The sequence below is a fragment of the Streptomyces sp. 4F14 genome, assembly GCF_048159485.1.
Lineage (GTDB): Bacteria > Actinomycetota > Actinomycetes > Streptomycetales > Streptomycetaceae > Streptomyces.
Window position 1 is genome coordinate 56436 of the sequence record NZ_JBLRVY010000030.1, and the last position, 55862, is coordinate 112297.

General features: G+C 70.5%; 57 protein-coding genes (2 of these 57 cut by a window edge). 35 read left to right on the forward strand and 22 right to left on the reverse strand.

The window, feature by feature from the left end:
* Positions 1-1231, reverse strand: partial view of a S41 family peptidase gene (locus ACLZOT_RS38820; RefSeq protein ID WP_416973873.1) — the 5' portion only. 1982 nt of this gene lie to the left of the window's left edge; 1231 of the gene's 3213 nt are visible here — the first part of the coding sequence; the start codon lies at positions 1229-1231; the stop codon falls past the left edge of the window.
* A gap of 196 nt (positions 1232-1427) precedes the next feature.
* Here ACLZOT_RS38820 and ACLZOT_RS38825 point away from each other — a divergent pair, with 196 nt between their 5' ends.
* The 3 genes from ACLZOT_RS38825 (at position 1428) to ACLZOT_RS38835 (ending at position 5155) form a co-directional block, all read left to right on the forward strand.
* Positions 1428-2030 (forward strand): TetR/AcrR family transcriptional regulator, encoded by a 603-nt coding sequence (locus ACLZOT_RS38825; protein ID WP_416973874.1) that lies wholly within the window; start codon positions 1428-1430, stop codon positions 2028-2030.
* A gap of 192 nt (positions 2031-2222) precedes the next feature.
* The gene (locus ACLZOT_RS38830; protein ID WP_416973875.1) at positions 2223-4427 is read left to right on the forward strand and encodes an MMPL family transporter; all 2205 of its coding nucleotides are present in this window, start codon (positions 2223-2225) and stop codon (positions 4425-4427) included.
* Positions 4428-4510: 83 nt separating this feature from the next.
* Positions 4511-5155: a formylglycine-generating enzyme family protein gene (locus tag ACLZOT_RS38835; RefSeq protein ID WP_416973876.1), complete on the forward strand. Its 645-nt coding sequence runs from the start codon at positions 4511-4513 to the stop codon at positions 5153-5155.
* A gap of 25 nt (positions 5156-5180) precedes the next feature.
* Here the strand turns inward: ACLZOT_RS38835 and ACLZOT_RS38840 are convergent, their stop codons facing one another.
* Together ACLZOT_RS38840 and ACLZOT_RS38845 are read right to left on the reverse strand one after the other, a co-directional pair.
* Positions 5181-5609 (reverse strand): RICIN domain-containing protein, encoded by a 429-nt coding sequence (locus tag ACLZOT_RS38840; protein ID WP_416973877.1) that lies wholly within the window; start codon positions 5607-5609, stop codon positions 5181-5183.
* A gap of 36 nt (positions 5610-5645) precedes the next feature.
* A complete protein-coding gene (locus tag ACLZOT_RS38845) occupies positions 5646-5972 on the reverse strand; it encodes a helix-turn-helix domain-containing protein (RefSeq protein WP_416973878.1) in 327 nt (108 codons plus the stop codon).
* A gap of 178 nt (positions 5973-6150) precedes the next feature.
* Here ACLZOT_RS38845 and ACLZOT_RS38850 point away from each other — a divergent pair, with 178 nt between their 5' ends.
* The 3 genes from ACLZOT_RS38850 (at position 6151) to ACLZOT_RS38860 (ending at position 7838) form a co-directional block, all read left to right on the forward strand.
* Positions 6151-6417: a hypothetical protein gene (locus ACLZOT_RS38850; protein WP_416973879.1), complete on the forward strand. Its 267-nt coding sequence runs from the start codon at positions 6151-6153 to the stop codon at positions 6415-6417.
* An 87-nt stretch (positions 6418-6504) separates the two neighbouring features.
* Positions 6505-6996 carry a YbaK/EbsC family protein gene (locus tag ACLZOT_RS38855; protein ID WP_416973880.1) on the forward strand — a complete coding sequence of 164 codons (492 nt, stop codon included), beginning with the start codon at positions 6505-6507 and terminating at the stop codon, positions 6994-6996.
* Positions 6993-7838, forward strand: coding sequence for an EamA family transporter (locus ACLZOT_RS38860; protein ID WP_416973881.1), 846 nt, complete (start codon positions 6993-6995; stop codon positions 7836-7838). Before ACLZOT_RS38855 ends, ACLZOT_RS38860 begins: the two co-directional genes overlap by 4 nt.
* Position 7839: 1 nt before the next feature.
* On the opposite strand, the gene ACLZOT_RS38865 is transcribed toward ACLZOT_RS38860, so the two are convergent.
* The 5 genes from ACLZOT_RS38865 to ACLZOT_RS38885 all read right to left on the reverse strand — a co-directional run bounded on the left by ACLZOT_RS38865 (position 7840) and on the right by ACLZOT_RS38885 (position 12014).
* On the reverse strand, positions 7840-8547 hold the full coding sequence (locus ACLZOT_RS38865; RefSeq protein ID WP_416973882.1) for a TIGR03943 family putative permease subunit: 708 nt from the start codon (positions 8545-8547) through the stop codon (positions 7840-7842).
* The gene (locus ACLZOT_RS38870; RefSeq protein WP_416973883.1) at positions 8544-9560 is read right to left on the reverse strand and encodes a permease; all 1017 of its coding nucleotides are present in this window, start codon (positions 9558-9560) and stop codon (positions 8544-8546) included. Before ACLZOT_RS38870 ends, ACLZOT_RS38865 begins: the two co-directional genes overlap by 4 nt.
* Positions 9561-9634: 74 nt before the next feature.
* A complete protein-coding gene (locus tag ACLZOT_RS38875) occupies positions 9635-10792 on the reverse strand; it encodes a serine hydrolase domain-containing protein (RefSeq protein WP_416973884.1) in 1158 nt (385 codons plus the stop codon).
* Between the two features lie 78 nt (positions 10793-10870).
* Positions 10871-11320 carry an organic hydroperoxide resistance protein gene (locus ACLZOT_RS38880; RefSeq protein WP_416973885.1) on the reverse strand — a complete coding sequence of 150 codons (450 nt, stop codon included), beginning with the start codon at positions 11318-11320 and terminating at the stop codon, positions 10871-10873.
* A gap of 139 nt (positions 11321-11459) precedes the next feature.
* Positions 11460-12014: an NPCBM/NEW2 domain-containing protein gene (locus tag ACLZOT_RS38885; protein ID WP_416973886.1), complete on the reverse strand. Its 555-nt coding sequence runs from the start codon at positions 12012-12014 to the stop codon at positions 11460-11462.
* Between the two features lie 250 nt (positions 12015-12264).
* Between ACLZOT_RS38885 and ACLZOT_RS38890 the strand changes: the two genes are divergently transcribed.
* Positions 12265-13113: an inositol monophosphatase family protein gene (locus ACLZOT_RS38890; RefSeq protein ID WP_416973887.1), complete on the forward strand. Its 849-nt coding sequence runs from the start codon at positions 12265-12267 to the stop codon at positions 13111-13113.
* A 119-nt stretch (positions 13114-13232) separates the two neighbouring features.
* On the opposite strand, the gene ACLZOT_RS38895 is transcribed toward ACLZOT_RS38890, so the two are convergent.
* The 4 genes from ACLZOT_RS38895 to ACLZOT_RS38910 form a co-directional block, all read right to left on the reverse strand.
* Positions 13233-13700, reverse strand: a complete 468-nt coding sequence (locus tag ACLZOT_RS38895; protein WP_416973958.1) for a MarR family winged helix-turn-helix transcriptional regulator — start codon at positions 13698-13700, stop codon at positions 13233-13235.
* A gap of 44 nt (positions 13701-13744) precedes the next feature.
* Complete coding sequence (locus tag ACLZOT_RS38900) at positions 13745-14503, reverse strand: energy-coupling factor ABC transporter ATP-binding protein (protein ID WP_416973888.1); 759 nt, start codon at positions 14501-14503, stop codon at positions 13745-13747.
* Positions 14491-15252: a cobalt ECF transporter T component CbiQ gene (gene cbiQ / locus ACLZOT_RS38905; RefSeq protein WP_416973889.1), complete on the reverse strand. Its 762-nt coding sequence runs from the start codon at positions 15250-15252 to the stop codon at positions 14491-14493. Before cbiQ ends, ACLZOT_RS38900 begins: the two co-directional genes overlap by 13 nt.
* 92 nt (positions 15253-15344) lie before the next feature.
* Positions 15345-16403: an energy-coupling factor ABC transporter permease gene (locus ACLZOT_RS38910; RefSeq protein WP_416973890.1), complete on the reverse strand. Its 1059-nt coding sequence runs from the start codon at positions 16401-16403 to the stop codon at positions 15345-15347.
* A 168-nt stretch (positions 16404-16571) separates the two neighbouring features.
* On the opposite strand from ACLZOT_RS38910, the gene ACLZOT_RS38915 reads away from it, so the two are divergent.
* Complete coding sequence (locus ACLZOT_RS38915) at positions 16572-16904, forward strand: SsgA family sporulation/cell division regulator (protein WP_416973891.1); 333 nt, start codon at positions 16572-16574, stop codon at positions 16902-16904.
* A gap of 74 nt (positions 16905-16978) precedes the next feature.
* Here ACLZOT_RS38915 and ACLZOT_RS38920 read toward each other — a convergent pair whose 3' ends face one another.
* From ACLZOT_RS38920 to ACLZOT_RS38940, 5 genes are all read right to left on the reverse strand, one after another.
* Positions 16979-18652, reverse strand: coding sequence for a penicillin-binding transpeptidase domain-containing protein (locus ACLZOT_RS38920; RefSeq protein WP_416973892.1), 1674 nt, complete (start codon positions 18650-18652; stop codon positions 16979-16981).
* A gap of 272 nt (positions 18653-18924) precedes the next feature.
* Positions 18925-20550 carry a penicillin-binding transpeptidase domain-containing protein gene (locus ACLZOT_RS38925; protein ID WP_416973893.1) on the reverse strand — a complete coding sequence of 542 codons (1626 nt, stop codon included), beginning with the start codon at positions 20548-20550 and terminating at the stop codon, positions 18925-18927.
* A gap of 143 nt (positions 20551-20693) precedes the next feature.
* Positions 20694-21689, reverse strand: a complete 996-nt coding sequence (locus tag ACLZOT_RS38930) for a carbon-nitrogen hydrolase family protein (protein ID WP_416973894.1) — start codon at positions 21687-21689, stop codon at positions 20694-20696.
* Between the two features lie 120 nt (positions 21690-21809).
* A complete protein-coding gene (locus ACLZOT_RS38935; RefSeq protein WP_416973895.1) occupies positions 21810-21968 on the reverse strand; it encodes a hypothetical protein in 159 nt (52 codons plus the stop codon).
* A gap of 147 nt (positions 21969-22115) precedes the next feature.
* Positions 22116-23870, reverse strand: a complete 1755-nt coding sequence (locus ACLZOT_RS38940) for a dolichyl-phosphate-mannose--protein mannosyltransferase (RefSeq protein ID WP_416973896.1) — start codon at positions 23868-23870, stop codon at positions 22116-22118.
* A gap of 136 nt (positions 23871-24006) precedes the next feature.
* On the opposite strand from ACLZOT_RS38940, the gene rsmI reads away from it, so the two are divergent.
* From rsmI to ACLZOT_RS38955, 3 genes are all read left to right on the forward strand, one after another.
* Positions 24007-24861: a 16S rRNA (cytidine(1402)-2'-O)-methyltransferase gene (gene rsmI, locus ACLZOT_RS38945; RefSeq protein WP_416973897.1), complete on the forward strand. Its 855-nt coding sequence runs from the start codon at positions 24007-24009 to the stop codon at positions 24859-24861.
* Positions 24862-25079: 218 nt separating this feature from the next.
* Positions 25080-25475, forward strand: a complete 396-nt coding sequence (locus tag ACLZOT_RS38950) for a hypothetical protein (protein WP_416973898.1) — start codon at positions 25080-25082, stop codon at positions 25473-25475.
* A gap of 136 nt (positions 25476-25611) precedes the next feature.
* Positions 25612-26493, forward strand: coding sequence for a TatD family hydrolase (locus ACLZOT_RS38955; protein WP_416973899.1), 882 nt, complete (start codon positions 25612-25614; stop codon positions 26491-26493).
* Between the two features lie 197 nt (positions 26494-26690).
* Here ACLZOT_RS38955 and ACLZOT_RS38960 read toward each other — a convergent pair whose 3' ends face one another.
* Positions 26691-27092: a hypothetical protein gene (locus tag ACLZOT_RS38960; RefSeq protein WP_416973900.1), complete on the reverse strand. Its 402-nt coding sequence runs from the start codon at positions 27090-27092 to the stop codon at positions 26691-26693.
* Positions 27093-27609: 517 nt separating this feature from the next.
* Entirely contained in the window at positions 27610-28347 is a 738-nt protein-coding gene (locus ACLZOT_RS38965) for a GntR family transcriptional regulator (RefSeq protein WP_416973901.1), read from the reverse strand.
* A gap of 164 nt (positions 28348-28511) precedes the next feature.
* Here ACLZOT_RS38965 and ACLZOT_RS38970 point away from each other — a divergent pair, with 164 nt between their 5' ends.
* The 19 genes from ACLZOT_RS38970 to ACLZOT_RS39060 all read left to right on the forward strand — a co-directional run bounded on the left by ACLZOT_RS38970 (position 28512) and on the right by ACLZOT_RS39060 (position 50699).
* The gene (locus tag ACLZOT_RS38970; RefSeq protein ID WP_416973902.1) at positions 28512-29348 is read left to right on the forward strand and encodes an aspartyl/asparaginyl beta-hydroxylase domain-containing protein; all 837 of its coding nucleotides are present in this window, start codon (positions 28512-28514) and stop codon (positions 29346-29348) included.
* 43 nt (positions 29349-29391) lie between these two features.
* Complete coding sequence (locus tag ACLZOT_RS38975; RefSeq protein WP_416973903.1) at positions 29392-30288, forward strand: hypothetical protein; 897 nt, start codon at positions 29392-29394, stop codon at positions 30286-30288.
* A complete protein-coding gene (locus tag ACLZOT_RS38980) occupies positions 30285-30845 on the forward strand; it encodes an LOG family protein (protein WP_416973904.1) in 561 nt (186 codons plus the stop codon). Before ACLZOT_RS38975 ends, ACLZOT_RS38980 begins: the two co-directional genes overlap by 4 nt.
* Positions 30842-31366: an orotate phosphoribosyltransferase gene (locus ACLZOT_RS38985; RefSeq protein WP_416973905.1), complete on the forward strand. Its 525-nt coding sequence runs from the start codon at positions 30842-30844 to the stop codon at positions 31364-31366. The genes ACLZOT_RS38980 and ACLZOT_RS38985 overlap by 4 nt, the downstream gene beginning before the upstream one ends.
* The gene (locus ACLZOT_RS38990; RefSeq protein ID WP_416973906.1) at positions 31363-32013 is read left to right on the forward strand and encodes an HAD family hydrolase; all 651 of its coding nucleotides are present in this window, start codon (positions 31363-31365) and stop codon (positions 32011-32013) included. Before ACLZOT_RS38985 ends, ACLZOT_RS38990 begins: the two co-directional genes overlap by 4 nt.
* Positions 32014-32240: 227 nt before the next feature.
* Positions 32241-34871, forward strand: coding sequence for an alanine--tRNA ligase (gene alaS / locus ACLZOT_RS38995; RefSeq protein WP_416973907.1), 2631 nt, complete (start codon positions 32241-32243; stop codon positions 34869-34871).
* 197 nt (positions 34872-35068) lie between these two features.
* Entirely contained in the window at positions 35069-36298 is a 1230-nt protein-coding gene (locus ACLZOT_RS39000) for a ubiquitin-like domain-containing protein (RefSeq protein WP_416973959.1), read from the forward strand.
* A 33-nt stretch (positions 36299-36331) separates the two neighbouring features.
* Complete coding sequence (gene rsmA / locus ACLZOT_RS39005) at positions 36332-37207, forward strand: 16S rRNA (adenine(1518)-N(6)/adenine(1519)-N(6))-dimethyltransferase RsmA (RefSeq protein ID WP_416973908.1); 876 nt, start codon at positions 36332-36334, stop codon at positions 37205-37207.
* The gene (locus ACLZOT_RS39010) at positions 37204-38100 is read left to right on the forward strand and encodes a 4-(cytidine 5'-diphospho)-2-C-methyl-D-erythritol kinase (protein WP_416973909.1); all 897 of its coding nucleotides are present in this window, start codon (positions 37204-37206) and stop codon (positions 38098-38100) included. Before rsmA ends, ACLZOT_RS39010 begins: the two co-directional genes overlap by 4 nt.
* A gap of 213 nt (positions 38101-38313) precedes the next feature.
* A complete protein-coding gene (locus ACLZOT_RS39015) occupies positions 38314-39096 on the forward strand; it encodes an MHYT domain-containing protein (protein ID WP_416973910.1) in 783 nt (260 codons plus the stop codon).
* A gap of 74 nt (positions 39097-39170) precedes the next feature.
* Positions 39171-41054 carry a nitrate- and nitrite sensing domain-containing protein gene (locus ACLZOT_RS39020; RefSeq protein ID WP_416973911.1) on the forward strand — a complete coding sequence of 628 codons (1884 nt, stop codon included), beginning with the start codon at positions 39171-39173 and terminating at the stop codon, positions 41052-41054.
* Positions 41055-41177: 123 nt separating this feature from the next.
* Positions 41178-41918 (forward strand): DUF6879 family protein, encoded by a 741-nt coding sequence (locus ACLZOT_RS39025; protein WP_416973912.1) that lies wholly within the window; start codon positions 41178-41180, stop codon positions 41916-41918.
* The gene (locus ACLZOT_RS39030) at positions 41915-42763 is read left to right on the forward strand and encodes a helix-turn-helix domain-containing protein (protein WP_416973913.1); all 849 of its coding nucleotides are present in this window, start codon (positions 41915-41917) and stop codon (positions 42761-42763) included. Before ACLZOT_RS39025 ends, ACLZOT_RS39030 begins: the two co-directional genes overlap by 4 nt.
* A gap of 132 nt (positions 42764-42895) precedes the next feature.
* A complete protein-coding gene (locus ACLZOT_RS39035) occupies positions 42896-43336 on the forward strand; it encodes a hypothetical protein (protein WP_416973914.1) in 441 nt (146 codons plus the stop codon).
* Between the two features lie 8 nt (positions 43337-43344).
* A complete protein-coding gene (locus ACLZOT_RS39040) occupies positions 43345-43716 on the forward strand; it encodes a hypothetical protein (RefSeq protein WP_416973915.1) in 372 nt (123 codons plus the stop codon).
* A gap of 73 nt (positions 43717-43789) precedes the next feature.
* Positions 43790-45601 carry an ABC-F family ATP-binding cassette domain-containing protein gene (locus ACLZOT_RS39045; protein ID WP_416973916.1) on the forward strand — a complete coding sequence of 604 codons (1812 nt, stop codon included), beginning with the start codon at positions 43790-43792 and terminating at the stop codon, positions 45599-45601.
* Positions 45602-45779: 178 nt separating this feature from the next.
* Positions 45780-47525: a PQQ-binding-like beta-propeller repeat protein gene (locus tag ACLZOT_RS39050; RefSeq protein ID WP_416973917.1), complete on the forward strand. Its 1746-nt coding sequence runs from the start codon at positions 45780-45782 to the stop codon at positions 47523-47525.
* A 387-nt stretch (positions 47526-47912) separates the two neighbouring features.
* On the forward strand, positions 47913-49775 hold the full coding sequence (locus ACLZOT_RS39055; protein WP_416973918.1) for a PQQ-binding-like beta-propeller repeat protein: 1863 nt from the start codon (positions 47913-47915) through the stop codon (positions 49773-49775).
* A gap of 249 nt (positions 49776-50024) precedes the next feature.
* Positions 50025-50699, forward strand: a complete 675-nt coding sequence (locus ACLZOT_RS39060) for a helix-turn-helix transcriptional regulator (RefSeq protein WP_409115109.1) — start codon at positions 50025-50027, stop codon at positions 50697-50699.
* 146 nt (positions 50700-50845) lie between these two features.
* Here ACLZOT_RS39060 and ACLZOT_RS39065 read toward each other — a convergent pair whose 3' ends face one another.
* Entirely contained in the window at positions 50846-51376 is a 531-nt protein-coding gene (locus ACLZOT_RS39065; protein WP_416973919.1) for an ATP-binding protein, read from the reverse strand.
* A gap of 163 nt (positions 51377-51539) precedes the next feature.
* Between ACLZOT_RS39065 and ACLZOT_RS39070 the strand changes: the two genes are divergently transcribed.
* From ACLZOT_RS39070 to ACLZOT_RS39090, 5 genes are read left to right on the forward strand one after another with little or no spacing between them, the layout of a single operon-like run.
* On the forward strand, positions 51540-52406 hold the full coding sequence (locus ACLZOT_RS39070; protein WP_416973920.1) for a helix-turn-helix domain-containing protein: 867 nt from the start codon (positions 51540-51542) through the stop codon (positions 52404-52406).
* Positions 52403-52627, forward strand: coding sequence for a DUF397 domain-containing protein (locus tag ACLZOT_RS39075; RefSeq protein WP_416973921.1), 225 nt, complete (start codon positions 52403-52405; stop codon positions 52625-52627). Before ACLZOT_RS39070 ends, ACLZOT_RS39075 begins: the two co-directional genes overlap by 4 nt.
* Positions 52628-52646: 19 nt before the next feature.
* A complete protein-coding gene (locus ACLZOT_RS39080; protein WP_416973922.1) occupies positions 52647-52811 on the forward strand; it encodes a DUF397 domain-containing protein in 165 nt (54 codons plus the stop codon).
* A 9-nt stretch (positions 52812-52820) separates the two neighbouring features.
* Complete coding sequence (locus tag ACLZOT_RS39085; protein WP_416973923.1) at positions 52821-54176, forward strand: AAA family ATPase; 1356 nt, start codon at positions 52821-52823, stop codon at positions 54174-54176.
* 53 nt (positions 54177-54229) lie between these two features.
* Positions 54230-54928, forward strand: coding sequence for an HNH endonuclease (locus ACLZOT_RS39090; protein WP_416973924.1), 699 nt, complete (start codon positions 54230-54232; stop codon positions 54926-54928).
* Positions 54929-54987: 59 nt separating this feature from the next.
* On the opposite strand, the gene ACLZOT_RS39095 is transcribed toward ACLZOT_RS39090, so the two are convergent.
* Positions 54988-55587 carry a Uma2 family endonuclease gene (locus ACLZOT_RS39095; RefSeq protein WP_416973925.1) on the reverse strand — a complete coding sequence of 200 codons (600 nt, stop codon included), beginning with the start codon at positions 55585-55587 and terminating at the stop codon, positions 54988-54990.
* A gap of 97 nt (positions 55588-55684) precedes the next feature.
* Positions 55685-55862 carry the 3' portion of a hypothetical protein gene (locus tag ACLZOT_RS39100; RefSeq protein ID WP_416973926.1) on the reverse strand. It continues 146 nt past the right edge of the window, so the window shows 178 of its 324 coding nt (coding positions 147-324); its start codon lies beyond the right edge, outside the window; it ends in the stop codon at positions 55685-55687.

Genomic DNA, 55862 nt, shown 5'->3' on the forward strand with positions numbered 1-55862 from the left:
TCAGCTCGGTGAGTGCGCCGTCTTCCGAGGTGTCGAGCAACAGCACCCGACCGTCGTGCGAGGCGATCGCGAGCCGTTCCCCCTCGGGGTCGGACACCAGTTCCAGTACCCGCCCCACTTCCCCGGACGCCAGCCTTCGAGGGGGACGTTCCCCACTGGCTCTGGGGAGGTACGAGATCTCGACCGCGTCCTCCCCTTCCGCATCGGTGACGTACGCGATCCGGCCTCCGGAACCCAGCATCTCCGGGAGTCGCACCCGTACCCCTGGAGTATCAGCGATCGTCCGCGCCGGACCGTCCCGATGCGTCAGCCAGTACAGGCTGCCGCGTACCACCACAGCGCTGGCCCGTCCGGTCTCGTCCACCGAGACGCCGTCCACGTGCTGCGCGGCGGGGATCTGGTACGGCCGCCGCCCCGCGCGGGGACCTTCGAGCCGTACGTCGAGGCGGCGTGGTCGCGCGCCTGCGGCCAGGTCCTCGACGAGCCACAGGTCGCCCGCGCACTGGTAGACCACCCGGGTGCCGTCGGTGGCGGCGTTGCGGGCGTAGAAGGCGTCGTGGTCGGTGTGGCGGCGCAGGTCGGAGCCGTCGTGCGCGCAGGAGTAGAGGTTGCCGACGCCCTCGTGGTCGGAGAGGAAGGCGATGCGACCGGCGACGAAGAGGGGGGTGGAGAGGTGGCCCTCCACCTCCGGGAGGAGCCGGCGGCCGTGCAGCCAGAGGCGGCCGGTCGCGCCGCCCCGGTACCGCTTCCAGGCGGCCGGTTCGTGCGGCGGGGTGCCGGTGAGCAGGAGGGTTTTCCGCTCCCCGTCGAGGTCGGCGACCTGGAGGTCGCTGACCGGACCCCAGGGCAGGGGGCCGCCGGGGTCACCACTGAGGGGTACGTCGTAGGCCCACGTGAAGTAGGAGAAGGGCTGGTTGTGGGAGGCGACGGCGAGGATGCGGCCCTCGGGGGTCCAGCCGCAGACGCGGGTGTCGGCGCTGCCCCAGTAGGTGAGCTGTCTGGTCCTTCCGCCGTACACGGGTACTACGTGGATCTCGGGGACGAGGCTGCGCCAGGTCGTGCAGGCGATGACCGTGCCGTCCGGGGAGAAGCGGGGGTGGCCGGTCTTCGTGCGGTCGACGGTGAGGCGCCAGGCGCGGCCGGGCCCGTCGAGGGGGGCCAGCCAGAGATCGTCCTCGGCGACGAAGCACAGCAGGTCGCCGCTGAGGTGCGGAAGGCGCAGATAGCTCACGGTTCCCATGCTTTTCCGGCGCCGGGGAGCCAGCAACTCAAGCGCCGGGGGTGCGGCGGCCGAGAGGGGCCGGGCGATCTCTTACACGTTTCTCACACACGTGACCCACACCACGTACGAAACCGTTTCGTTTCGCTTGCTGTCCGGGGTATCTTCTTGGTGTAGGAAGAAACGCGGAGAGCAGCGGAGGGGCGTCATGACTGAGGTCGCAACGGCGCGTCGCAGTCGGATCACTCCCGAACGCGAGGCGGAGCTGTACGACGCCGTCCTCGACCTGCTTCGCGAGGTCGGCTACGACGCCCTGACCATGGACGCCATCGCCGCCCGCACCCGCTCCAGCAAGGCCACGCTCTACCGCCAGTGGGGCGGCAAGGCCGAACTGGTCGTCAGGGCCATCAAGTTCAACAAGCCCGTCGTACCGGACGACATCGACACCGGCACCCTGCGCGGCGACCTGCACGCCGGGATCATGCTGGAGGACGACTGCACGCATGAACGGAACTCGGCGCTGATGCGAGGCATCGCCATGGCGATGCACAACAACGAGGATCTGCGCCAGGCGTTCAAGGCACAGCTGATCGACCCCGAACTCTCCGATTTCAAAAAGGTGATCCAGCGCGCCGTCGACCGCGGCGAGATCCAACCCGACTGTCCCGCACTGGAGTTCATGGTGCACATGATGGTCGGCGGATTCGCCACCCGGATGCTGCTCGACGACCAGCCACCCACCCAGGGCTTCCTCATCTCGTACATCGACGCCGTGGTGCTCCCCGCACTCGGCATCGACCCCAAAGCCTGACCTCCGACTCCGGGGCCCGGCCCCGGCGTTGACCTTGTTGACCTTCCCCGCACCACACGGCTCCACCTGACGTCACCGCTCACGTCGTCGGGCCGATCGACGCTGCCTCCGCGCATCCCGCAACGGGTTCCCCACCCCGCCGTCGATCACCCCTGCCCTGAAAACCCCACGACTGACCGGGAGTACGCCTCCGTGGCCACGTTCCTCTACAAGCTGGGCCGGCTCGCCTTCAGGCGACGGCATTTCGTCGCCCTGATCTGGATCGCCCTGCTGACGCTCGCCGGCGTCGGCGCCGCGAGTGCCCCCGCTGCGGGCACCACCTCCTTCTCCATCCCCGGCACCGAGGCCCAGAAAGCCTTCGACCTGCTGGAACAGCGCTTCCCCGGCATGAGCGCCGACGGCGCGACCGCCCGCGTCGTCTTCAAGGCGCCCGCCGGGCAGTCGATGAACGACGCCGCGAACAAGGCGACCGTCGAGAAGACCGTCGCCGAGCTGAGGTCCGGCTCCGAGGTCGTCTCCGTCGCCGACCCGTACACCGGCAACGCCGTCAGCAAGGACGGTACGGTCGCCTACGCGTCGGTCAAGTACAAGGTCTCCGGCATGGAGTTGAAGGACTCCTCGCGCGACGCCCTCGAAGAGGCCGGCGACCACGCCCAGGACGCGGGCCTCACCGTCGAGATCGGCGGCGACGCCCTCCAGGCCACCCCGCACACCGGCGCCACCGAGATCATCGGCATCGGCATCGCGGCCGTCGTCCTCGTCATCACCTTCGGCTCGCTGATCGCCGCCGGGCTCCCGCTGCTCACCGCGATCATCGGCGTCGGCATCGGCGTCGCCACCATCACCGCCCTGGCCAGCGCACTTGACCTCGGCTCCACGACCTCCACGCTCGCCCTGATGATCGGCCTCGCCGTCGGCATCGACTACGCCCTGTTCATCGTCTCCCGCTACCGCGCCGAACTCGCCGAGGGACGCGACCGCGAGGAGGCCGCGGGCCGGGCGACCGGGACAGCGGGCTCGGCCGTCGTCTTCGCCGGACTCACCGTCGTCATCGCGCTCGCGGGCCTCGCCGTCGTCAACATCCCGATGCTGACGAAGATGGGCATCGCCGCCGCCGGTACCGTCGCCATCGCCGTCCTCATCGCGCTGACGATGATCCCCGCGCTCCTCGGATACGCCGGGAAGCGGATCCTGCCCGCCGGGGCGAAGAGCAAGATGCTCGGCGGCAACAAGGCCGGTAAGGCCGAGAAACCCAACATGGGGACGCGCTGGGCGAGTTTCGTCGTACGCCGCCCGATCGCCGTACTGGTGCTGGGAGTTGTCGGCCTCGGGGCCGTCGCCGTGCCGGCCGCCTCGCTCGAACTCGGGCTGCCCGACGACGGATCGCAGCCGACGTCCACCACGCAGCGCCGCGCCTACGACACGCTCTCCGAGGGGTTCGGGCCCGGGTTCAACGGGCCGCTGATGATCGTCGTCGACGCGAAGAACAGCAAGGACGCCGACGCCGCGTTCACCCAAGTCGGCGACGAGATCAAGAAGTTGAAGGACGTCACGACCGTCACGCCGGCCGCGCCCAACAAGGAGGGCGACACCGCGACGATCACCGTCATCCCGGGCTCCAAGCCGTCGTCCGTGAAGACCGAGGACCTCGTCCACGCGATCCGTGACAAGGGCGCGGAGATCAAGGCCGACACCGACGCGACGGTGCTGGTGACCGGGGTGACGGCGATGAACATCGACGTCTCGCAGAAGCTGAACGACGCGCTGATCCCGTACCTGATCCTCGTCGTCGGCCTCGCCTTCCTCCTCCTGATCGTCGTCTTCCGCTCGATCCTCGTGCCGCTCAAGGCCGCCCTCGGCTTCCTCCTGTCCGTCATGGCGGCGCTCGGCGCAGTCGTCGCGGTCTTCCAATGGGGCTGGCTGGCAGGGCTGTTGGGCGTCGAGGAGACCGGGCCCGTCATGTCGATGATGCCGATCTTCATGGTCGGCGTGGTCTTCGGACTCGCCATGGACTACGAGGTGTTCCTCGTGACCCGGATGCGTGAGGCGTACGTCCACGGCGAGGCGCCCTCGCAGGCCGTCGTGACCGGGTTCAAGCACGGGGCGCGCGTCGTCTCCGCCGCCGCCGTCATCATGATGGCCGTCTTCGCCGGGTTCATCGGCTCCTCCGAGTCCATGATCAAGATGATCGGGTTCGGGCTCGCCATCGCCGTCTTCTTCGACGCGTTCGTGGTCCGCATGGCGATCGTCCCGGCCGTCCTCGCGCTCCTCGGCAAGCGGGCCTGGTGGCTGCCCAAGTGGCTCGACCGCGCCCTTCCCAACGTCGACGTCGAGGGCGAGGGCCTGCGCACCGACGCCGACCGCGCCGCCAGGGACAAGGAGTTGGTCGGCGCATAACCCCGAGCCGCCGGTGAGGGTCCGTGGGGACGGGGAGCCCTCACCGGCACCAACTTCGCCCGCGTCGCTGCGATCATCTGTCCATGCGGTTACAGATGATCACGGTCGGCGCGGGCGAAGTCGTACTCAACGACCCGCGTACGGCGATGAGTTGGCCGGTGAAACTCGCCCCCTACGCCCTGTCCTCCTGCCCGGTCACCCGGTCCGACTACGCGGAGCTGACCGGCGCGGATCCCACCGACTCCAACCTCCCTGTCGTGGACGTCACTTGGCTGGACGCCGTCCGCTACTGCAACACCCTCTCCCTCGCCGAGGGCCTGCGGCCCGCGTACCGCTTCCTCGAAGGCGACGAGATAGAACTCCTCGACTCCTCCACCGGCTACCGCCTCCCCACCGAAGCGGAGTGGGAGTACGCCTGCCGCGCCGGTACGTCGGGTCCCCGCTACGGCGCCCTGGACGACATCGCCTGGCACCGCGCCAACTCCGGTGAACGCATCCGGGAAGTGGGCACGCGTGAGCCCAACTCCTGGGGTTTCCACGACCTGTTGGGGAACGTCTGGGAGTGGTGCTGGGACCTCTACGACCCCGAGGTCTACGACACCTACCGCGTCCTGCGGGGCGGCGGCTGGTTCGACGAACACTGGAGCTGCCGGGCATCGGTACGGCGCCGGAGCCATCCGACGTACGCCGTGGACGATGTGGGGTTCCGGGTGGCGCGGTCGGTCTGAACGGAGGGGCAGGCGGTCGGGTTCCTCATCCGCGGGGGGCCGGCGGCGGCGTCAGTTCGATCAGGAAGTCCTGGTCGGGGGCGCCGGAGCAGCGGCCCTGCACGATCTCCGTTCCGGTTGCCGTGTCCTGGTCGCGCAGGCTCAGGCACCAGCCGGTGTCGAGCGGGCGGATGCGGAAGTGCTTGGCCGCCGACGGGCCGAAGGGGTCGATGCGGAACTGCTGGGTTCGGTCCGTGTCGGCACAGTCGTCGCGGGGTTCCAGAAGGTTTCGGCCCGGGCCTGTGCGCAGGACCGTCAGGCAGCCGACGCCGTACTCCGGATGGTGCCACTGGATCTGTACGAGGTCCCTGCCGACGGGTTCGAGGTAGAGCAGCGGCAAGTCCGGTGCGCCGCAAGGGCGTTGAGCGGCCACGGCGGTCTCGTGACCGCCGGTCCGATCCTTGCCCTCGGTCACGCACAGCGCGGGCGTGCGCGCGGGGTGGATCCGGGCTCAACTCCCCACGGCCGGCATGCGCAGCCCGGTCACCGGAACGGCGGGCACGCCGGCCGCGATACGGCGGTGCGCCCGGAGCCACAACTCCGTCTCCTCCTCCCCGAGTCCGCAGGCGCGGGCGAACGTGTCGACGAACCGTTCGCGGGGACGAGTCGCGCGGCCGAGCGTGGTCGCGATGGTGCTCGCGGGCAGGCTGTCGGCCAACGCCGTTGCCTTGCTCTCCAGTTGCCGGCAGGTGAGTCCGGACCAGATCCGCAACGCGCGCAACGCCTCGACGAACTCGGCGGGTGTGCCTGTCAGTTCGGGACGCGGCGGCTCGTTCATGATCCCAGCGTGTCCCAGCGGGCGGGGACCGGACGACCCGGAAACCGGCCCTGTTCGAACCTGTTCCGAACGTACGCGAACGCCGTTTCCCCTTGTCGGCGGCACGGCTCACGCGGCCACGTACTCGGTCAAGTCCGGAACCTCGGCAGCAGGGGGATACGGCAGGGCCGACGTGCGGATGTCGGGCAGTTCGTTCGAACTCGTGGCCTGTGACGGGGGAGCAGGCGACGGTTACCGCGCTGTCGCGTACATCTGGAACAACTCGGGCTTCTCCCACTACAAGCACGCCGCACGGGGCAGCGGGATCTGCGAGACGGAGGGCTGGGAGTACCTCCCCAGTCCTGCGGCAGGGACCTACCACCTCCAGATCTGCCTGCGCGACGGGGCCGGCGGATCCGACTTCGCCTGCCGGCTCACGTCGTTCTCCTGCAACGGCGTCGGGTAGGCCCCGGCCGACAGGCCCGGCAGATCGTGCCGGGCCTGTCGGCAATCTCTTCGCCTGCGCCTTACATCTACCGCTACCGTGCCGTTCATGACGACGACAGACGCACACCCCCTGTTCGCCCAGGCCCTTCAAGACATGGGGCTCGACGAGGTGTTGGGGAAGGTGCGGAGGTATCCCGAGGGGGCGCGGACGGCGGTCGAGGCGGCGGAGGCCGTGGGGTGTCAACTGGGGCAGATCTGCAAGTCGTTGGTCTTCGCCGCTGACGGCGTGCCGGTGCTGGTGCTGATGGACGGGGCCTCGCGGGTCGATGTGGGGCTCGTGCGGGGGGTGTTGGGGGTCGGGAAGGTCAGCCGGGCCGACGCCAAGGTCGTGCGCGAGGTCACGGGGTACGCCATCGGCGGTGTGCCCCCCTTCGGACACCGCACCCGGACACGCGTGTTGGCGGATCGCGGGCTGCTCGTGCACGACGAGGTGTGGGCCGCCGCCGGGAATCCGCACGCCGTGTTTCCCATGGATCCGAAGGAGTTGGTGCGGCACGCCCAGGCGACCCTGGTCGACGTACGGGAGTTGGCCTCGTGACGCCTGCCGTCACCGGCGCGGTGCTGCTCGCCGCGGTGACGCACGCCTGCTGGAACGCGCTCGCCCACAAGATCCCCGACAAGCTCGTGGGGCTCGCGCTGATCTCCGGCGGGGGAGCGGTCCTCGGGTTCCTCGCGGCGCCCTTCGTGGGGTTCCCGGATGCCGGTGCCTGGCCGTACCTGCTCGCCTCGGCGGTCATTCACATCGCCTACTTCGCCCTGCTCATGCGGTCGTTCAGGATCGGTGACTTCGGGCAGGCGTACCCCATCGCGCGGGGCAGCGCGCCGCTGATCGTGACACTGCTGGCCGCGCTGTTCGCGCACGAGGTACCGGACGGGTGGGGTGCCGCCGGAATCGCCCTGTCCTGTACGGGACTTACCGGGGTCGCCCTCTGGGGGCTACGGGGGCGGCGGCCCAACTGGGCAGCGATCTGGGCGGCGTTGGGGACAGGGTGCACCATCGCCGTGTACACCGTCGTCGACGGGCTCGGCGTCCGCGCCTCCGGTTCCTCGCTCGGGTACATCGCCTGGCTGATGGGCGTGCAGGGGCTCGTCCTGCCCGTGTACGCCTGGGCGCGCTGGCGCGGAGAGACCCTCGCCCGGCTCAGGCCGTACGCCGCGGTCGGCACCGTCGGTGCCGTACTCTCCTTCGCCGCCTACGGGTTGGTCCTGTGGGCCCAGACCCGCGCCGAACTCGCGCCGATCGCCGCGCTGCGGGAGTCGTCGATCATCGTGGGCGCCGCGATCGGGGCGGTGTTCTTCAAGGAACGGTTCGGGGTGCCGAGGATCGTCGCGGCCGGTGTTCTCGTCGTGGGCATCGGACTGATGTTGCACAGCGCGTAGTTCAGGTGATCGGCAGTGCGTCCTGGTAGCCGTTCGAGGGTCGGTCGATCTTCTTCAACGTCCGCCCGTCCAGGGCGATTTCGGCCGAGGACGTGCCAAGTGCCCCGGCCGCGTGCCACGTTCCCGTCACCGACACCCACGTGTCCGCCTTCGGCGGCTCGACCCCGTACACCTTCACCTTCACCGACTGCGCGTCCGCCGCGCAGCAGCTCAGGATCAGCCGGGTGAGGTACCAGTGGTCCGGCGAGGAGGACGGGGTCACGAAACCCGTCATCGTGACCGGGCGCTTGGCGATCGTCTTCGTACGGTCCTGCTGGACCCGCGCCGTGAAGTCGCCCAGCGTGATCGGCAGCGGGGACGTCGCGGGCAGCGGGTCGAAGCCGTCGTCCGGCGCCACGACGACCGCCTTCGCCGTTTCCCTGGACGCCGTGTACGAGCCCAGCTCCGGCGGCGCGTACACCAGCAGGCTCAGCGCCGGGAGGAACAACAGCCAGGCCACCGGCGGGACATGGGCGCCGTGGGCGTCGCGGTGCCGGTACGCCGACCACGCCTCCGCGAGCCCGAGCAGCAGCAGGACGACGCCGGAGAGGACCAGCAGCGGACGCATCCCCTCCTTCACGTACCGCAGGAACACCTCGGTGAACAGGGAGACTTGGAGGAGCCCGGCGCCGGTCAGCGCCAACAGGGCGGCCTGGAGTACGCGTTTCACAGGAGGGTCTCTCCGATCACTACCGCGCACAGCACCGCCACGACCGTCGTCGCCGCCGAGAACCGTACGGCGAACGCCCGGCCGAACGTGCCGGCTTGGAGCGCGATGAGCTTCAGGTCGACCATCGGGCCGACCACCATGAACGTGAGGCGCGCGGTGGGCGAGAAGCCGGTCAGGGAGGCCGCGACGAAGGCGTCCGCCTCCGAGCAGACGGCGATGACGATGGCCAGCAGAGCGAGGAACAGCACCGACAGCCAAGGGGAGTTGGCGAAGGTGTCCACCCAGGTGCGGGGCACGGCGACGTTGAAGGTGGCCGCCGCCATCGCCCCGATCACCAGGAACCCGCCCGCGTGCAGGAAGTCGTGCTGGAAGCCCTCCCTGAACTCCGCCCAGCGGCTGCGCCCTTGCTCGTGACCCGTGTGCCGTACAGCCGGCTTCAGCCACTCCGTGCGGCCGAACCGCAGCCACAGCCAGCCCATCACGCAGGCCGCCGCGAGCGAGGCGAGCAGCCGGGCGAGGACCATCATCGGGGCGCCGGGGAACGCAACTGCCGTAGCGGTGAGGACGATGGGGTTCACCGCCGGTGCCGAGAGCAGGAAGGCGAACGCCGCCGCCGGGGCGACTCCCCTGCCGATCAGGCTGTTCGCCACCGGCACCGAGGCGCACTCGCAGCCCGGGAGGACGACTCCCGCGACCCCGGCGACCGGTACGGCCAGTGCCGGGCGCTTCGGGAGGGCCCTGCGGAACACCGACGCCGGGACGAACGCGTTGATCGCCCCCGACAGGGCCGTACCGAGCAGGAGGAACGGCAGGGCCTGCACCGTCACCGAGAGGGCGACTGTGCGCCATGCCTCCATCGCCGGGGAGTCACCCCAGCGGCCCAGTACGACGAGGAGGGTGCCGGGTACTACCGCCGCGGCCAGCAGGAGGAGGGGTCCGTGGCGCGGCCACGGAGGGGGTTCGGGCACGGGCAGTTCGTCGACCGCGCGTTCCTCTGTCGTCGTCGGCCCCATGCCCGCCCCTGCCGGTCCTCACATGTCCTCCACATGTTCCGACCAACATACCGGGGCCGACGCACGGGTCTCACTCACCCCGGCAGTGACTCACGTACCGCTCTTACCAGCGCCTGCGGCCTCGGGTCGGCGGTCACCGTCCTGCGGAAACCGTTCGTGACGTACCCGAACGCGATGCCCGACTCCGGGTCCGCGAACGCCAGCGGGCCGCCCCGGCCCGGGTGGCCGAAGGATGTCGGGGCGAGGAACGGGGACGCCGGGCTGTGCAGCATGTACCCCAGGCCGAAACGGGAGTTGACGACCAGGACGCGGTCCTGGCCCGACGACTCCTGCGCGCGGGCCAGTTCGATCGTCTCCGGGGTGAACAGGCTTGGTACGCCGTCCAGTTCACCGATGAGTGACGCGTAGATCCGGGCCAGGCCGTCCGCTGTCGCGAACCCCGTCGAACCGGGCAACCGCGCCGCGCGGTACGCCGGGTCGTTCTCGTCGGCGTCCACGATCGCGCCGAACGCCCGCCGGGTCAGGGAGTCCGGGTTCGCGTACGCCTCGGTGATCGCCGGCTTCGGGCGCGACCTCAGCGTGCCCGCCGCCTCCGTCGTCGTCTCCACCATCGCCGTACGGCCCGCCCGCCACGCCTGCTCCGGCGGGAGGCCCAACCAGAAGTCGGCGCGCGCCCGCCCGGCGATCTCCGTCGCGATGAACTCCGCGATCGGGCGGCCCGTCACGCGGCGGACCAGCTCGCCGGTCGTCCAGCTGAAGGTGTGCGGGTGGTAGCCGTGCGCCGTGCCCGGCGTCCAGACGGGGGTCTGCGCCGCGACCGCCGCCGCGCCGATGTCCGGGTCCGCGGCCTGGGCCGCCGTGAGGGGGTGGTCCAGTACGGGGACGCCGGCCTGGTGGGAGAGGAGGTGGCGGACCAGGGTGTGGTCCTTGCCGGCCGCCTTGTACTCCGGCCAGTACGTGCCCACCGGGGCGTCCAGGTCCAGGGTGCCGCGCTGGTGGAGCAGGAGGAGGGCCGCGGCGGCGACGCCTTTCGTGGCCGAGCGGACGATCTGGGCCGTGCCCTCACCCCAGGGGGTTACGCCGTCCACGTCCTGTGTGCCGTACCAGAGGTGTACGACTCTACGACCGTGGTGGTACACCGCCACCGACGCGCCCCGGTCGCCCAGGGTCTCGAAGTTCCGCGCGAACGCGTCTCTCACCCGTTCGTAGCCCTCGGCAACCGTGCCGTTCACCGCAGTCCTCTCGGCTCGCCCTTCGATGCGTCCTACAACATTCTGGGCGAGCCGGTGATTCCTGGGGGGTGCGGGATGTCAGCCGAGGAGAATCGTTACGTCGATGTTCCCGCGGGTCGCGTTCGAGTACGGGCAGACCTGGTGGGCGGCGTCCACCAGCTGGGACGCGATCTCGGCGTCCAGGACGGGGAGGGAGACGCTGAGGGCTACCGCCAGGCCGTAGCCCTTCGTCCGGTTCGGGCCGATGCCGACCTTCGCGGCGACGGTCGAGCCCGTCAGGTCGTAGCCGGCCCTGTTTCCGACGAGGATCAGCGCGTTGTGGAAACACGAGCTGTAGCCCGCCGCGAAGAGCTGTTCCGGGTTGGTGCCGTTGCCGTCGCCGCCCAGCTCCGGGGGCATCGCCACCTTCAGCTCTATCTGGCCGTCCTGGCTGGTCACGTACCCGTCCCGGCCGCCGTGCGCCGTCGCCTCCGCGACGTACATGATCTTCGTCGGGCGTGTGTCTGTGACAGCGGTGCCTTCTGTCATGGCGGGACCTCCCCCGGGTTGGCCAGTTACCTCGTGCACAAGGTACTGGCCGGTAGGTAGGTGAGGTGGGGGTGGGGGTGGTAACCGGGGGTAACGCGAGGTGGGGGGTGTGGAGATAGGTGGGGGGAAGGGTGGGGGTCTAGGAGAGGGTCGGGTTGCCCAGCACGATCCAGGTGTCGCCGCCGTAGCAGCCGTCGAACTTGTACGAGACGGTCAGGCGCAGGGCGTTGTCGAGTTTCAGGTTCAGCGCTCTGGTCCTGCCCAGGGCCAGCGAGCCGTGGAAGAGGGTGCTGTCGTCGGCGGTGACCGTCAGTTCCGCCGTGGTCACCGCCGAGTTGTCGTCCAGGCCGGCCGTAGCTCTCAGGTACTTCCAGTCCCGGCCGAGGTTGTACTCGACGCTGCCCCGGCTCGGGCACATGCGGGTCGAGACGAGGGAGTCGGCGTAGTCGTCGCCGCTCAGGGAGGCGCTGTCCGCCTCGAAGCTCGCGTTGTCGAGGGGCGTGAGTGTGGTGAGCGGGACCCCTTCGGAGGCCGGGGACGGGGTGGGTGTCGGGGGTGGGGTGGTCAGGGGTGAAGTCGTAGGGGGCGGTGGGGAGTTCGAGGGGCGGGGCGTCGACTGCGGTGCGCTGGACGCCGGTGGGGCCGATGTCTTGGTGTTGCCGTCCTTCGCCGAGGTCGCGACGATCGTGGCCACCGTTCCCACCACCGGGACCACGATGCCGATCACCCACCAGGCCCAGCGCGGTGGATGCGCCGACGAGCCCGGCCGGTTCGGTGTCCGGGAGTCGTCTCCCGGCTCTGGCTGTCCAGTTGTCCGCGACACGTATCGACTCCCCCAGAAAGAAACGGTGTTGGTGTCCTGTGCACGCGCCTCGCCGGTCTCCCGTTCCCCGTCCCGGGTATCGGTATGCCTGGTTCCGGTGCGGGCTGGGCAGGAGGTGCGTATGAGCATCGACCGTGTGCTTCCCCCGGCCGACCCCTCCCTTCTCGACTTCGCTGTGCGGCTTGCCGTGCGGGTCGGGCGGGTTTCTCGTGAGCGGTTTCTCGGTGGGGGGTGGGGGGTTCGGCGTAAGGGGGACGGGAGTGAGGTCACCGATGTCGATGTCGAGGTCGAGGAGGTGATCCGGGAGGCGTTGGGGCGCAGGGCTCCTGGGGACGGGGTTTTCGGGGAGGAGGGTGGGGATGATCCGGGGTCGTCCGGGCGGCGGTGGATCATCGATCCCGTCAACGGGACCGCCAACTTCGTCCGGCGGGTTCCTCTGTTCTCCAACGACCTTGCCTACGAGGACGAGTTCGGGTCCGCCGTCGGGGTGGTCGGGATGCCGATGAGCGGCGAGATCCTTGCTGCTGGGCGGGGGTTGGGGTGCTGGGTGTTCAGCGGGCCCGAGTACGAGATGAGGGATGCCCGGCGGGTTCGGGTTTCCGGGCGGGGGGAGTTGGACGGGGCCCGGGTGCAGGCGCACAACTTCGGGGCCTGGGACGGGGAGTTGCTGGCCGCGCTGCATCGGCGGGTGCTGTTGGTGCCGTCCACCGGGTGTATGGCCGCTGTGGTGACTGGGCGTGCGGATGCGGCTGTTATCGCCGGGCCCGCGATGGGGTACGAGGACATCGCGACCATGCCGGTGATCGTGAGTGAGGCGGGTGGGCGGATCAGTGATCTGCGGGGGGTGGATGTGTTGAGGGGGGACAGGTCTGTGCTGGTGTCCAACGGGGTGTTGCACGAAGCGTTGTTGGAGTTGGTGGGGGAGGGGGCGCACAGCCGGGATCTGGGGGAGTTGCTGGGTGGGGGGTGAGTCGTCGGGTGGGGCGCGGTGGGGTGCCGGGCGGGGCGACCCGCGTTCACCGACCCGCGTTCACTGGCCCACCTTCACCAACTCGCCTTCGCAGCAGCCTTCTTCACCACGTCCCCTCTTCACCTCCCCCTCTCCGCCGCCCCCTCCGCCCTCTCCGTCAACCCCCACAGCTCCGCCCGCAGCCGCTCCACTTCCGCCCCGTCCAACCCCGTCGCCGACAGCAGCGCGCCCGGCACCCGCTCCGCCCGCCCTCGCAGTTCCTCGCCGCGCCCCGTGCAGGAGACCAGGACGGACCGCTCGTCACGGGGGGAACGCGCACGCTGGATCAGCCCCGCGCCCTCCATCCGTTTGAGGAGCGGCGACATCGTGCCGTAGTCCAGGTGGAGGGTGGACGACAGGTGCTTGACCGTCGTCTCGCCCTGCTCCCAGAGGGTCATGAGGACGAGGTACTGGGTGTACGTGAGCCCCAGCTCCTCCAGAAGGGGCCGGTACGCGGCGGTCACCGCGCGCTGCGCGGCGTACAGAGCGAAGCAGAGCTGATCATCGAGCCGCAACGAGCCCCGGGCCCCGGCCCCACCGGCCCCCACAGCCGCCGCTTCCCCGCCGCCCCGCCCCCGGCTCTCCTCGTTCGTCACGCCCCCATTGTTGCGGAGCGCGGATCGAAGCCGAACGGCAGCTCCAGGCGATGTGCTCGCATCAGGTCGGGGTCCGAGAGGAGTTCGGATGTGGGGCCGTCCGCCGCGATCACCCCTTCGCTGAGGATCAGGGCGCGGGGGCACAGTTCGAGCGCGTAGGGGAGGTCGTGCGTGACCATCAGGACCGTCACGTCCAACGAACGCAAGATGTCGGCGAGTTCACGCCGCGACGCCGGGTCGAGGTTGGAGGACGGTTCGTCGAGGACGAGGATCTCCGGGGACATCGCCAGGACCGTGGCGACCGCCACCCGGCGGCGTTGGCCGAACGACAGGTGGTGCGGCGGGCGTTCCTTGAAGTCGGCCATGCCGACCTGGTCGAGGGCCTCGTCCACGACCTTCTCCAGCTCCGCGCCCTTGAGGCCGGCGGCGGCCGGGCCGAAGGCGACGTCCTCGCGGACCGTCGGCATGAAGAGCTGGTCGTCGGGGTCCTGGAAGACGATGCCGACCTTCCGGCGGATTTCCGCCATGTGGCGTTTGTCGACGGGGAGTCCGGCGACCGTCACCGTCCCCGCACCCCCGGTGAGGATGCCGTTCAGGTGCAGGACGAGGGTTGTCTTGCCCGCCCCGTTGGGCCCGAGCAGCGCGACCCGTTCGCCGCGCGCGATGCCGAAGTCGACGCCGAACAGGGCCTGATGACCGTCGGGGTACGCGAACGCGAGGCCGGAGACCTCAAGAGATGCCGTCACAGGGTCCATCCCAACAGACATACGGCGAGTGCCGCGACCGGCAGGGCCAACGCGTACGACCATTGCGCGCGCGAGGCGTCGACCTGGTCGATGACCGGCATCGTCCCCGCGTACCCCCGGCTGATCATCGCGAGGTGCACCCGCTCACCCCGCTCGTACGACCGGATGAACAACGCCCCCGCGGACTTCGCGAGCACCCCCCAGTGCCGAACTCCCTTCGCCTCGAACCCCCTCGACTCCCGCGCGATCCGCATCCGCCGCATCTCGTCGGTGATGAGATCCCCGTACCGGATCATGAACGAGGCGATCTGTACGAGGAGTTGGGGCAGCCGGAGCCGTTGCAGACCGAGCAGCAGCTCGCGCAACTCCGTGGTGGCCGCGAGCAGTACGGACGCCGCCACCCCCAACGTCCCTTTCGCGAGGACGTTCCACGCCCCCCACAGCCCGTCGACGCTGAGCGACAGGCCCAGGACGTCGACGCGTGAACCCTCCGCGACGAACGGCATCAGCACGGCGAACGCGACGAACGGCACCTCGATGAGCAGCCTGCGCAACAGGAACCCGGCGGGTACACGCGCGGCGTACGCGACGACGCCCAGCAGCACCCCGTACACCGCGAACGCCCACATCGCCTCGCGCGGCGTCGACACGACGACCACGACGAACGCGAAGACGGCGGCGAGCTTGGTGTGGGGCGGGAGCGCGTGCACCGGCGTGGGCCGCTTCAGGTAGAGCCGATGGGCATGCCCGGCACCCATGTCAGAAACCGCCCGTCCTGAAACCATCCGGCCGACAACCGCCCGCCCCGGAGCCGCCCGGCCGGTGACCGGCCGCCCCACAACCGCACATCTCACGAACTCCCGCTACCAGCCGCCGCGTTCACACTCTCGGTACGCCGCCTGCGCACCGCCCAGAACACCCCGCTCCCGGCGACGACGGTCACCGTCACGCCGATCACCCCCGCGAGCCCGCCCGAAAGCCGGGCGTTCTCCACGTCCTTGACCCCGTAGTCCGCCAACGGCGAATCCGCGGCGGCGTGTTCCTCGACCCGCGTGTCGAGTCCCTTGTCGGCGGCGACCTTTTCGAGACCGTCGGGATCGGCGGAGGCGTAGAAGCTCACAACTCCCGCCAGCAGCAAGGAGGCCGCCAGCCCGCCGACCCACAGATTCCGCCGGGACACGGCCGGAGCCGGGGCCGGTGACGAGGGCGTCGTGTCCACCAACTCCCCGCCCACCCGCAACTTCAACGGCGCCTGAAGCCCCCGAGCCCCGTACACGAGGTCCGGCCGCACGGCGATGACCGCACCGACGGTGAGCGCCGTGATCGCCGCCTCCCCGATCCCGATCAGCACGTGCACGCCGATCATCGCGCCCGCGACCTTGTCGATGGAGACGTCCGTGGTCCCGCCGATCGCGTACAGCAGCGTGAACGCGGCGGCGGCGGCCGGCACGGACAGCAGCGCGGCGACGAAGGACGCGGCGGTGACCGTACGGCGGTTCCCCAGACTCCGGGGGAGGACCTTCACCAGGCCCCGGAAGACGGCGTACGCGACGACCGTCGTCACGACCGCCATGTCCGTGATGTTGACGCCGAGCGCGGTGAGGCCGCCGTCCGCGAAGAGAATGCCCTGCATCAGCAGGACCACGGAGACACACAGCACCCCGGTATAGGGGCCGACGAGTATCGCCGCGAGCGCGCCTCCCAGGAGGTGTCCGCTCGTCCCCGCCGCGACCGGGAAGTTCAGCATCTGCACCGCGAAGATGAACGCCGCGACCAGCCCGGCCAGGGGAGCCGTGCGCTCGTCCAGTTCCCGGCGTGCGCCGCGCAGGGACACGGCGACCGCGCCCGCCGCGACGACTCCGGTCACGGCGGAGGTCGGGGCGTTGATGAATCCGTCAGGTACATGCACCGTCCGATGATGTGGCCTGTTGCGAAGCTCTTGCAAGAGCGGTCACTGAGCAAATCTTCACACCGGGACAATCCCTGCCTGGTCTGTAAATAGGAAAATATGCGACATTGGTTAAAGAAGCGGTCGCACAGCTTCCGCACAGGTCACGCACCGTAAGGGGCCTAGTCGATGTCGGTAGTCGAACAGCACGCACGCGCCCATATCGTCACCGACGAGGATCTGGTCGAGGCGGAGCGCGAGGCCGTACCCGTAGTACTCAGGTACGACCCCGACGACGACCCCCGCGCCGTACGCGTCGACCTTCCCGGCGCCCACCGCATGACCGTCTCCCGCACCCTCCTGGAACAGGGCCTGCGCGCCCCGGCCGGTACCGGAGAGGTACGGGTATGGCCCTGCGGCCGGGTCCAGGCGGTGGTGGAGTTCCACTCGGCGGAGCACGTGGCGGTCGTGCAGTTCGAGTCGAAGACGCTGGTGAGGTTCCTGCGGAAGACGTACGCCTAGGGAGCTACCCCCGCAGAGCTACCCCGAGAGGCGTACCCCCGCAGATCTACCCCGCAGGGCCTACCCCTCCCGAGCTACCCCATCTTCAGCAGCGCAGCGACAATCGGCCCCGCCGTATCCCCACCGTGCCCACCCGCCTGCACAACCCCCGCCGCCGCCAGATCCCCGGCGTACGCGGTGAACCACCCGTTCGCCTTCTCCTGGCTGTCCACCTCGGCGGACCCCGTCTTCGCCCCGAAGTCCCCGCTCATCCCGGACATCGCCTCGGCGGCCGTCCCGTACTGGGCCGTGTACTTCATCAGCTCACGCAACTGGCCGAGCGTCGACGCCGACATCGTGCGCGACGCCGTCGCGAGCCGGCGGCCGTCGAAGGACGGCGCGACCAGGTACGGCTGGTGGAACGTGCCGGACTTGACCGTCGCCGACACCGACGCCATGTTCAGCGGGTTCATCCGCACCCCGCCCTGCCCGATCAGCGACGCCCCCATCTGCGCGGCCTTCTGCACCGGCACGGACCCGTCGAAGGTCGGCACTCCCACCGACCAGTTGTCCATGGACAGCCCGAACACCTGCTGCGCCTGCTTGGTGAGGCTGTCGTTGTCCAGCTCCGGCGCCTGGCTGATGAAGGCCGTGTTGCAGGACCGCGCGAAACTCGCCTTGAACGTGCCCTTCTTGATCTCGAACTCGTCGTCGTTCTGGAACTTCCAGCCGCCGTACGTGAAGTACTTCGGGCAGGGGTGCTCCTTGTCGGCGGACGCGAGCCCCTTCTCGATCAGCAGCGACGACGTGATCACCTTCATCGTCGACCCCGGCGCGAGCGAGCCGAGGAAGCCGACGTTGAAGCCCTTGCCGTTGTTCGCGACGGCGAGGATCTCGCCGGTCGACGCCTTCATGACGACGACGGACGCGCGCGCCTTCGCCGCGACCTGCTTCTCCGCGGCGGCCTGCATCGACGGGCTGATCGTCGTCTTCACCTCGCCCGGCGTGCCCTTGCTCATCTCCAGGACCGTCTTGTCGGACAGGTCCAGCTTCTTCGACGCCGCCCCGCGCACGACCCGCAGCTCGACGCCCGCCTTGCCGCCCGCCTTCTTGCCGTACTTCTCGCGCAGCCCGTCCAGGACCGACGCCAGCGACGGGTACGCCTTCGCCGTCAGCTCCTGCCCGTCCCGGTCCAGCGCCTTCACCGGCGGGGTCCCGGACTCGCCGGTCACCAGCCGGTCGCCGTCCGCGAGGTCCGGGTGGACGACCGACGCGTGCCAGTCGACCTCCGGCTCGCCCGTCGTCGTACTGCGTACGACCGTCAGCGCGCTCGCGTACGCCAGCGGCTTGCTCGCGTGGTCGAACGACACCGTGCCCTTCACGGCGAACGGCACCTTCGCGCCGACCGCCGGGCCCGGAGTGAGGGTCACGGCCGAGATCCGCGCGTCCTTCGCGTACGAGGTGAGCAGCGCCGTCGCCGCCTTCGCGTCGTCCGTCGCGGCTGCCGCCCGCGCGACCTCGCCCCGCTGCCAGGACGTCAGGAACGCCGTCGACGCGGAGGTCACCTCGGCGGCCGTCAGGGGGCCCGTCTTGATCTTGGGCTTGCTGTCGGAGGACGCCGCCGTACCGCTCTCGGCCGCCGCGCCGCCGCCGTACAGCGCGTACACGCCGAAGGCCGCGCCGCCGAGGACCACGGCCGCCATGCCGCCGACGACGGCCGGCCGCCGCTTGCTCGCACGCGTCTCCTCGACGCGCCTTCTCTTGCCCACGTACGTGACCTCCGCGCTCCCCGGGGACCCCACTGCCCTCACCCACCCCAACGACGGTGACCAGCCTAGGGTCCCCAGCTGCGCGGGTGACGTGCTTGTGACCTCAGCCACCGGTCCGTAGCGGGGTTGTGACAACGGGGGCGGGTGAGGCGGGTGTTGCGGGGTACGGCATGCGTTCACGGTAGGCGGCGGGGTCCGGCGGGGGTGAGCGTTTCCGGGAACGCGTCCTTAAGGGGAGGGTTTCTGCTACTGCCCCCACCCCGCTGCTGCCCTCACCCCGCCTTCAGCACACTCACCACGATCGGCCCCGCCGCATCCACCCCGTGCCCCCCGCTCTGCACCATCGCCGCCGCCGCGACATCGCCCCGGTACGCCGTGAACCAGCTGTCCGACGTGGCGTTCCCGTCCGTCTCCGCCGAGCCCGTCTTCGCGCCGATGTTCCCGCCGCCGAGACCGGCCATGACGCCGGCGGCGGTCCCGCTGACGGCCGTCCGGCGCATCATCGCGCGCAGTTGCTGCGAGGTGGAGTCGGACAGGCCCTGCGCGGTGGCCAGCGTGCGCCGGTCGAAGGAGACCGGGACCAGGACCGGCTGCCGGAAGGTGCCCGTCTTCGCGGTGGCCGTCACGGACGCCATGTTCAGCGGGTTGAGCTGCACCTTGCCCTGGCCGATGAGGTTCGCGGCCTTGTCCGGCCCGGAGACCGCCGGGACCTCGCCGTCGACGGACGCGATGCCGATCTTCCAGTCGCCGCGCCCGATGCCGAACTTCTCCTGCGCCTCCCGCGTGAGCGAGTCGTCCGACAGGTCGTCGGCGTACTTGATGAAGGCGGTGTTGCAGGAGCGCGCGAAACTGCTCGACAGACTCGCGCCCTCGTCGGGTTTCATGTTCGTGATGTTGTGGAAGGTCTGCCCCTCCCACATCGCGGTGTCCGGACAGGGCGCGGGCCCGTTCGCCGTGGTCAGACCGCTGTCGATCAGCGTCGCCGCCGTCACGATCTTCATCGTCGAACCGGGCGGACGCGCCCCCGACACCGCCGAGTTGAAGCCGTTCGCCGTGTTGTTGGCGATCGCCAGGATGTCGCCCGTACTGGGCTGGACCGCGACCACCGACGACTCCGGGTACCGCTTCACCGCCGTCTCCGCCGCCGCCTGCACGCTCGCGCTGAGCGTCGTCTCCACCTTGCCCGCCCTGCCCTCGGCGAGCGTCACGAGCGTCTTGTCGGGCAGGTCCCCCTGCGCGTGCTTGACGACCAGCTCCACGCCCGGCGTGCCGCCCGCCTGGGCCGCGTACTTCTGCCGCAGCGCGTCCAGCGTGCTCCCCAGCGAGGGGTACTTCTCCGCCGTCAGCACCTTCCCGTCCCGGTCCACCGCCTCGATCGGCGGCGCCCCCGAGTCCCCCGTCACCAGCGTGTCCGTCGCGCTCGTCAACGCCGGATGCACCACCGCCGGCTTCCAGTCCACCAGCGCCCTGCCGGTCGTGACACCGCGTACGACGGTGAGGCTGGTGCTGTACGTCAGCGGTTTCGACACGCTGCCGTACGACACCGTCGCGTCGACCCGGTACGGCACGGTCGCCCCCGTGATCGTCCCCGGCGTGATCCTCACACCGGAGATGTGCGCCTCGGTGCCGTACGCCGTGAAGAGCGGGCCCGCGACGCCGGCGTTGTTGGTCAGCCCCGCGGCGACGCTCGCCTCGCCCTTCTCCCACGCCGCGAAGAACGCCTTCGACGTCTCCTTGACCTCCTCGCCGCTGGGCGGGCCGGTCTTCACCGGCGCGGGCCCCTTCGCGCTCGACCCGCCGTCCACCGCGGACAGCAGGTTGTACGCCCCGTACCCGGCGCCCCCCACCATCACGGCGAACACCGTCCCGACGACGGCGACCTTGACCCCCTTGGCCATCCCGCTTCCTTCCCCGGTTCCCCCATGGGCCTTTTGAACACGTTCAGAAGAGCCCCTCTGCCTCGCACTGTATGCGCGGTGAGGGGCTCCTGTGACCGGTGTATACGGAAAGTTGTCCGAATGGAGATGAGCGCGAAGGGCCGCTAGAAGCCCGCCGTCCGGTCCTCGCTGCGCGGGTCGTCCACCTGGTGCGCCGTGTAGATGCCCGAGCGCGCCTCACGACGCCAGGGGCGGCCGTAGGCCACCGCGTCCGCGGCCGCCTCGGAGCTGTCGTCGAGGTCCACGACGGCCACCGACGGCGAACCGTCCGCGTGGCACCGGGCGAGCCACTCCCCGTCGGGCGCGGCGACGCCGGACGGTGTGCCGTGCCACGCGGGCACGGAGAAGCTCACCCAGTAGCTGTTGACCGTGGCATGGCCCTGCGCCTGGGCCGCGGTGTTGCCCGGCGTGCCGCTGGTCGAGAACAGGACGCAGTCCACGTCCAGTTCCTCGTACTGTGCGAACAGCTCCGGGTAGTGGATCTCCATGCCGAGCAGGCAGCCGAAGCGCACGCCGTCGACCTCGAAGGTCACCGGGGAGACGCCCGGCGCGTACATGTACGTGACCTTCGTCCTCGACAGCAGGCGCTCGTCGTACCGCGTGACGACCTCGCCCGCGTCGGAGATCACGTAGAGGCTGTTGTGCGGACGGTTCGCGCCGGTCAGGCGGTGCGCCGACGCGATCACCGTCCACAGCCGCAGCTCCCGGGCCAGCCCGGCGATCTCGGCCAGCTCCGCCTGGAGCACGGCCCATCGGCACCGGTCCCAGTCCGCCGGACCGACCGCGTCCGGGCCGTCCACGGACATCACGAACTTGCCGGGAAAACAGATCGCCCCCTCCGGGAAGTGCACGACCCTCGCTCCCCGGGCGGCCGCCTCCCGCATCAGCGCGCGCACCTCACGCCCGCTCTCGCGCAACGCGTCCCCGTCCCGGGGGTCTTCGCGTACGGGGGTCTGCGCCACGGCGAGCCGCACGCTCCTGTGACTCCCCGCGTCTCCCGGGGGAGCCGGACGGAAGTGCCTGAGGGCCGACGTGTAGGACTCACCGGTCTTCGCGGCGCGGGCGCGCACCTGGCGCTTGAAATTCCTGCGGGCTGTCATCGCTGCCTTCCACGTCCCGAGCGACAGCTCCCCAGCAACCTCGCCCAGGACGATCGGGCTGCGACAACGGCCTGAGACGCTGGTCCCTTTGCCTCCGACGGGGGACCGTGCTGGGGACGGTCACGGGAGGTTCGGCGTAGGCCACGCAGTCGGCATCCTGCCGCCGCTCGCGGTCTTCGTCAACGCCCGCGCGCCCCGCGGCTGGCTGTACAACTCCCAGTAGCGCTCCGCGACGTCGTCCGGATCGAAGGCCGCGCCGGGGGCGACCGGGCCGTCCACGGTGATGCCCTAGGCGAGGGCGACGACGTCCAAGTCCTTGCCGACTGCCCCACGTTCATCGGGGGACTGCGCCGCGAGCGGGCCCGGATCAGTGAGGCCGTCGATCAGTTGGAGGCGTCGCGACGGACGCTGTTCTCGGCATGGCGCCTACACCCACGTGTCCAGCCACATCCGAGCCCGCCAGTCGTCTATCGGCATCGCCGTCCCCGTGTACAGCGGCCAGAAATAGATGAAGTTCCAGGCGATGAGCAGCACGAGAACCCCCGCCCCCGTCGCCCCGATCACCCGGCGGTTGTCCGAAGACCCCGGTGGCCCGGCGAGGGCGCCGATCAGCATTGCGAGGGCGAGGCAGAGGAAGGGGAGGAAGACGTCGGCGTAGAAGAAGAAGATCGTGCGCTCCTGGTACATGAACCAGGGGAGGTACCCGGCGGCGATGGCGCCCGCGATGGCGCCCGCCCGCCAGTCGCGGCGGAAGAACCAGCGCCACAGGACGTAGAGGACGGCGAAGCAGGCGGCCCACCACAGCAGGGGCGTGCCGAGGGCGAGGACCTCGCGGGGGCACTTCTCGGCGACGCCGGAGGGGCAGCCGGCGACGCCGGGGGACGGGGTCTCGTAGAAGAAGGAGACGGGCCGGCCGAGGACGAGCCAGCTCCAGGGGTTGGACTGGTAGGAGTGCGGCGAGGTGAGGTGGGTGTGGAACTTGTACACCTCGTGCTCGTAGTGCCACAGGCTGCGCAGCCAGTCGGGCAGCCAGGTGAAGGCGCCGCCCCGGCCGTCGGTGGCGGCCCAGTTGCGGTAGTACCCGCCGGTGCCGTCGGCGGGGGAGAGGATCCACCCGGTCCAGGAGACGAGGTAGGTCACAAGGGCTACGGGTACGGTCGCGAGGAACGCGTACCCCGTGTCGTACCGCAACACCGCCTGGTACGGGTGACGCGCGCCCGCGACCCTGCGCGTACCGGCGTCCCACAGCAGTGCCATGAGGATGAACGCGGCCATGAAGTAGAGGCCGTTCCACTTCGTGCCGATGGCGAGGCCGAGCATGAGACCGGCGGCCCAGCGCCAGGGGCGCCATCCGAAGCGGAAGTGATCCCCTACTGAAGTACTAGGGCGGTAGCGCCCGTCGGCGTCCGGCGTCAGCGACGCCGCGAGTTTCTCGCGCGCCTTGTCCCGGTCGATCACCAGGCAGCCGAACGCGGCGAGGACGAAGAACATGAGGACGCCGTCGAGCAGGGCCGTGCGGCTCATCACGAAGTGCAGGCCGTCCACGGCCATCAGCGCGCCCGCGAGGCAGCCGAGGAACGTCGAGCGCAGCAGGCGCCGCCCGATCCGGCACAGCAGCAGCACGGACAGCGTGCCGAGCAGCGCCGTCATGAAGCGCCAGCCGAAGGGGTTGAAGCCGAAGAGCAGCTCGCCGAGGCCGATGACGTACTTGCCGACCGGCGGGTGGACGACGTACGAGGCGCCGGCCGGGACCGGCACGTCGCCGTTCGTGTTGAGGATGAGGGCGTTGACGTTCTTGTCCCAGTTGACCTCGAAGCCGCGGTGGACGAGCGCCCACGCGTCCTTCGCGTAGTACGTCTCGTCGAATATCACCGCCTTCGGGCTGCCCAGGTTCCAGAACCGCAGCAGGCCCGCGAGGACCGTGACCAGCAGCGGGCCGATCCACGCCGACCAGCGCGTCAGCCAGGCCGAGAGCCGGTAGGAGACGCCGAGCGCCTCCCACAGCCGGGGGCTGGGCTCGGCGTACGCGGGGACCAGCCGCTCCCGTACGTCCGCGACCGGCCGGCCCTGGTACCCGAACCGGCGCAGCCGCTGCGGCCACGACAGACGGCCGGCCCGCTCGTCTTCGTCGAGGGGGGGCCGGTGTTCCGTGGAGTCCGTGGAGGACGCGGTACTGGTCACCGCGCCATCGTAGGGAACAGGTCTGTGTGAGTCCCGTGCTTGGCCCGAACCGGCGGTGATCGGGCCGGGCCCGCACGCTGCGAGGACGGTGCCCGCGCCCTGCGAGGACGGTCCCGGCTCCTGCGAGGATGGGCGGGTGACAACGAACCCCGCCACCCTCGTCCTCGCCGGCACCCCCATCGGAGACATCACGGACGCGCCGCCCCGCCTCGCGCGGGAACTCGCCGAGGCCGATGTGATCGCCGCGGAGGACACGCGGCGGCTGCGGCGGCTGACTCAGGCGCTCGGCGTAACTCCCAGGGGGCGGGTGGTGTCGTACTTCGAGGGGAACGAGTCGGCTCGTACCCCGGAGCTGGTGGAGGCGCTGGTAGGGGGCGCGCGGGTACTGCTTGTGACCGATGCGGGCATGCCGTCCGTGTCCGACCCCGGGTACCGGCTCGTCGCCGCCGCCGTCGAGCGGGACATCCGCGTCACCGCCGTACCGGGGCCCTCCGCCGTCCTCACCGCGCTCGCGCTGTCCGGGCTGCCCGTCGACCGGTTCTGCTTCGAGGGGTTCCTGCCGCGCAAGGCGGGCGAGCGGCTGTCGCGGCTGCGGGACGTGGCCGAGGAGCGCCGTACGCTCGTCTACTTCGAGGCGCCGCACCGGCTCGACGACACCCTCGCCGCGATGGCCGAGGTCTTCGGTGCGGAGCGCCGGGCGGCCGTCTGCCGGGAGCTGACCAAGACGTACGAGGAGGTACGGCGCGGGGGGCTCGGGGAGCTGGCGGAGTGGGCCGCGGAGGGCGTACGGGGCGAGATCACCGTCGTCGTGGAGGGGGCGCCGGAGCGGGGGCCCGAGGAGCTGGACGCCGGGGAGCTGGTGCGGCGTGTGCAGGCCCGGGAGGCTGCCGGGGAGCGGCGTAAGGAGGCCATCGCCGCGGTCGCCGTCGAGGCCGGGATCGCCAAGCGGGTCGTGTTCGACGCGGTCGTCGCCGCCAAGCACAACACCTGACGGCCGGCGTCCGTTTTATGCCGTCGTGGGCTTCATGTCTTAGCAAAGCGGTGTCTTCGAAGGCAAAGCCCAGCCGTCCCTGCCGACCCCTTCGGCAAGGAAACGCCAAATCGCGTCCAACAAAGAACAGGGCGGGTACCGGGCGGGGCCTCCCGGGCGTCCACTGAAGTGGAGGGACAGACAGGACGTCCCCCGGTCAGCGGACCTAAGGAGCTGGCATGAGCGAGATTTCAGGGCGTACCGGCCTGCGCGACGGAGCGACGGCCGTGGTCAACGAGTCCTACTCCTTCGCCTGCATGCGCTGCGGGCACGGCTGGGAGCAGTCGTACGAGATCGAGCACCACACCGACGCGGACGGCCACACCTTCGTGATGTACGTCGCCGAGGGCAAGGTCGTCCCCTCCCCCCTCTCCAGCCCCGCCTGCCAGAACTGCGACGGGCACCTGGTGCGGATCATGCGGGCGGGCCAGGTGTCGTCGGTACGGGAGGCCGCGCGCCGGCCGTCCAAGGTGCCGGCGGCGCGGACGGAGACGGCCCAGCCTCCGGCCGAGCCGCGCGAGCCGCACCACTGGCATCTGTCGGACCTGCTGCACCCGTTCCGCAAGGCGAGCTGACGCGGACGGGGGGCGCCGGTTCGGGACGCCGGGGGAGCTGTCCTCGCCGGTGACGCTCCCTTCCGGCCGGCGCGGGCAGGGGTGCCGCCGAGGAAACCGTTCTCCCCGGTGACACCCCCTTCCGTAGGATCGGGACATGCCTGCGAACGCCTCCGGCAAGAACGCCGCCCCGCCGCTCCCCGAACCCCTCCGGGTGCCCGTCGCCGACTCCCACACCCACCTCGACATGCAGTCGGGGACGGTGGCGGAGGCGTTGGCCAAGGCGGCGTCCGTCGGGGTGACGACGGTCGTGCAGGTCGGGTGCGACGTACGCGGCTCCCGCTGGGCGGCCGAGACGGCGGCCGCGTACGACGCCGTGCACGCGGCCGTCGCCCTGCACCCCAACGAGGCGCCCCGCATCGTCCACGGCGACCCCGACGGCTGGTCCCGCCAGGGCGCGCGCAAGCCGGGGGGCCGGGCCGCTCTCGACGAGGCCCTCGCGGAGATCGACCGGCTCGCCGCGCTGCCGCACGTGAAGGGCGTCGGGGAGACGGGCCTCGACTACTTCCGCACCGGGCCCGAGGGCAAGGAGGCCCAGGAGGCGTCCTTCCGCGCCCACATCGAGATCGCCAAGCGCCACGACAAGACCCTCGTCATCCACGACCGTGACGCCCACGACGACGTCCTGCGCGTCCTGAAGGAAGAGGGCGCCCCGGACCGTACGGTCTTCCACTGCTACTCCGGCGACGCGGACATGGCCCGGATCTGCGCCCGCGCCGGCTACTTCATGTCCTTCGCGGGGAACGTCACCTTCAAGAACGCCCAGCCCCTGCGGGACGCGGTCGCGGTGGCCCCCCTGAACCTCCTCCTCGTCGAGACGGACGCCCCCTTCCTCACCCCGGCCCCCTACCGGGGCCGCCCCAACGCCCCCTACCTCATCCCGGTCACCGTCCGGGCGATGGCCGAGGTCAGGGGGGTCGACGAGGACACGCTCGCGGAGGCGGTGGGGGCGAACACGGGTCGGGCGTTCGGGTACTGAGACGGGAAACGGCCCTTACTCCAGGGCGTACTCCGCCGAGCGGGCCGTCGAGCCATGACGTGGAGACGGTGGGTGCTCCCTCGTCGACGCCGAGCGCGAGGGTGATGACCTGGGGTGCGGGGGCGCGGCACAGTGACCACCGTTCCGATTCCGGGGACCGATTCGTCAGACGTCGGACAGACAGCGACCCGGAGGGTCTACAGAGGGCGGACGAAGGCTCGGGAGCCCGCGTGGAAGAACACCGTGAAGCCGAACTGCGACAGCCCCTCGGGGCGGTCCTGCCACCGCTCGACACGGGCGATCTCCGGGGACTCGGACGCGCCGATCACACCGATGAGCCAGACGTCCGCCGCGGCGCCGGTCTCCGGAACCGGCGCGGAGAACGGGGTGTCCTTGACCGAGCTTTCCTCGTGGTCGTGCTTCTCGCCGTCGGCCAGTTGGCCGGTGATCTGCCAGTGCTCCTCCTTGCCGTCCCGCGTCAGCGCGATACCGAAGGGACGCTTGCTGTCACCGCTGTCGGCGAGGGACTGGACGCGACCGACTCCCGGCGTGTTCTTGACGACGTCGATCAGCCAGTCCTGGAAGCGCGCGGGTCGCATGGGGTCCTTCTTCCGGTCAGATGGGGACGAGCCAGCCTAGAAGCGACGGATGACCGACATGCCGATATCGGCAAACCCGCCGAGGGATCAACCGCGCCGAAGCGGAGACGAAGTCCCGGCACCGGGCTCGGCCCGACGGCGCGCAATGCCGTCCCACGGCCCTGTGACCCCGTCCTGTATCGAATGCGGGCGACGGCAGACCGCACCGGCAGGACGTGCGACCCGGAGCCCACCCCCTCATTCGAACGGCACCCTGAGTAGCCGAGTCGCTTTGGAGAGTCACGTAGTACCCGCTAGGTTCTGTGGGCCCGATTGACCCCCGCCCCTTGGAGCGTGTCGGTGTGAGCAGTCCGCAGTCCACGTACGCACCGCAGTACGAGCCGCCTGTCGTGGAGGGCGAATATCCGGGCGACCGGCCTTCTTCGGGGCAGCCGTACGAGGCATCGCGACTGTATGAGGCGCCGCAGCCGATGATTCCCCGGCGTCGGGTCGCCGGGCGGCTGAAGGCGAGCGGCCCTCACTCCAGGTCGTACTCCGCCGAGAGTGCGCGGTCCGCCCCGATGAAGTCGACGGCGTACTCGATGACGTTCCCGTCCTGGTCCCAGTAGTGGTTGGTCATCACCAGCGTGAGCGAACCGGCCTCGGTCCCGAGGAGCTCTGCGAGTTCCTCCGGGGCCGGGGTCAGGGTCACCGTGTCCCTCCGGCGGACGGCTCGCCGCCCGGTCCGTTCCTCGATCAGGCCGAACGTCATCTTCGGGAGGGGGCCGGCCTCCAGGAGTTCGGGGGCCGTCTCGCCGAGCGTGCCGTCGAGCCATGACGTGGAGACGGTGACGACGCCCTGTTCGTCGAGGTAACGCCGACACCGTCGGACGGTGGGCGCTCCCTCGTCGGCGCCGAGCGCGAGAGCGACGTCCTGCGGCGCGGGGACGAGATCCGCGCTCACGATCTCGACGCGTTCTCCCTGTGTGAAGCCGGTTCCGCCCGCCCTGAGCAGGTGAAGCCGGTCAGAACCTGCGGTGAGTTTGCGCGGCACAGTGACCACCGTTCCGATTCCGGGGACCGATTCGACGTGCCCTTCCGCCCTGAGTACGGCGGCGACGCGGGTCGCGGTGGCGGTGGTGACGCCCTCGGTCCGCATGATCTCGCGGACCGACGGGATGTGGTCTCCAGGACGGAGCTCACCCCGCTCGATCTGCTCGCGGATCTTGGCGGCGATGCGCTGGTACGGCGGCAGCGCCTGCGGGTTCCCGGCCATCTGACGACTCCTGTTCTAGAGCACTTTGAAGCACCCCCTTGACCGTGCGAGGTGCTCTAGAGCATCTTAGAACTGCTGGCGGGCGCTGAACAGGTGAAGCCCGGTCGGGCACACACGCCTGCGCCTTCGCGAGCAGATCCCCCTGATCACGCGAAAGGGGCACCATGGAAAAACGACGGCCGATCGCAGCTCTGTCCGAGCAGATCACGCAGTTGCAAAAGCTGGACAACGCCCTGGTCGAGCGAATGAGGCACGAGGCGCTGACCGCTCCGGCGCCCTGGAAGGCGGAGTACGGCGAGTTCCAGTCCGGCGGCTGGTGGACGACGTCGCTGATGAACGCCTCCGGTGACGCAGCCGACGTACGGATCACCGACGGCGCCGCCCGGCCCACGGCGTTGCTGGAGAGCATGCCCGCCACCGCGAACCTGTTGGCCGGACTCGGCCTGAGTTACATGTGGGTACGGCTGGCCCGGCTGGAGCCGAACGCCTTCCTCTGGGAGCACCGCGACTACGACGAGCTGGACCGGGTCGAGCGGTACCGGCTGCATGTCCCGCTGCACACCAATTCCTCGGCCTTCCTGGTCACCGGGGGTACCAAGGTCCACCTGGACGGCGGGCGGATCTGGCAGCTGACACCGACGTACGCGCACGGGGTGTGCAATCTGCTCGGCCCGGACCGCGTCCATCTGATCGCGGACGTCTACGCGGACAACGCCTACCGGCGGCTGGCCCGGCGAGCGCAGGAGCCGCCGGACGCCGAACACCTGCCGTGCGCGTCGGAGGCCGATCTGGCCGAACGGCTCGCCGCCGCACGTCGCCTGGCCGACCTCGGTTTCACCCCCGCCGCCGAACAACTGCTGCTCAGGCTGTTCTACTCCTTCGCCCTCCCGGAGGGCACCGTCTACGACCTGATCGCCGGCCTGCACACCGCGCTCGGCGACAGCACGGCGCATCAGCGCTGGACGGCCGCGAAGTCCAAGCTCCTCGCCCTCGCCCCGTGAAGCCACCCGGCACGTCAGCACCTTCAGCACGGAAGGACAGCCCATGCCCGCCGCTGTGTCCCCGGCTCCGGCCGAACTGCGCCTGACCGAACTCGCCGAGGCCAACCGGCCCGCCCAACTGCCGTTGCTGACCCGCATCGCCGAGGTGCTGTCCGCCTCCCCGGCGGTGACCCACCTGCTGGTCCGGGGTTCGCTCGCTTCCGGCACCGCCGACCGCCTCTCCGACGTCGACTTCGTCGTCGGGGTCCACGACCGTGACCTGTCCGCCTTCACCTCGGCTCTCGACGACCTGATGACGGTCGAGGGTGGCGCTCTGCTGCCGGGCTGGCGCGACACCATCGTCGCGGACCTGGGAGGTGTCGGGTTCGTCTTCCTCGTCCAGTACGAGGGCCGACTTCAGCAGGTCGACCTCTACCTCGCGCCCGCCTCCCGGATCGCCGAGCTGGGCCGGAAAGTGGGTGGCAAGACGTTGCTGGAACGGCCGTCGGCCGGGATCACCGCCGCTCACACCGAGCAGGCGCGGGCTCACGTCGCGGAGTTCACCACCCGTCCCCGCACGTGCGCCGAGCTGCTGATCGAACACCTCGTGCTGGCCGTGCTGCTCCACAAGCGCATCCGGCGCGGTCAGCGGTTCGTCGCCTACGCCGAGTGGCACATGCTGCACACCGCGACGAAGGACCTGATCAAGACCGCGCTCGTCCCGGAGTCGGCGTTCTGGGGCTGGTACCGGCTCCGGGAGGAACTCGCGCGTACCCCGATCGGGCGGACCTGCCTGGCCGACCTGGACGCGGCGATCACCTCTCCGGCTGTCCCCGGCACCGACGACGTCACCGCTGCCCTGGACCGGGTGCTCGCACTCACCGCGCGGGCCTGCCCGAACGCCCTGGACGGCCTCGCGGACGCTGTCACCGCCTACCGCGCCTATCTGGAGTTGGTGTGACACGACGGATGACGGCGGTGTTCTTCGGCGGGGTCGTCCCCGCTTCGCCGGACGAGGAGCGGCTCGCGGAGGACATCGGCGAGGCCCTGGCCAGGGCCGGGTTCACGCTGTTGCATGGCGGCTACAACGGCCTGATGGAGGCCGTTGCCCGTGGGGCCGCAGCCGAGGGCGGCCCTGCCGTCGCGGTGACGCTGGCCGACAAGCACGCCGAATGGGGTGCGTTCAACCCGTATGTCACGGCCGAGGTCCACCTGCCCGACCTCGGCACCCGCCTCAACCACTACCTGGACACAGCGGACCTGGTGGTCGCGATGGGAGGCGGGGTCGGCACCCTGCACGAGCTGACCGCCGCCCTGTACTACGCGGGGACCGTCCGCCCCGTCCCCGTCTGGATCACCGGCCCTACCGCGCTTGGACTGCTGGCCTTCCTCAAACGGGAGAAGTGGCTGTTCGAGACACCCACCCGGCCACTGGGTTTCCTCAGCCCGATCGCTTCGGCGACGGCCTTCGCCGCTCAGCTCCATGACCTGATCGTCCGGAAAGGAGCAGGCACATGACCCTGACCACCCTGAGAGCCCGCGTTGCCGCCACGGCCTGTGTCACGGACGAGTTCACGCTGCCCGACGGGCAGGTGCTCGACTCGTACTTCGACGAGTACCGGCTCGCCGCCGACCCCGAGCTGCTGTACGACGTCGCCGAGGCGATGGCCACGCTCGTCCCCGAGGATGCCGAAGTGCTGGCCGGCATCGAACTGGGAGGCGTCCCGCTGGTCGTCGCCCTGTCGGCAGCCACCGGGCTGCCGTCCGCGTTCCTGCGCCGCCGGTCCAAGACGTACGGCTCCCGGCGGCAGATCGAAGGCGCCGGCGTCGGGGGACGCCGGGTCGTCCTGGTCGACGACGTGGTCCGCTCCGGCGGTCAACTGCTGGAGATGACCCGGATGCTGCGGATCGCCGGTGCTCCGGTCTCCGACGCGCTCTGTGTCCTGGAGAGGCCGCTGGGTGGGAGGCCGTTCCTCCACGGACACGGTGTCCGCCTGCACCCCTTGCTGACCGAGGCCGACCTGACCTCAGTCCCGTGACGAGGGCGGTGCTGTTCGATCTGGACGGCGTGCTGCTGGACAGCCGGAGCGCGGTGCTCGCCACCCTCGCCGGTGTCGCGACCGCCGCTCTCGGACGCCGTGTCACCGTCGGCGACCTTCCGCCGGACGCGCTCACGACCCCTCGGGTCGAGGTGCTGGCCGGACTCGGGGTCGCCGAACCGGACCGCCTCTGCGAGATCTGGTGGGACCCGGCCCTGGCCACCGCCGCTGGGGTCACCCTGTTCCCAGGGGTGCTGGAGGGGGTGAAGGCGGTCAAGGACGCCGGGATCGCGACGGGGCTGGTCACCCTCCAGAGCCGTACGCGGCTGCCCTGGCTGTTGCCGCCGACCGTACTGGAGCTGCTGGACGTGACCGTCGGCCGGGAGGACGCCGAACCCAAGCCCGCTCCGGACGGACTTCTGCTCGCGCTCGGCAGGCTCGGCGCCGACCCCGGGGAATCCGTGTTCCTCGGTGACACCGCCGGAGACATCGCTGCCGCACGCGCGGCGCGCGTCACCCCGCTCGGCGCGGGCTGGGGGTACGCCGGACCGGCGGTTCTGAAAGCGGCGGGAGCCGTCAGCGTCCTGAACGACGCGGCCGGGATCGGCCCTGGCCTGCTGGATTTCACGCTCACACGTAAACGCTGAGCGATCTTGCCGCCGTACCCACTAAAGTCGGCGACGCGGCGGACGTACACATCTGCCGCACAACCGGTGGATCAACGGATCTGGAGAAAAGGTGCGGCCCATGGGGGCGCGAGCTACCTGCGTCGAGCTGGAGAACTGAGAACCCTCTCAGTCCCTGTTCTCGGCCCGGCTCGGCGTGTGCACCCCTCGACCACCTTCCGTGACTCCTTCCGTGAGGTCATGCCGCCATGCGCTCGACGCAGATCCGCAGCCTGTTCACCGACTTCTTCACCTCTCGCGGCCACCACCGGGTGCCGTCCGGTCCGCTCGTCCCGGACGACCCGACCCTGCTGCTCACCAACGCCGGGATGAACCAGTTCAAGCCGTACTTCCTGGGGGAGACGGTCCCCGACTTCCCTCGCGCCACCAGCATCCAGAAGTGCGCCCGCACGTCGGACATCGACAACGTCGGCCGGACCAACCGGCACGCGACGTTCTTCGAGATGATGGGGAACTTCTCCTTCGGCGACTACTTCAAGGAGGACGCGATCGCGTTCGCCTGGGAACTCCTCACCGAGGGCTACCAGTTGGAGAAGGAGAAGCTCTGGATCACGGTCTTCGAGGACGACGACGAGGCCGAGCGCCTCTGGCGCCGCATCGGGGTCCCCGCCTCCCGCATCCAGCGGCTCGGCATGGAGGACAACTACTGGTCCATGGGGGTCCCCGGCCCCTGCGGTCCCAGTTCGGAGATCAACTACGACCGGGGTCCCGCCTTCGGCGAGGAAGGCGGACCCGCCGTCGACGGTGAGCGCTACGTCGAGATCTGGAACCTGGTCTTCATGCAGTACCGGCGAGGTGAGGGAGACAAGAAGGGAGGCTTCCCCGTCCTCGGCGAACTCGACCGCACGGGGGTCGACACCGGCCTCGGTCTGGACCGGCTCGCCGCGATCCTTCAGGACGCGCGGAACGTCTGCACCACCGACCTGCTGCTGCCGACCTTCCGCACCGTCCAGGAACTCGCCGGCCGCGAGGCTCCCGGCGAGGGAGAGGCGAAGGTGTCCTTCCAGGTCGTCACCGAGCACGCCCGCTCCATCGCCTTCCTCGTCGCCGACGGCGTCCTGCCCGCCAAGGACGGCCGCGGCTACGTCCTGCGCCGCCTGATGCGCCGTGCGATCCACCACGCCCGGCTGCTCGGCATCGACGGCCCCGTCCTGCCCGCCGTCACGGCCTCCGTGATCGGTAACCTCGCCGACGTCTGGCCCGAACTCGCGGACCGGGCCACGCTGATCGAGCAGGTCGTCACCGCCGAGGAGGAGTCCTTCACCCGCACCCTCACCCAGGGCAGCCGACTTCTGGACGCCGCCATCACCCGTACCAGGAGCAGCGGTTCGGCCGCGCTGCCGGGTGAGACGGCCTTCGAGCTGGCCGACACCTACGGCTTCCCCGTGGAACTGACCGTCGAGGCCGCCCGGGACGCCGGACTCACCGTCGACGAGGACCGCTTCGCCGTACTCCTGGACGAGCAGCGCAGCCGCGCGAAGACCGGCGGCAGGGCCAGAACCGCTGAGGCCCTGCGCCGTACGGACACCTACCGGGAACTGGCCGCCCGCCTTCCGCGCACCGAGTTCGTCGGGTACGAGCACCTGACCGCCGAGGTCACCGTCACCGGCCTGATCCCCAGAGGTACGGACGTCGAGCTGGTCCTCGACCGCTCCCCGTTCTACGCCGAGGCCGGCGGCCAGATCGGCGACACCGGCACCCTGACGCTGGCCGACGGCACTGCCGTACAGATCACCGGCACCCGCTACGGCCTGGAGGGCTTCCGCGTCCACAGCGCCCGTGTCCTGCACGGCGAACTCCGCACGGGCGCTGTCGGCGAAGCCGCCGTGGACGCCGGACGCCGGGCCGGTCTGATGCGCTCCCACTCCGCCACGCACATCCTGCACGCCGTCGTCATGGCCACCCTCGGCGACCATGCCCGCCAGCAGGGCTCCCTCGTCGAACCCGACCGGCTCCGCTTCGACTTCGCCCACTTCGCCGCTGTCACCCCGGACCAGCTCACCACCATCGAGAGCGTCGTCAACGGCCATGTCCTCGACGACCCCTCCGTACGGGCCTGGCACGCCGACCGCGCCGAGGCCGAAGCCGCCGGTGCGATCGCCCTGTTCGGCGAGAAGTACGGCGACCGGGTCCGTATCGTCGACATCGGCGACTTCTCCCGCGAACTCTGCGGCGGCACCCACGTCACGCACGGCTCCCAGATCGGTGCCTTCCGCCTGCTCTCCGAGTCCTCGATCGGCTCCAACCTGCGCCGCGTCGAAGCGCTCACCGGCCACGGCACACTCCGCCACCTGGACACCGAACGCCGTCTGCTCGGCGAACTCGCCGCCCTGCTCGGCACCCGTCCCGCCGACACACCCGGCGCCCTGCGCAAGCGGCTGGAAGCCCTCGCCACCACGCAGGACGAGGTGTCCCGGCTCAGGGGTGAGGAGCTGAAGCGGCGGACCGGACACCTCGCCGGACAGGCCAGGCGCACCGGCCACGGGCAGCTGACCGTCCAGGAAGTCACCGGTGTCACCCCGGACGAACTGCGTCTCCTCGCCGCCGGGACCCTCACCCGGCTCGGCCGCACCCCGGCCGTCGTGGTCCTCGGCGCCGAACACGACGGCAAGGCCCTCCTCGCCGCCGCGATCTCACCCGACCTCCACCAACAGGGCGTCCAGGCCAGCAGCGTCCTCACCGACGCGGCCCGAGCGGTCGGCGGCGGCTCCGGAGGCCATGGCCCTCTCGCGAGCGCCGGCGGACGCCGTCCGCAGGAGCTCCGCCGCGCGCTGGACCTCGCCGCTCACGAGGCGGACCGTCTGCTCGGCGAAGGCTGAACTCCGGAAGATCTTCGCTCCCGGCACGCTCCGGAGCCCACCCCCTCATTCGAACGGCACCCTGAGTAGCCGAGTCGCTTTGGAGAGTCACGTAGTACCCGCTAGGTTCTGTGGGCCCGATTGACCCCCGCCCCTTGGAGCGTGTCGGCGTGAGCAGTCCGCAGTCCACGTACGCACCGCAGTACGAGCCGCCTGTCATGGAGGGGGATTTTCCGGGCGAACGGCCTTTTTCGCAGGTGCCGCAGCCGGAAGCGCCGAAGACGGAAGCCCGGCAGCCGGTGGTCCCCCGCCAGGGCGGTGCCCGGCGGCGGGCCGCGCGGCGCAGGCGGGCCGCCGAGTCGGGGATGCGGAGGCTGCTCCCGCAGGCCCTGGTCGTCGCGTTCCTCGCCGGCGGCACCAGCGCGTTCGTCGCGAAGGACAAGGCCGTCGAGCTGACGGTCGACGGGGCGCCCCGGACGCTGCACACGTTCGCCGACGACGTGACCGAGTTGCTGGCGGAGGAGGGGGTGCGCATCGGCGAGCACGACCTCGTCGTCCCCGCGCCCGGCGAGGAACTCGACAGCGGCGACGAGGTCACGGTCCACTACGGCCGCCCCGTACGCCTCACCCTCGACGGCACCCGCCGCGAGGTGTGGACGACCGCCCGGACCGTCGCCGGCGCGCTCAGACAGCTCGGCGTCAGGGCCGAGGGCGCGTACGTCTCCACGTCCCGCTCGCAGCGGATCGGCCGCGCCGGGCTCGCGCTGGACGTCCGTACGGAGCGGTCCGTGACCGTGCTGGCCGACGGCCGGGCCCGCACGATCCGGACGAACGCCGGGACCGTCCGCGAGGCCGTCGAGGCCGCCGGGATCACCCTGGCCGGGCAGGACACGACGTCCGTGCCGCCGGGGAGCTTCCCCCGCGACGGGCAGACGATCACCGTGCTGCGGATCACCGGGACGCGGGAGGTCCGCGAGGAGCCGGTGGAGTTCGAGGTACGGCGCACCGAGGACCCCTCGCTTTTCAAGGGGACGGAGGTGGTGGAGCGGGCGGGCGTGCCGGGGCTGCGGCGGGTGACGTACGCGCTGAGGAGCGTGAACGGGGTTCGGCAGAAGCCGAAGCGGGTACGCGTGGAGGTCGTCCGGGACCCCCTCGACCAGCTCGTCCGCGTGGGCAGCAAGCCGCTGCCCACGTCCGTGGCGGGCGCGGACGGCCTGAACTGGGGAGGGCTCGCCGCGTGCGAGTCCGGCGGCCGCCCGACCGCCGTCGACCCCTCCGGCACCTACGGCGGCCTCTACCAGTTCGACACCCGCACCTGGCAGAGCCTCGGCGGCACCGGCCGCCCCCAGGACGCCCCGGCGTCCGAACAGACCTACCGGGCGAAGAAGTTGTACGTACGCCGGGGGGCGAGCCCCTGGCCGCACTGCGGGGCACGGCTGCACGGGTGACCACCCGCCCCACCACCCCCGTAACCTTGTCCCGTGACCAGCCCCACCCCCGATGCCCTTCTCGGACCCGCCGACGTCCGTGAGCTCGCCGCCGTTCTCGGTGTGCGGCCCACCAAGCAGCGTGGCCAGAACTTCGTCATCGACGCGAACACCGTCCGCCGGATCGTCCGGACCGCAGATGTCCGGGCGGACGATGTGGTCGTGGAGGTCGGACCAGGGCTCGGGTCGCTGACGCTCGCGCTGCTGGAGGCCGCCGACCGGGTGACGGCCGTGGAGATCGACGACACGCTCGCGAGCGCCCTGCCCGCGACGATCACCGCACGGATGCCGGCCCGCGCGGAGCGGTTCGCGCTGGTGCACTCGGACGCGATGAAGGTGACCGAACTGCCGGGCCCCGCCCCGACCGCGCTGGTCGCGAACCTGCCGTACAACGTCGCCGTACCGGTCCTGCTGCACATGCTGGAGACCTTCCCGAGCATCGAACGGACCCTCGTGATGGTCCAGTCGGAGGTCGCGGACCGGCTCGCCGCCGCGCCGGGTTCGAAGGTGTACGGCGTCCCCTCCGTGAAGGCCAACTGGTACGCGGAGGTCAAGCGGGCCGGCGCGATCGGCCGCAACGTCTTCTGGCCGGCGCCGAACGTGGACAGCGGACTGGTGTCCCTCGTCCGCCGCACCGACCCGATCAGGACCACGGCGTCCCGGCGGGAGGTCTTCGCGGTGGTGGACGCGGCGTTCGCCCAGCGCCGCAAGACGCTGCGCGCGGCGCTCGCCGGGTGGGCGGGGTCGGCGGCGGCGGCGGAGACGGCGATCGTCGCGGCGGGGGTGTCCCCGCAGGCGCGGGGGGAGTCGCTGACGGTGGAGGAGTTCGCGAGGATCGCGGAGAACAAGGTCACCGAGGAGCCCTCGTGAGTGTCACCGTCCGTGTCCCCGCCAAGGTGAACGTCCAGCTCGCCGTGGCCGCCCCCCGCCCCGACGGCTTCCACGACCTCGCGAACGTCTTCCTCGCCGTCGGCCTGTACGACGAGGTCACCGTCACCCCCGCCGCCGAACTCCGGATCACCTGCGAGGGCCCGGACGCCGGCCAGGTCCCCCTGGACCGGACGAACCTGGCCGCCCGAGCGGCGATCGCGCTGGGCGAGAGGTACGGGCGCGGTCCCGACGTACACATCCACATCGCGAAGGACATCCCGGTGGCCGGCGGGATGGCCGGGGGGAGTGCGGACGGTGCGGGTGCGCTGGTCGCGTGTGACGCGTTGTGGGGGACCGGGGCGTCGCGCGCCGAACTGCTGGAGATCTGCGCGGAGTTGGGGAGTGACGTGCCCTTCAGCCTGGTGGGGGGCGCGGCGCTCGGCGTCGGGCGGGGGGAGCGGCTCACCCCGCTGGAGGTGGGCGGCGATTTCCACTGGGTGTTCGCGACGGCGGTACGGGGGCTGTCGACCCCGGCGGTGTACAAGGAGTTCGACCGGCTGACGGCGGACGTCGACGTACCCGAACCGGTCGCGTCGAAACCCCTGCTGGACGCCCTCGCCAAGGGCGACCCCGACGCGCTCGCCGCCTCCGTGTCGAACGACCTCCAGCCCGCCGCGCTCTCCCTGTTCCCGGAGCTGAGCGCGACGCTGGACGCGGGGCGCGCGGCGGGGGCGCTCGCGGCGCTGGTCTCGGGGTCGGGCCCGACGACGGCGTACCTCGCGCGGGACGAGGCGACGGCGCACCGCATCGCGGAGCGGCTCGCGGCGTCGGGGACGTGCCGCAGCGTGCGGACGGCTCTCGGACCGGCGCCCGGCGCGACCGTCGTGGCTTGAACTGACCTGTTAGCCAAGGGGATGTGAAGGGCTCGGGGAGATCCCGCGCGTAAGGCGCTGACCAGCGTGAACATCTCCGGGAATGTTATCTACGCCACAGTAATTTAATGTTCCAGCATGTTCGGCAATGGGGGTTCATGGTCCATTTCGCGCCACTCTGACCGGCGGTAACAGGATGGCAAGATCGGCGCACCCGGCCGAGAGGAAGTCCCGATGGGGCACATGGACCACTTCAGCGCGGGATGGGTCACCCCCGTCCTGTCGTATGTGATGGCCTGCGTCGGCTCGGCGCTCGGACTGCGCTGCACGGTCCGCGCGCTGGAGTCCGAAGGCGCGTCGAAGCGCAACTGGCTCGTCCTCGCGTCCGTCGCGATCGGCTCGGGCATCTGGACCATGCACTTCGTCGCGATGCTGGGCTTCGCGGTCGACGGCACCCCGATCCGCTACGACGTCCCGCTGACCGTCCTGAGCCTGCTGATGTCCGTCGGCGTGGTCGCGGCGGGCGTCTTCACCGCCGGATACGGCCGCTCCCGCGTCACCTCGGTCGCCTTCGGGGGCCTCGGCACGGGCCTGGGCGTCGCCGCGATGCACTACACCGGCATGGCCGCGCTCAACCTGCACGGCGAGGTCGGCTACGACCCGGCGCTGGTCATCGCGTCCGTCGTGATCGCCGTCGTCGCCGCGACCGCCGCGCTCACGCTGACGCTGGTCGTGCGGGGCCCGGTGCTGGCGGCTCTCGCCGCGCTCGTGATGGGCCTCGCGGTGAGTTCCATGCACTACACGGCGATGTTCGCGGTCAGCATCTCGCTCGCGCCGAGCAGCGCGCCGCTCGCCGGAGTCACGGCGACGCAGTTCATCTTCCCGCTGGCCGTGGTGCTGGGATCGTTCCTGTTCCTGGCCTCCGCGTACGTCGCGCTCTCGCCGACCGGCGCGGGCCGAAACGATTCCGCAGTGGCCGCCGAACTGCTCCGCGAAGTCGAGCTGACGACCGCCTGAGCCTTATGGACCGGGTGCGGTGCCGTATCGGGGGTCGGCGCCGCACCCCTTTTACCTTGACCTGAGAGGTCTCCATGCGTATGCCCCGAGCGACCGACCGGCTGCGGCCCAGATCGGTCCGCGCGAAGATCGTCGCCCTGCTCATGCTGCCCGTCGTCTCCCTGATGGCCCTGTGGGGCTTCGCCGCCGTGACGACCGCCTCCAGCATCGGCGACGCCGAACGCGGCAAGGACGTCAACGCCGAACTCCTCGCCCCCGTCGGGGAGTTCGTCACCGCAGTGCAGGGCGAGCGGACGGCCGCGCTGCGCGGGGACCCCGCCGGCTACCGGAAGACGCAGGCCGTCACCGACAAGGCCGCCGCCCGGGTCCTCGACGGCGTCAACTCGGCCGGCTCCGACGCCGGGCTCCTCAACGCCTCGCTGCCCGCCCGGCTCACCGCGCTCAAGGCCGACACGAAGGCGCTCACCGCACTGCGTACGCGTCCCACGTTCGACGGCTACAGCGCGCTCGTCCGGCACGGTTTCGCCGTCACCGGCGCCCTCTCCGACGCCGTACGCAGCGCCGACGCCTCCGACGCGCGCGTCCTGCTGGAACTCGCGCGCGGCCGCGAGGCTGTCGCCCAGGAACAGGCGCTCCTCGCGGACGGCGTGCTGACGAAGGCGGAGTACGTGCCCTTCGTCGGCGCCGTCGCCAACCAGCGCGCCCTGCTCGAACCGGCCGTCGCCGACCTCAGGCCCGAGCACCGGCCCGCGTACCGCCGGATCCTGGACGGGGACCGGTACGCCACGATGCGGACCGTCGAGGACCAGGTGCGCGGCGGCGCCGCCCTGTCGGACACCGGGTGGGACACCGCCGTGTCCCAGGTGCTCAGCGGACTCGCCGGCGCCGAGGCGGACGCCGGGGTCACCGCCACCGCCAAGGCGAACCCCTTCGGCTGGGACACGCTCGGCGCGTCCGGCGTCGCCGTGGTCCTCGGGCTCGTCGGCGTCCTGCTGTCGCTGCTGGTGTCCGTGCTCGTCGGGCGCGGGCTCATCGTCGAACTGCTCGACCTGCGCAACTCCGCGCTGGAGGTCGCCGGGCGGAAGCTGCCGCTGGCGATGCGGCGCCTGCACGCCGGACAGGGCGTCGACATCGATGCCGAGGCCCCCATGCGGCGCCTCGTCGGCGACGAACTCGCCCAGGTCGGCACGGCGTTGACCGCCGTCCAGCGGGCCGCCCTCAAGGCCGCCTCCGAGCGCGCCGAGTTGTTGAGCGGCATCTCCGGCGTGTACGTCAGCCTCGCCCGCCGCAGCCAGGTCCTCCTGCACCGCCAGCTGGACCTGCTCTCCGCCCTCGAACGCCGCGAGCAGCACCCCGCCGACCTGCACGACCTCTACCGCGTCGACTACCTCGCGACCCGCATGCGCCGCCACTCCGAGAGCCTCCTCATCCTCTCCGGCATCGCCCCCGGGCGCGGCTGGCGCGACCCCATCGCCCTCACCGACGTCCTGCGCGCGGCCGTCGCCGAGATCGAGAGCGCCGACCGCGTCCAGATCTGGGCCGTACCCCGGGTCTCCGTGGCCGGCGGCTCGGTCGCCGACGTCGTCCACCTCCTCGCGGAGCTGGTCGAGAACGCCGCGTCCTTCTCCCCGCCCTCCACCCACGTCCACCTTCGCGCGGCTCGGTTGAGGGAGGGCGTCCTCATCGAGATCGAGGACAGCGGCTTCGGCATGAACGAGGACGCCCTCGCCGACGCCAACCGCAAGATCCAGTCCGACAAGGTCGACCTGCTGGACGCCAAACAGATCGGCCTGTTCGTGGTGAACCGGCTGCGCGAGCGGCAGGGGTTGCAGGTGGAGGTGCGGGGGTCCGAGAGCGGCGGGGTGATCGCGGGGGTGTTCATTCCGGAGCACCTGATCCGCGATGACATGCCGGTGGGGGAGCGGGGGTTGGCGCCGGCTGTGGGGTTGTTGGGGTGAGGGGGGATTGCGCGCAATCCTGCGTCAGTGCTCCGTAGGGCGCGCATTCTGCCGCAATCTCCGGTCGTGGCCTTGCTCCCAGGGCGCATTCTGATCTCCGGCAGGCTTCGACAGGAGGACAACATGACGCTCAGGTTCATCGGGACGACCAGCGGACTCGGTAACTGCCCCACCCTGTACGAGATCGAGGGCACGGACGAGATCCTCGTACAGGGGGATCTGGAGACCGACCCCGGGCACTTGGCGCAGCTCAAGGACGTCAAGGAGTCCGAGGCGTTCGTCCGTGTCCCGCGCACACTGCTGACCCAGTACGCGCCTCGGCACGAGGCCCCCGAACGCCAGCCGTTCGAGGCCATCACCCACCTGTTCAGTGACTTCGAGCACACCGCCTGGCGCCTGGAGACGCAGCGAGGCTACGCGTCCGACCGCCAGAGCCCCAAGTGGAACCAGTTCCTCGCCGGTGAGGACATCGCAGGAGACACGGACAACCCCTGGCACGAGAACGTTCGTGCTCAGACGGCCCGAGGTAAGCGTTTCGAACGGGTCCGTCTGGTCGATGAACCGCCCACTCAGGGACAGGAGTTCCTCCTGGCGAGCGCGCCGGGGAACGTCTCCTCCGGCGAGGACATCCGCAACCTCACCCGCGCCGAGGCCCGGCAACTGAAGCTCCCCGAGTACGACTTCTGGCTCTTCGACTCCAAGGTCGTCGTCCGCTTCGAGATCGACGACGAAGACACCACCCTCGGTGTGTACGTCACCGAGGACCCGGCCGAAGTCCTCGTCGCCTGCCGGGCGAGGGACGCCGCCTGGCACCACGCTGTCCGTACCGAAGAATTCGCCAGGCAGGTACGTTCGGCCATGTGAGTACGGATTACCAGACCGCCAGAGAATCCCTCGGCGTGCGGCTGCGCGAGCTGCGCACCGAGGCCGGTCTCGACGGCAAGGGGCTGGCCGCCCGGCTCGGGTGCCAGCCCTCCAAGGTCTCCCGGTTGCAGAACGGCAAGCAGACGCCGTCCCCGGCGGACCTGACCGCCTGGGCGCATGCCTGTGGCCGACCGGACGCGGACGCCGAACTCCAAGGGCTGCTGGCCGGGTTGGAGTCGAAGCAGCGGCACCGCTCCTGGCGGCGTCAGTTGGCCGGCGGCCTCCGTGGCCGTCAGGAAGTCGCGGTACGCCAGTCCGAGACGACGACGATGATCCGTGGCCTCGAAGTGGCCTGCGTCCCCGGACTGTTCCAGACACCGGAGTACGCCCGCTGTATGTTCGACGCCTTGGCGGGATTCCGGGGTATGACCCCGGACACCGAGGCCGCGGTTGAGGCTCGGATGCGGCGCCAGGAGTCGTTGTACGACCCGGCGAAAACCTTCCGCTTCCTCCTCTCCGAAGCCGCCCTCTACCACCGTGTCTGTCCCGTCGACGTCATGGCCGAGCAACTCGACCGGCTCTACAACCTCGTCGGACAGCGCCGCGTCGAACTCGGCATTCTTCCCTTCGGAGTTCAGCTCCGCCGAACGGCACCCCATGGGTTCTGGATCTACGACCGCCGCCTGGTCATCGTCGAGACCATCAGCGAGGAACTGTGGCTCAAGGGCGACGAGGACATCGAGTTGTACGAGCGCGCATGGGACTGGCTCGCCGAATCCGCCGAGTACGGGACCCCGGCACGCCGCACCATCGGCCGCGCGAGGGCATCCCTGGCCCTCCCCTGAGCAATCGGGCACAACCCCTCTCCCTGAGCAAGCAATCGCGCGCAATCCGCACGCAGAAAAGCAATCCCGCCGCCTAACGTCCCGCTCATGGCCGAAGCCCAGAGCCTTCGCCCGGACCGTGAGAGGCGCCGTATGACCACCATCACGCTCGATTCCCGCACCGGCCGTTCCCTCGTCCCCGACGCCGACTTCCAGATGCTCGCGGCGTTCTGCGCCGACGAGTACGGCCTTGAACGGGCCCTCGCGGAGCGGGTCGTCGACCAGGCCCTCGCCCTCGCCCTCGTCCACGTCATGGGCACGACCCGCGCCGGCGCCGACATGGCCCCCTCGCAGCAGGTCGACCCCGGCTGGCACACCCTCGTCCTGCACACCGACTGGTACGCCGCCTGGTGCCAGGAACAGTTCGGCTACTTCCTCCACCACCGCCCGAACAGCAAGACCCGTACGCACGGCCTCATGAACGACGTCACCGCCCGCCTCCGCACCGCGGGGTTCACCGTCGACGACCGTCTCTGGCACACCGCGGCCAACTGCAACCCACCCGCCTGCTGCGGCGACGGCCCCTGCTGCTGACCCCCGCCGTGCCACCCACCGAACTCACCGCCACCAGCCGCATCACCCTCTTCCCCCTGCACCACCTCTCCGTCGCCTACACCACCCACTCCTCCGACTCCCGGGGCCTCGGCGACATCGGCGTGGTCGCCGTCCTCCACGACGACCTGAGCACCGGCGAGGAGCTGTGGAAGCTGGCCGAGCGGCTCGGCGGCCGTAACGCCGTCCATGACCAGGCCAGGTGGATCCTGACCCAAGCCTGCCGGGCCCGGATCGTGACGTCGGGAGACCAGCCGCGTACACCGTGGACCGCGGTCATCGGACGCCGCTACGCACTCGGCTCGCTGTTCGCCAACCACGAGATCCTGATGACGGGCCGGATGACGCTGCCGCGTGCGTGACGGCGGCCCCGAAGGGGTGACCGGGACGCGCGCACTACCCTGGGAGGCTGTTACCCCCCTGGGCAGGAGAAACATGGCCGTCAACCTCGTCAATGTCGAGAACGTCAGCAAGGTGTACGGAACCCGTGCGCTTCTGGACGGGATCTCGCTGGGGGTGTCCGAGGGGGACCGTATCGGGGTCGTGGGGCGTAACGGGGACGGGAAGACGACGCTCATCCGGATGCTGGCGAAGGTGGAGGAGGCCGACACCGGGAGGGTGACGCACTCCGGGGGGCTGCGGCTGGGCGTGCTGACGCAGCACGACTCGCTGGACCCGGAGGCGACCGTGCGGCACGAGGTCATCCGGGACATGGCCGACCACGAGTGGGCCGGGAACGCGAAGGTCAGGGACGTACTGACCGGGCTGTTCGGGGGGCTGGACCTGCCGGGGTTCCCGCAGGGGCTGGACACGGTCATCGGCCCGCTGTCCGGTGGCGAGCGGCGGCGGATCGCGCTGGCGAAGCTGCTCATCGAGGACCAGGACCTGATCGTGCTGGACGAGCCGACCAACCACCTCGATGTGGAAGGGATCTCGTGGCTCGCGCGGCACTTGCAGACGCGGCGGTCCGCGCTCGTGTGCGTGACGCACGACCGGTGGTTCCTGGACCAGGTGTGCACGCGGATGTGGGACGTCCAGCGCGGCGCGGTGCACGAGTACGAGGGCGGCTACTCGGACTACGTGTTCGCGCGCGCCGAGCGCGAGCGGATCGCCGCGACCGAGGAGGTCAAGCGGCAGAACCTGGTCCGCAAGGAGCTGGCGTGGCTGAGGCGGGGGGCGCCGGCGCGTACGTCGAAGCCGCGCTTCCGCATCGAGGCCGCGAACGCGCTCATCGAGGACGTGCCGCCGCCGCGCGACTCCAGCGAGCTGATGAAGTTCGCGTCGTCGCGGCTCGGGAAGACGGTGTTCGACCTGGAGGACGTGACCGTCCAGGCGGGCCCCAAGACGCTGATGAAGCACATCACCTGGCAGCTCGGACCCGGCGACCGGATCGGCCTGGTCGGGGTGAACGGCGCGGGGAAGACGTCGCTGCTGCGGGCGCTCGCGGACGCGTGGCGGACGACGGGCGAGGCCCAGCCGGCCGCCGGCCGGGTCGTCGTCGGGAAGACCGTCAAGCTCGCGTACCTCTCCCAGGACGTCACCGAACTCCCGCCCACGCTGCGGGTGCTGGAGGCCGTCCAGCAGGTCCGTGAGCGCGTCGACCTCGGCAAGGGCCGCGAGATGACGGCCGGCCAGCTCTGCGAGACGTTCGGCTTCAACAAGGAGAAGCAGTGGACGCCGGTCGGCGACCTCTCCGGCGGTGAGCGGCGCCGGCTCCAGCTCCTGCGGCTCCTCATGGACGAGCCCAACGTCCTCTTCCTCGACGAGCCCACCAACGACCTCGACATCGAGACGCTGACCCAGCTGGAGGACCTCCTCGACGGGTGGCCCGGCTCGATGGTCGTCATCTCCCACGACCGGTTCTTCGTCGAGCGGACGACCGACCGGGTCTTCGCGCTGCTCGGGGACCTGACACTGCGGATGCTGCCGCGCGGCATCGACGAGTACCTGGAGCGCCGGGCGCGGATGGAGGAGGCGGCGGCGGGGGCCGTCACCGTCGTCGCGCAGAAACCGGTCGCCGCCGAGAAGAGCGCCGCCGACCAGCGGGCCGCGAAGAAGGAACTCCAGAAGATCGAGCGGCAGTTGGACAAGATCGCCGAGGGCGAGGCCAAGCTGCACGCCCAGATCGCCGAACAGGCCACCGACTTCGCGAAGGTGGCCGAACTCGACGCCAAGCTGCGGGCGTTGGCCGGTGAGCGCGAGGAGCTGGAGATGCGCTGGCTGGAACTCGCCGAGGACGCGCAGTAACGGAGAAGCGCGGTGAAGAGGCCGTGAAGGCGCGTAACGGAGGCATCACGGCCCGGTCCGCCCTTGGACACAGGGGTGGATTTGGGTCGTTCTGCCGTCGGAGGCCAGTGATAGAAAGAGGCTTCTGATACCTCCGGTGTATGGCCGGAAAGCAGTGAACGCATGGGGGAACACGTCGATGGCTCAGCCGCCGCCGAATGACGGGTACAGCAACGCGGGCGGGTTCGGCCCGCCGCCGGGTACTACGCCTCAGGGCGGGGGGTACGGGGTACCAGGGCCGTACGGCGCTCCGCCGCAGCAGCCCGGGTACGGGGCCCCGCAGCAGCCGGGCTACGGCGCTCCCCAGCAGCCGCCCCAGCCCCCACCGGGGTACGGGTACCCCCAGCCCGGCCCCTACGCCGCCCAGCAGCCCCCCTACGGCAACCCCCCTCAGGGCTACGTCAACCCTGAGGGCTACGGCTTTCCGCCCCCGCAGCCCCCCGGCCCCGGCACGCCCGGCGGCTCCAGGCGCAAGCCCGCACTCGTCATCGGCGGCGCCGTCGCCGCGCTCCTCGCCATCGGCGGCACCGTGTACGCGGTCACCGCGGACGGCGGCGACGACAAGAAGCCGGTCGCCCACGAGAGCACCGCCCCCACCCCCTCGGCCTCCGCGGCCCCCGTCAACCCCGGTGACGGCGAAGGCGACGGCAAGTCCGACACCACCGACTTCAACGCCTCCCGCAAGGCGGGCGAGGCGAAGGTCCTCTGGTACAAGGAGGCCCCGGACACACCCGCCGACGGCGCGGACGCGCCCGGCATGTGGTTCACGGGCTCGATCGCCGTCAAGGCGGCGTACAAGGAACTCGTCGGATACGGGACAGCCGACGGCAAGCCCGCGTGGCCGGCCGTCACCCTCCCGCAGAAGATCTGCGCGGCCACCCGCCAGCAGACCGCCGACGACAAGATCGTCGTCGCGTACATGAGCGGCGTCAGCAGCCGCGCCCAGTGCAACCAGCTCCAGCAGATCGACCTGAGGACCGGCGCCAAGGGCTGGACCGTCAAGGTCCCCGACGGCAAGCTCTTCGACAGCGCGTCCAGCATCAGCCTCTCGCTCGCCGGCAACACGGTCATGGTCGCGCGCTCCCAGTCCGGCGCGGCGTACGACGTCCGCACCGGCAAGGCGCTGTACGAGAAGGAGCGGTACGGCGACGCCTGCTTCCCCTCGGCGTTCGCGGCGTCCGTGAACCGGCTCATCTCCGTCTCCTCCTGCGACGCGCTCGGCAAGAACGAGCACACGGAGATCCAGGAGCTGAACCCGGCGACCGGCGCGGTGAAGTGGACCCGGCCCCTCGACAAGGGGTGGGAGGTCGAACGGGCCTACTCCGTCGACCCGTTGGTCATCTACAGCACCAACGACGACAAGAACCTCATGAACATCGCCGCGTTCAAGGCGGACGGCTCGGTGCGCTCCCAGGTCGGCTTCGACCTGAAGATCGGCACGGACTGCGGCTGGGACCTCTTCCACCGCGACCTCACGGGCTGCGGGGGCACGGCCGCCGACGCGAACACCCTCTACCTGCCCACGGATTCGGGCAGCGGACCCAACGAGGTCGTCGCCGTCGACCTGACCACGGGCAAGGAGAAGTGGCGCGTCAAGTCCCCCGGCGAGGGCCCGATGCTCCCCGTCCGCACGGACGGCGCGAACCTCGTCGCGTACGTGGAACCCTCGTACGACACCCCCGGCCGGGTCGTCGCGATCCCCACGGCCGGCGCCGCGCACACCCCCTCGACCCTCCGCCAGCTCCCCGCGAGCACCGCGAAGATCGAGAACGGCTTCACATCGAGGGACATGGCCTGGCTGGACGGCCGCTTCTACCTCTCCTCCACCCGCATCACCGGCAAAGACGACACCCGCCAGAAGCTGATGCTGGCGTACGGCAAGTGAGCGGCGGCCATGAGCCGACGGCACGGACCGGCCCACCGGGGCCACCGGTGACCGGTCACGCGCCCGTGCCCGCGGGTCGTGTCCTGCGGCGTGGTGCAGCGGATCGAACGCCGGGCGTTCAGGTTCCGGGCCATGGGCGATCGCTGTCGCGGCGGCAGCTCACGAAGCGTCCCGGCGGGCCCGGCCGGGCAGCCGATCCGGCGGCGCCACCAGCCCTGGCCCGCGGATTCCAGCGTCTTGATCCCCTGCACCACCTGGCGGGACGCCACCCGCCCGCGCCGTCCGGCGGTTCGAGCCGCCCGGCCCGGCTGAAGCGGCGGCGCGCGTGAACCGGGCCCGTCTCCCCCGTCCCCTCCCCACCCGAGTGCTTCCCGAGGTACCCACACCATGACCCAGCCCCCGCAGGGCCCAGCCCCCGACAACCCCCCGAACCAGCCCCCGGCTTTCGGCGCCCCCCAGGGCCCGCCCCCGGGCTACCCCCCGAGCCCCCCGGCTTTCGGTGAACCGCAGGGCGCTCCGGCGGCCCCCTCGCAGCCCCCGGCCTTCGGCGCCCCGGCGGCCCCGCCGCAGCCGCCCGCTTTCGGCGGGCCGCAGGGCGCTCCGGCGGCCCCGCCGCAGCCGCCCGCCTTCGGTGCTCCCCAGGGCCCCCCGGCGCCGCCGGCCCAGCCCCCCGCTGGCCCCCCACCCGCCCCGCCCGCCGGTTACGGCTACCCGCAGGCGTCCCCCCAGCCCGCGTACGGCTACCCCGCCCCCGCCGGCTACGGCTACCCGGGCCAGCCGGGACCGGCGTACCCCTCGCCCCCCACCGCCCCGGCGCAGCCGCAGGCGGAAAGCCGGGGTGACAACGGGCTGAAGGCGCAGATCCTCATCGTCGCGTCCGCGCTGGTCGCCATCGCGCTGATCATCGGCGGCGGGGTCTGGTACTCGGGCTCCCAGGACGACGGCGGGAACGAGGCGAAGTCGGACGGCAAGGCGAGCGCGAGCCCGACCGGCGCCACCGGCGGCGGTACGGAGAAGGCGCCCGCCGACCCGAAGGGCAAGCTGCTGTTCCAGCTGCCGGTCCCCGCCGTCGCCAAGGGCGACAGCGCGGACACCGACGGCTCCTGGGTCACCGACAAGGTGTACGCCAAGTCGGGCCTCTCCGAAGTCAACGGCTACGACCTCGACAAGGGGACGAAGCTGTGGACCGTCAAGCTCCCCGGCCCGGTCTGCGCGGCGGCGCACTGGCTGAGCGCGGACGGCACGAAGACGGGGATCCTGTTCAAACCGGCCACCCCGACGAAGGACAAGTACCAGCCGTGCAACCAGGTCGGCGCCCTCGACCTGAACACCGGCAAACTGCTGTGGACGAAGACCGCGACGGCCGGCGACTACGCGCTCAGCTTCGACAGCGTCACGGTCAGCGCGAACACGGTCGCCGCCGCCGGCACCAGCGGCGGCGCGGCCTTCGACATCTCCACCGGCAAGCTCCTGTGGCAGCCGAAGACCGCCGACACCTGCGGCGACCGGGGTTACGGCGGCGGCCCGAAGCTCGTCGCGATCCGCAAGTGCGGTGACTACGACAACCCCGTCCTCAGCGCCCAGACCCTCGATCCGGCCACCGGCAAGGTCGTCTCCGAGTACAAGCTCGCGACCGGCATCGAGTACGCGAGCGTCGTCTCCACGGACCCGCTGGTCATCGGCGCGGACGTCGGCGACAGCGCGGGCGACGGCAGCGGCCTGTCCGACCTGTTCTCCATCGACGGCGCGACCGGCCAGCTCCGCGCGCGGATCTCCGTACCCGGTGACGACTACGGCGCCGACTGCGAGATCTCCCAGGCCGACGGCTGCGAGGGCGTGATCGCCGGGGGCGACCGCCTGTACATCCAGACGGAGGACAACTCGGGCGCCACGAAGCAGATCGTCGCCTTCGACGTCCTCACCGGCAAGCAGACCGGCCAACGGGCCGACGGCGGCGAGGACTTCGACCTCTACCCGCTGCGGATGGACGGCAAGAACCTGATCGTCTACAAGGGCGGCTCGTACGACAAGGGTGGCCAGGTCCTCAGCATCGACGGGACGACCTTCAAGCAGACGGTCCTGCTCCAGAACCCGGACGACCAGGCGAGCGTCGACGCGGAGACGGACATGTCGCCGGGCGGCACCTCGGAGATCCTGTTCGCCCAGGGGCGGCTGTTCCTGTCGCAGACGTACGTGAGCGACAGCGACAGGGACGAACAGCTCGCGATCGCGTACGGGCCCGCTTCCTGACCGTATCCGGCGTTTTCTGTGGCCTCGGCCCCGTCCCCGTGCCTGCTGCGGGGGCGGGGCCGTTCCCGTATCGTTCCCCCTTCGCCGATGGGACGTTTTTCGGCGATCCGGGGCACTTCTCACGTGTAGGGGGAGCGCAACGTCGAACAAGCGTGTAGCTTCCGGGGTCATGCAAGGCGGGGGTACCGGGGAACCCCCGCGTGAAACTGTCCGGGTTGGGCATCCATGGGGGGACTGGGGGGTTGCTCGATGGGAGTGCGGCTGATGGTGGTCGATGACCACCGCCTGCTCGCCGAGGCACTGGCCTCGGCGCTGAAACTGCGGGGACACCGCGTCCTCGCCGCCGCGGCACCCGCCGCGGGCGCGGCGGAACTGGTGATCACACGCGCGCCTGAGGTGTGCCTGCTGGGTACGGCGGCTCCCGCGGAGCCGGGTACGTTCGACCCGGTCGTCCGCATCAAACGCGAACGCCCTCAGGTCGCCGTCCTGGTCCTGGGCCCCGTCCCGAGCCCCCGCGGCATCGCGGCGGCGTTCGCGGCGGGCGCGTCGGGGTACGTCCGCCACGACGAGCGCATCGAGGGCGTCGAACGCGCGATCATGAAGGCGCGGGCGGGGGAGGCGGCGGTGGCCCCACAGCTGCTCCAGAACGCGTTCAGCGAACTCCTCAACCCTGCCGCCCAGCCGGACGACGAGGGCCAACGCCTCCTCCACCTCCTGACCCCACGCGAGGTCGAGGTCCTGGTCCGGGTCGCCGATGGCGAGGACACACGGCTGATCGCGGCGGGGATGGGGATCGCGCCGTCCACGGCACGCACCCACGTCCAACGGGTGCTGATGAAGCTGGGGGTGGGGTCGAGGCTGGAGGCGGCGGCGCTGGCGGCGAGGACGGGGTTGCTGGATCGGGCGGGGGCGCAAGGGGGTTGAGGGGCCGGGTTCGGGAGGGTGGGGCTGTGAGTGGCGGGGTGCGGGCGGGTTGTGGCTGATCGCGCTCGCGCGGCGGTAGCCGCATATCGATACAGCCCCGCGCCCCTGAAAGACGGGGTGCGGCTTGGTAGTTGGCTGCGAGGGTGTCACGGGGTCGACTCGGCGCGGGCGGCGTGTAGTTCCACCTCCGCCCACACCATCAGGCCCCGGCGGGTCCGGCACGTCCCCCAGCGGTTCGCGATCGCGTCCGCGATCAGCAGGCCCCGGCCGTGCTCCTCGTCCTGCGTGAGGACGGGGCAGGTCAGGAAGGGGCGGCCGTCGCCCTCGTCGGTGACGGTCAGGACGGCGGCAGTAGGGGTAAACGTGCAGGTCAGGGTAATGACGCTGCTCTTGGTGTGCTCCAGCGCATTCGCGACCAGCTCCCCGGTGACGATCTCCAGGTCGTAGGCGTGGGGTGAGTTGAGGCGGTGCGTCTCGGCGGCCGTACGGATGTGGTGGCGGGCCCTGCGCGCGGAGGCGAGGTCCGCGCCGGGGAGGGTGAGAGTGGTGGCCGGGGGGAGGCGAACGGGTTCGACGGGGGCGAGGCCCAGGCGGGCGGCCATGCGGGAGGCGGGGCCGTCGGGGGTGTCGGTGAGGACGTGGGCGGGGTGGTCGTCGTCGCCGTGACTGATCAACACATCAACTCCTGTGGCGGGGTTGGGAAGTTGGCGGTCGCCTGGCTAGTAATGTTCCGGAAAGAAAATTGTCTCGCAAGCCCCGTCACCCCAAAGAGCGCCTTTCGCGAAAAGTGGTCCATCGGCTGCCGCTCGGCAGTACTCTCCGCGCCAGGAGGTGGGACCTATGACCGACGCCCAACCCAACCTGCACCGACGGCGTTTGGGCCTGGAGCTCCGCGCCCTGCGCAAGGCGACGGGGATGAGCCTGACCGAGGCCGCCGAACGCCTGTGCCTGTCCGGCGCGTCAGCCCTGAGCAAGATCGAGAACGGCAAGCAGCGCGTACCCGGCATCGCCCTCGCCGGCTTCTTCGAGGTCTACGGCCTTCAGAAGAAGGATCGCATCGAGAAGATCCGCAAACTGACGTCGCTGGCGAACTCGAACAAGCGGGCCAACTTGTTCGACCAGTACCGCCAGTCGGTCCGTGACCCCTTCGCCGAGTACCTGCACCTGGAGGAACTCGCCTCCAAATGCGAGACGTTCGCCTGGATCGTCCCCGGCCTGCTCCAGACCCCCGACTACGCCCGGGTGATCGTGGAGCGCAGCCGCCAGTGGCAGACCACCCGTGAGATCGACAACTTCGTCGAACTGCGCATGGTCAGGCAGCAAGCGCTGTTCCGGGAGGAGCCACTCCACTTGTGGTGCGTGCTCGACGAGTCCGCGCTGCTACGGGAGGTCGGCGAGAAGCATGTGATGAAGGCCCAGCTTGAGCATCTACTCGCCGTGACCGAGGAGCACAAGCATGTGACGCTCCAGATACTCCCCTTCACGCAAGGCGCACATGCTGGGGTCGATGGACAGTTCCACCTGCTGCATTTCCCCGTCGGGGCACCCGTGGTCGTAGTTGAGTCGATGACAACTGCGCAGTACCTGGAGGAAGATAGTGACATTGGACGTTACGAGATGGCGTTCAACCACCTCCGCTCCGAAGCTCTCGACGTGGGCGCCTCGAAGCGTCATATCCACGACCTGATCAAGGACCGTTACACATGAACAAGAAGATCGACCTCACCGACGCTGTCTGGGTCAAGAGCGACCTCAGCAACGGCGGGGCCAACTGCCTTGAGGTCGCCTTCATCGAGGGCGTGGTCGCCCTCCGCGATTCCAACGACGTCGGCGACCCCGACGCCAAGGTCCTCATCATCTCCGCCGACGACTACCGCGCCTTCACCGGCGGAATCACCCAGGGCCAGCGCAACCTCCTCCTGCCGTAGCCCCACCCGAGGAGCGCCTATGTGGATCAAGAGCAGCTACAGCGACGGCAGCAACAACTGCCTCGAACTCGCCCTCCAGCCAGGCAAAGTAGCCCTCCGCGACTCCAAGGCCCCCGACCTCGGCACCCTCACCGTCCCCCGCACCGCCTTCATCTCCTTGGTCGAGAGCCTGAAAAGGCGGTAAGACAGGCCCGTGTACGTAACAAGGCTGACCCTCGACGGGGTCCGTGGCTTCCACGGACCCCGCGCCTGTGACCTCGACTTCACACGGCCCGACGGCGGATACGCGGGGTGGACGGTGCTCGCGGGACGCAACGGGTCGGGAAAGACGACGCTGCTGCGAGCCCTCGCCATCGGCCTCGCGGGACCGCGTCGCGCGCACAAGCTGGACGGGGACCTGCGGTCACAGGTGTCCCACGGCGAACCCGGCGGGAAGCTGAGCGTGCATGTGCTGCCCGAATGGGCCGTGGACACCGGCGCGCGGGCGTCGGACCCGTTCGAGGCGTCGGCGACGTGGGAGCCGGAATGGCAGGGGCCGGGCGAGGCACCGGTCGCCGTTGTGTTCGGCCCGGTGGGTTCGCAGCAGCGGGACCGTGACTGCCTCTGGTCGTCCACCCCTCCCCCCGGTTGGTTCCACGCCGGATACGGCCCCTTCCGTCGCATGACCGGCGTCGGCCTGTACGACAGGACGTCCAAGCCGTCAGACCGCGCCGCAGCTCTCCGCACCCTCTTCGAGGAACAGTCCGCCCTGACCGAGGCGTTCGACTGGCTGCTCTCCGTCCACCTCCAGGCCTTGGAGAACCGCTCCGGCGCCGCCGAACTCAAGGCCGGCGTCCTCGCTCTCCTCAACGACGGTCTCCTCCCCGACGGTTACCGCATCGAGGACGTCAACTCCGAGGGCATGTGGCTCAACCGGCAAGGAGAGACGGGCCTAGAAGGTCCGCTGATGGAACTGCGGCACATGAGCGATGGCCAACGGACCGTCGTAGCGCTGGTGTTGGACATCGTCCGGCAGATGCATACCGCGTACGGGGACATCACCGTCTCCCTCCAGGACCAGCACCCCTGCCTCCCCTACCCCGGTGTCGTCCTCATCGACGAGGCCGACGCCCACCTGCACCCCTCCTGGCAGCAACGCATCGGCGAATGGCTCAAATCCCATTTCCCGGCGGTGCAGTTCATCGTCAGCACCCACAGCCCGTACATCTGTCAGGCAGCCGACCCCGGCGGCCTGATCCGCGTACCGGGCCCGACCGAGGGCATGCCACCCGCTCCGGTCTCAGAAGAACTGCGGCAGCGCATCGTCTACGGCACCGGCGACGACGCCGTACTCTCCGAACTCTTCGGCCTCGACACGCCGTACTCGGAACGGGCCCGCGAACTCCGGCAGGAACTCGTGGAGTTGGAGGCGAAGGTCGTAACCGGAGAGGCGACGGACGCAGAGGAAGCACGGCACGCGGCGCTGAGAGCCAGGCTGAAGAGTTCGCCCCGCACCCGGGCCACCGAGTTGCAGGCCCGGCTGAAGCACCTCGGAGTCGTCGACGAATGATCCGGGTGCAGCGGATCGAACTTCCGCACCAACTTTCCGCACACGCACAACGTTTGACGCAACGGATAGCCGAAGTCACCGACCAGGCACGGCCTTCCGAGGCGAAGGGCCTGTGGAAGCACACCACGCACCGGCGTGAACTCATCACCCCGCTGCGGACGTTGCTCAACGAGATGGCTCACGGCAACCGCTGCTGCATGTACTGCGGCGACGACCTGAGCACCGACATCGACCACTTCGAGCCGATCGCCGAGAACCCGTTACGCACCTTCGACTGGCTCAACCACCTGCTGTCCTGCACGGCGTGCAACAGCTCCTGCAAGAGAGACCAGTTCCCGCGCGACCCGGAGACCGGCGAGCCTCTGCTGATCGACCCGACGACGGAAGACCCCTTCGAGCACCTCTACCTGAGCCTCGACACCGGCCTGTACACCGGGCTGACGGAGAAGGGTCGGCAGACCGAGCGGGTGTGCGGACTCAACCGGGACGCCCTGGCCGAGGCTCGTTGCGGTGCGAGGAACGGGGTCGTCATGTGCGTGGACGTCTGGCTGTCGGGCCGGGAGCGGGGCGACCAACGGAGGATGGCCATGGCCGTGCAGACCATCCGCGAACAGCCCTTCGCCGACGTCGCCCAGTTCATGCTGCACCAAGCCTTGCTGCCGAAGGCGTCCGTCGCGTTCGCCTTCGACCTCGGGGAGGAGACGCTCCGCCACCTGCGGAACCCGGAACTGCGGGCCGCGCTGCTGATCTGACGGCATGCGCCTCCTCCCCGTCACTTCACTCCGCGTCGGCGTTCTTCAAGGCTTCGCCATTACTCCGGAGAGAGCCCCATGTCCTTCGCGCTGTAACGAGGCAGGTCACCGGTCTCGATCTTCCAGATGCCGAGATCCGTGGCCACGGTGACGGGTTCGCCGTAGGGCAGGTGCAGCCGGTTGTCGTAGGCCGGGCGTCCCTCGGCCCGGACGATCCCCCACTGGTAGGTCCACGTGCCGTCGCGGGGGTCGAGGATCAGGTAGTGGGGGATGCCCATGGCGGGGTAGTCGCGGGCCTTGTCGCGGTAGTCGTTCTCCGGGTTGGACGGGGAGACGATCTCGATCGCGAGGACGATCTCGCGAGGGTCGAGCGGACCGTCGGTCTGCATGGCTTCGCCCGCGCAGACGAGCAGGTCCGGCACCCGGAGCTTGCCCAGACCCTCGTCGTCAGTGTCCGTCGCCTCGAAGGCGAAATAGCCCTCGGGAAGCTGCCCGTCGAGCTGCCTCGACACCCATTTCGCCGTGAACTGATGGCGAGGTCGCGGGCTCATCATCATGACGATCTTCCCGTCACTGATCTCGGGCCAGGCCAGGCCGGGCGGCGGAGTGAAGTGGTCACGCATGGCGCGCAGCCGCCGGTACAGGGTCTGCTGAGTCATGGGTCCTCCCACGTTCAGTATGAGGGCGACGGCAAGCGGACGAAGAGGATCACTGAGAAGAAGGGTGCCCGCCCCCGAAGGAGCGGGCACCCTCACCTCACTTCGTCCCCTCGCCCTCCCCTTCCTCCGGCAGCGGAGCCGTAGGCGCCGGCGTAGGCCGCACCCACAGCCACACCAGGAAGAACACCCCCAGCGCCAGCATCCCCAACCCCGTCCAGAGGTTGATGTTGATGCCCTGGGCCTTGTCGATCTCGGCGTCGCCGTCGGTGATTCCG

Bases quoted from the DNA above. Each gene is read 5' to 3' on its own strand.
- ACLZOT_RS38855 (WP_416973880.1), top strand. From the start codon at position 6,505: ATGACGACGACAGACGCACACCCCCTGTTCGCCCAGGCCCTTCAAGAC.
- ACLZOT_RS39095 (WP_416973925.1), bottom strand. From the start codon at position 55,587: ATGACTCAGCAGACCCTGTACCGGCGGCTGCGCGCCATGCGTGACCAC.
- ACLZOT_RS39080 (WP_416973922.1), top strand. From the start codon at position 52,647: ATGTGGATCAAGAGCAGCTACAGCGACGGCAGCAACAACTGCCTCGAA.
- ACLZOT_RS38975 (WP_416973903.1), top strand. From the start codon at position 29,392: ATGCCCGCCGCTGTGTCCCCGGCTCCGGCCGAACTGCGCCTGACCGAA.
- ACLZOT_RS38900 (WP_416973888.1), bottom strand. From the start codon at position 14,503: ATGGACCCTGTGACGGCATCTCTTGAGGTCTCCGGCCTCGCGTTCGCG.
- ACLZOT_RS39075 (WP_416973921.1), top strand. From the start codon at position 52,403: ATGAACAAGAAGATCGACCTCACCGACGCTGTCTGGGTCAAGAGCGAC.
- ACLZOT_RS39035 (WP_416973914.1), top strand. From the start codon at position 42,896: ATGACCACCATCACGCTCGATTCCCGCACCGGCCGTTCCCTCGTCCCC.
- alaS (WP_416973907.1), top strand. From the start codon at position 32,241: ATGCGCTCGACGCAGATCCGCAGCCTGTTCACCGACTTCTTCACCTCT.
- ACLZOT_RS38825 (WP_416973874.1), top strand. From the start codon at position 1,428: ATGACTGAGGTCGCAACGGCGCGTCGCAGTCGGATCACTCCCGAACGC.
- ACLZOT_RS38880 (WP_416973885.1), bottom strand. From the start codon at position 11,320: ATGACAGAAGGCACCGCTGTCACAGACACACGCCCGACGAAGATCATG.
- ACLZOT_RS38950 (WP_416973898.1), top strand. From the start codon at position 25,080: ATGAGCGAGATTTCAGGGCGTACCGGCCTGCGCGACGGAGCGACGGCC.
- ACLZOT_RS38965 (WP_416973901.1), bottom strand. From the start codon at position 28,347: ATGGCCGGGAACCCGCAGGCGCTGCCGCCGTACCAGCGCATCGCCGCC.
- ACLZOT_RS38845 (WP_416973878.1), bottom strand. From the start codon at position 5,972: ATGAACGAGCCGCCGCGTCCCGAACTGACAGGCACACCCGCCGAGTTC.
- ACLZOT_RS38970 (WP_416973902.1), top strand. From the start codon at position 28,512: ATGGAAAAACGACGGCCGATCGCAGCTCTGTCCGAGCAGATCACGCAG.
- ACLZOT_RS38925 (WP_416973893.1), bottom strand. From the start codon at position 20,550: ATGGCCAAGGGGGTCAAGGTCGCCGTCGTCGGGACGGTGTTCGCCGTG.
- ACLZOT_RS39060 (WP_409115109.1), top strand. From the start codon at position 50,025: ATGGGAGTGCGGCTGATGGTGGTCGATGACCACCGCCTGCTCGCCGAG.
- ACLZOT_RS39015 (WP_416973910.1), top strand. From the start codon at position 38,314: ATGGGGCACATGGACCACTTCAGCGCGGGATGGGTCACCCCCGTCCTG.
- ACLZOT_RS38890 (WP_416973887.1), top strand. From the start codon at position 12,265: ATGAGCATCGACCGTGTGCTTCCCCCGGCCGACCCCTCCCTTCTCGAC.
- ACLZOT_RS39025 (WP_416973912.1), top strand. From the start codon at position 41,178: ATGACGCTCAGGTTCATCGGGACGACCAGCGGACTCGGTAACTGCCCC.
- ACLZOT_RS39055 (WP_416973918.1), top strand. From the start codon at position 47,913: ATGACCCAGCCCCCGCAGGGCCCAGCCCCCGACAACCCCCCGAACCAG.
- ACLZOT_RS38915 (WP_416973891.1), top strand. From the start codon at position 16,572: ATGTCGGTAGTCGAACAGCACGCACGCGCCCATATCGTCACCGACGAG.
- ACLZOT_RS38955 (WP_416973899.1), top strand. From the start codon at position 25,612: ATGCCTGCGAACGCCTCCGGCAAGAACGCCGCCCCGCCGCTCCCCGAA.
- ACLZOT_RS38870 (WP_416973883.1), bottom strand. From the start codon at position 9,560: ATGGGGCCGACGACGACAGAGGAACGCGCGGTCGACGAACTGCCCGTG.
- ACLZOT_RS38930 (WP_416973894.1), bottom strand. From the start codon at position 21,689: ATGACAGCCCGCAGGAATTTCAAGCGCCAGGTGCGCGCCCGCGCCGCG.
- ACLZOT_RS38985 (WP_416973905.1), top strand. From the start codon at position 30,842: ATGACCCTGACCACCCTGAGAGCCCGCGTTGCCGCCACGGCCTGTGTC.
- ACLZOT_RS38960 (WP_416973900.1), bottom strand. From the start codon at position 27,092: ATGCGACCCGCGCGCTTCCAGGACTGGCTGATCGACGTCGTCAAGAAC.
- ACLZOT_RS39000 (WP_416973959.1), top strand. From the start codon at position 35,069: ATGGAGGGGGATTTTCCGGGCGAACGGCCTTTTTCGCAGGTGCCGCAG.
- ACLZOT_RS38835 (WP_416973876.1), top strand. From the start codon at position 4,511: ATGCGGTTACAGATGATCACGGTCGGCGCGGGCGAAGTCGTACTCAAC.
- cbiQ (WP_416973889.1), bottom strand. From the start codon at position 15,252: ATGGGTGCCGGGCATGCCCATCGGCTCTACCTGAAGCGGCCCACGCCG.
- ACLZOT_RS39050 (WP_416973917.1), top strand. From the start codon at position 45,780: ATGGCTCAGCCGCCGCCGAATGACGGGTACAGCAACGCGGGCGGGTTC.
- ACLZOT_RS39045 (WP_416973916.1), top strand. From the start codon at position 43,790: ATGGCCGTCAACCTCGTCAATGTCGAGAACGTCAGCAAGGTGTACGGA.
- ACLZOT_RS39020 (WP_416973911.1), top strand. From the start codon at position 39,171: ATGCGTATGCCCCGAGCGACCGACCGGCTGCGGCCCAGATCGGTCCGC.
- ACLZOT_RS38850 (WP_416973879.1), top strand. From the start codon at position 6,151: ATGTCGGGCAGTTCGTTCGAACTCGTGGCCTGTGACGGGGGAGCAGGC.
- ACLZOT_RS39070 (WP_416973920.1), top strand. From the start codon at position 51,540: ATGACCGACGCCCAACCCAACCTGCACCGACGGCGTTTGGGCCTGGAG.